55 protein-coding genes and 1 pseudogene (1 of these 56 cut by a window edge) are annotated in these 55,881 nt (G+C 71.7%); 26 read left to right on the top strand and 30 right to left on the bottom strand.

Going from position 1 to position 55,881, the window contains the following annotated elements:
• The 4 genes in view from ACIA5D_RS32155 to ACIA5D_RS32140 are tightly spaced (at most 10 nt apart) and all read right to left on the bottom strand, a layout consistent with a single transcriptional unit that may run on beyond the window.
• On the bottom strand, window positions 1-238 hold the 5' portion of the coding sequence (locus ACIA5D_RS32155; RefSeq protein ID WP_396034108.1) for a thioesterase family protein. The gene continues 167 nt to the left of window position 1, outside the view; only the first 238 of its 405 coding nucleotides appear in the window; its start codon is at window positions 236-238; the stop codon falls past the left edge of the window.
• A 9-nt stretch (window positions 239-247) separates the two neighbouring features.
• Window positions 248-1,687, bottom strand: a complete 1,440-nt coding sequence (locus ACIA5D_RS32150) for a PH domain-containing protein (RefSeq protein WP_396034107.1) — start codon at window positions 1,685-1,687, stop codon at window positions 248-250.
• Window positions 1,684-2,196, bottom strand: a complete 513-nt coding sequence (locus ACIA5D_RS32145; RefSeq protein ID WP_396034106.1) for a PH domain-containing protein — start codon at window positions 2,194-2,196, stop codon at window positions 1,684-1,686. The genes ACIA5D_RS32150 and ACIA5D_RS32145 overlap by 4 nt, the downstream gene beginning before the upstream one ends.
• Window positions 2,197-2,206: 10 nt before the next feature.
• Window positions 2,207-2,413 carry a hypothetical protein gene (locus ACIA5D_RS32140; RefSeq protein WP_396034105.1) on the bottom strand — a complete coding sequence of 69 codons (207 nt, stop codon included), beginning with the start codon at window positions 2,411-2,413 and terminating at the stop codon, window positions 2,207-2,209.
• A 443-nt stretch (window positions 2,414-2,856) separates the two neighbouring features.
• Between ACIA5D_RS32140 and ACIA5D_RS32135 the strand changes: the two genes are divergently transcribed.
• The 3 genes from ACIA5D_RS32135 to ACIA5D_RS32125 are packed head-to-tail and all read left to right on the top strand — an operon-like array spanning window position 2,857 to window position 5,875.
• Window positions 2,857-3,966 (top strand): AAA family ATPase, encoded by a 1,110-nt coding sequence (locus ACIA5D_RS32135; protein ID WP_396034104.1) that lies wholly within the window; start codon window positions 2,857-2,859, stop codon window positions 3,964-3,966.
• Window positions 3,948-4,928: a DUF58 domain-containing protein gene (locus ACIA5D_RS32130; protein WP_396034103.1), complete on the top strand. Its 981-nt coding sequence runs from the start codon at window positions 3,948-3,950 to the stop codon at window positions 4,926-4,928. Before ACIA5D_RS32135 ends, ACIA5D_RS32130 begins: the two co-directional genes overlap by 19 nt.
• Entirely contained in the window at window positions 4,925-5,875 is a 951-nt protein-coding gene (locus tag ACIA5D_RS32125; RefSeq protein WP_396034102.1) for a VWA domain-containing protein, read from the top strand. The genes ACIA5D_RS32130 and ACIA5D_RS32125 overlap by 4 nt, the downstream gene beginning before the upstream one ends.
• Before the next feature lie 4 nt (window positions 5,876-5,879).
• On the opposite strand, the gene ACIA5D_RS32120 is transcribed toward ACIA5D_RS32125, so the two are convergent.
• From ACIA5D_RS32120 to ACIA5D_RS32105, 4 genes are all read right to left on the bottom strand, one after another.
• Window positions 5,880-6,002, bottom strand: coding sequence for a hypothetical protein (locus tag ACIA5D_RS32120; protein ID WP_396034101.1), 123 nt, complete (start codon window positions 6,000-6,002; stop codon window positions 5,880-5,882).
• A 292-nt stretch (window positions 6,003-6,294) separates the two neighbouring features.
• A complete protein-coding gene (locus tag ACIA5D_RS32115; RefSeq protein WP_396034100.1) occupies window positions 6,295-7,197 on the bottom strand; it encodes an alpha/beta hydrolase in 903 nt (300 codons plus the stop codon).
• 63 nt (window positions 7,198-7,260) lie between these two features.
• Window positions 7,261-7,902, bottom strand: a complete 642-nt coding sequence (locus ACIA5D_RS32110; protein ID WP_396034099.1) for a response regulator — start codon at window positions 7,900-7,902, stop codon at window positions 7,261-7,263.
• Window positions 7,899-9,086 (bottom strand): sensor histidine kinase, encoded by a 1,188-nt coding sequence (locus ACIA5D_RS32105; protein ID WP_396034098.1) that lies wholly within the window; start codon window positions 9,084-9,086, stop codon window positions 7,899-7,901. The genes ACIA5D_RS32110 and ACIA5D_RS32105 overlap by 4 nt, the downstream gene beginning before the upstream one ends.
• Window positions 9,087-9,192: 106 nt before the next feature.
• Between ACIA5D_RS32105 and fabG the strand changes: the two genes are divergently transcribed.
• From fabG to ACIA5D_RS32070, 7 genes are all read left to right on the top strand, one after another.
• Window positions 9,193-9,897, top strand: a complete 705-nt coding sequence (fabG, locus tag ACIA5D_RS32100) for a 3-oxoacyl-ACP reductase FabG (protein ID WP_396034097.1) — start codon at window positions 9,193-9,195, stop codon at window positions 9,895-9,897.
• Between the two features lie 27 nt (window positions 9,898-9,924).
• Entirely contained in the window at window positions 9,925-10,692 is a 768-nt protein-coding gene (gene fabI / locus ACIA5D_RS32095; protein WP_396034096.1) for an enoyl-ACP reductase FabI, read from the top strand.
• A 21-nt stretch (window positions 10,693-10,713) separates the two neighbouring features.
• Window positions 10,714-11,742, top strand: coding sequence for a ferrochelatase (locus ACIA5D_RS32090; protein WP_396034095.1), 1,029 nt, complete (start codon window positions 10,714-10,716; stop codon window positions 11,740-11,742).
• Complete coding sequence (locus ACIA5D_RS32085) at window positions 11,739-12,518, top strand: HAD-IIA family hydrolase (RefSeq protein WP_396034094.1); 780 nt, start codon at window positions 11,739-11,741, stop codon at window positions 12,516-12,518. The genes ACIA5D_RS32090 and ACIA5D_RS32085 overlap by 4 nt, the downstream gene beginning before the upstream one ends.
• Before the next feature lie 5 nt (window positions 12,519-12,523).
• The gene (locus tag ACIA5D_RS32080; RefSeq protein ID WP_396034093.1) at window positions 12,524-12,955 is read left to right on the top strand and encodes a pyridoxamine 5'-phosphate oxidase family protein; all 432 of its coding nucleotides are present in this window, start codon (window positions 12,524-12,526) and stop codon (window positions 12,953-12,955) included.
• Window positions 12,956-12,978: 23 nt separating this feature from the next.
• Window positions 12,979-13,470, top strand: coding sequence for an SUKH-4 family immunity protein (locus ACIA5D_RS32075; RefSeq protein WP_396034092.1), 492 nt, complete (start codon window positions 12,979-12,981; stop codon window positions 13,468-13,470).
• Window positions 13,471-13,646: 176 nt separating this feature from the next.
• On the top strand, window positions 13,647-15,569 hold the full coding sequence (locus ACIA5D_RS32070; RefSeq protein WP_396034091.1) for a nucleic acid/nucleotide deaminase domain-containing protein: 1,923 nt from the start codon (window positions 13,647-13,649) through the stop codon (window positions 15,567-15,569).
• A gap of 58 nt (window positions 15,570-15,627) precedes the next feature.
• Here the strand turns inward: ACIA5D_RS32070 and ACIA5D_RS32065 are convergent, their stop codons facing one another.
• From ACIA5D_RS32065 to ACIA5D_RS32055, 3 genes are read right to left on the bottom strand one after another with little or no spacing between them, the layout of a single operon-like run.
• Window positions 15,628-17,325, bottom strand: a complete 1,698-nt coding sequence (locus tag ACIA5D_RS32065) for a glycerol-3-phosphate dehydrogenase/oxidase (protein ID WP_396034090.1) — start codon at window positions 17,323-17,325, stop codon at window positions 15,628-15,630.
• Between the two features lie 2 nt (window positions 17,326-17,327).
• Window positions 17,328-18,845 (bottom strand): glycerol kinase GlpK, encoded by a 1,518-nt coding sequence (gene glpK, locus ACIA5D_RS32060; protein WP_396034089.1) that lies wholly within the window; start codon window positions 18,843-18,845, stop codon window positions 17,328-17,330.
• A complete protein-coding gene (locus ACIA5D_RS32055) occupies window positions 18,838-19,683 on the bottom strand; it encodes an MIP/aquaporin family protein (RefSeq protein WP_396034088.1) in 846 nt (281 codons plus the stop codon). The genes glpK (ACIA5D_RS32060) and ACIA5D_RS32055 overlap by 8 nt, the downstream gene beginning before the upstream one ends.
• Window positions 19,684-19,806: 123 nt before the next feature.
• Here ACIA5D_RS32055 and ACIA5D_RS32050 point away from each other — a divergent pair, with 123 nt between their 5' ends.
• Both ACIA5D_RS32050 and glpK (ACIA5D_RS32045) read left to right on the top strand, forming a co-directional pair.
• Window positions 19,807-20,568, top strand: a complete 762-nt coding sequence (locus tag ACIA5D_RS32050) for an IclR family transcriptional regulator (RefSeq protein WP_396034087.1) — start codon at window positions 19,807-19,809, stop codon at window positions 20,566-20,568.
• A 16-nt stretch (window positions 20,569-20,584) separates the two neighbouring features.
• Entirely contained in the window at window positions 20,585-22,078 is a 1,494-nt protein-coding gene (glpK, locus tag ACIA5D_RS32045; RefSeq protein ID WP_396034086.1) for a glycerol kinase GlpK, read from the top strand.
• On the opposite strand, the gene ACIA5D_RS32040 is transcribed toward glpK (ACIA5D_RS32045), so the two are convergent.
• On the bottom strand, window positions 22,073-22,573 hold the full coding sequence (locus ACIA5D_RS32040) for a GNAT family N-acetyltransferase (RefSeq protein ID WP_396034085.1): 501 nt from the start codon (window positions 22,571-22,573) through the stop codon (window positions 22,073-22,075). The genes glpK (ACIA5D_RS32045) and ACIA5D_RS32040 overlap by 6 nt on opposite strands.
• 42 nt (window positions 22,574-22,615) lie before the next feature.
• Window positions 22,616-23,524, bottom strand: coding sequence for a Kelch repeat-containing protein (locus ACIA5D_RS32035; RefSeq protein ID WP_396034084.1), 909 nt, complete (start codon window positions 23,522-23,524; stop codon window positions 22,616-22,618).
• Window positions 23,525-23,604: 80 nt separating this feature from the next.
• Between ACIA5D_RS32035 and ACIA5D_RS32030 the strand changes: the two genes are divergently transcribed.
• Together ACIA5D_RS32030 and ACIA5D_RS32025 are read left to right on the top strand one after the other, a co-directional pair.
• Window positions 23,605-24,321 (top strand): response regulator transcription factor, encoded by a 717-nt coding sequence (locus ACIA5D_RS32030; RefSeq protein WP_396034083.1) that lies wholly within the window; start codon window positions 23,605-23,607, stop codon window positions 24,319-24,321.
• 40 nt (window positions 24,322-24,361) lie between these two features.
• Window positions 24,362-25,213, top strand: coding sequence for a L,D-transpeptidase (locus ACIA5D_RS32025; protein ID WP_396034082.1), 852 nt, complete (start codon window positions 24,362-24,364; stop codon window positions 25,211-25,213).
• Here the strand turns inward: ACIA5D_RS32025 and ACIA5D_RS32020 are convergent.
• Window positions 25,197-26,282 carry an FxsB family cyclophane-forming radical SAM/SPASM peptide maturase gene (locus ACIA5D_RS32020; protein WP_396034081.1) on the bottom strand — a complete coding sequence of 362 codons (1,086 nt, stop codon included), beginning with the start codon at window positions 26,280-26,282 and terminating at the stop codon, window positions 25,197-25,199. The two genes, ACIA5D_RS32025 and ACIA5D_RS32020, sit on opposite strands and share 17 nt — an antisense overlap.
• Complete coding sequence (locus tag ACIA5D_RS32015) at window positions 26,279-30,220, bottom strand: trypsin-like peptidase domain-containing protein (protein WP_396034080.1); 3,942 nt, start codon at window positions 30,218-30,220, stop codon at window positions 26,279-26,281. Before ACIA5D_RS32015 ends, ACIA5D_RS32020 begins: the two co-directional genes overlap by 4 nt.
• 54 nt (window positions 30,221-30,274) lie before the next feature.
• Here ACIA5D_RS32015 and ACIA5D_RS32010 point away from each other — a divergent pair, with 54 nt between their 5' ends.
• On the top strand, window positions 30,275-30,676 hold the full coding sequence (locus ACIA5D_RS32010) for an NUDIX domain-containing protein (protein WP_396034079.1): 402 nt from the start codon (window positions 30,275-30,277) through the stop codon (window positions 30,674-30,676).
• Window positions 30,677-30,935: 259 nt separating this feature from the next.
• On the opposite strand, the gene ACIA5D_RS32005 is transcribed toward ACIA5D_RS32010, so the two are convergent.
• Both ACIA5D_RS32005 and ACIA5D_RS32000 read right to left on the bottom strand, forming a co-directional pair.
• Window positions 30,936-32,129: an MFS transporter gene (locus ACIA5D_RS32005; RefSeq protein ID WP_396034078.1), complete on the bottom strand. Its 1,194-nt coding sequence runs from the start codon at window positions 32,127-32,129 to the stop codon at window positions 30,936-30,938.
• The gene (locus ACIA5D_RS32000; RefSeq protein WP_396034077.1) at window positions 32,126-33,766 is read right to left on the bottom strand and encodes a PQQ-dependent sugar dehydrogenase; all 1,641 of its coding nucleotides are present in this window, start codon (window positions 33,764-33,766) and stop codon (window positions 32,126-32,128) included. Before ACIA5D_RS32000 ends, ACIA5D_RS32005 begins: the two co-directional genes overlap by 4 nt.
• 72 nt (window positions 33,767-33,838) lie before the next feature.
• Between ACIA5D_RS32000 and ACIA5D_RS31995 the strand changes: the two genes are divergently transcribed.
• Window positions 33,839-34,138 (top strand): DUF1905 domain-containing protein, encoded by a 300-nt coding sequence (locus ACIA5D_RS31995; protein WP_396034076.1) that lies wholly within the window; start codon window positions 33,839-33,841, stop codon window positions 34,136-34,138.
• On the opposite strand, the gene ACIA5D_RS31990 is transcribed toward ACIA5D_RS31995, so the two are convergent.
• Together ACIA5D_RS31990 and ACIA5D_RS31985 are read right to left on the bottom strand one after the other, a co-directional pair.
• A complete protein-coding gene (locus tag ACIA5D_RS31990; protein ID WP_396034075.1) occupies window positions 34,110-34,616 on the bottom strand; it encodes an NUDIX domain-containing protein in 507 nt (168 codons plus the stop codon). The two genes, ACIA5D_RS31995 and ACIA5D_RS31990, sit on opposite strands and share 29 nt — an antisense overlap.
• On the bottom strand, window positions 34,609-35,391 hold the full coding sequence (locus tag ACIA5D_RS31985; RefSeq protein WP_396034074.1) for a hypothetical protein: 783 nt from the start codon (window positions 35,389-35,391) through the stop codon (window positions 34,609-34,611). Before ACIA5D_RS31985 ends, ACIA5D_RS31990 begins: the two co-directional genes overlap by 8 nt.
• Window positions 35,392-35,480: 89 nt before the next feature.
• Here ACIA5D_RS31985 and ACIA5D_RS31980 point away from each other — a divergent pair, with 89 nt between their 5' ends.
• Window positions 35,481-36,278 carry a DUF3097 domain-containing protein gene (locus ACIA5D_RS31980; protein WP_396034073.1) on the top strand — a complete coding sequence of 266 codons (798 nt, stop codon included), beginning with the start codon at window positions 35,481-35,483 and terminating at the stop codon, window positions 36,276-36,278.
• Here ACIA5D_RS31980 and ACIA5D_RS31975 read toward each other — a convergent pair.
• Window positions 36,265-37,584, bottom strand: a complete 1,320-nt coding sequence (locus ACIA5D_RS31975) for a PLP-dependent aminotransferase family protein (protein ID WP_396034195.1) — start codon at window positions 37,582-37,584, stop codon at window positions 36,265-36,267. The two genes, ACIA5D_RS31980 and ACIA5D_RS31975, sit on opposite strands and share 14 nt — an antisense overlap.
• A 169-nt stretch (window positions 37,585-37,753) precedes the next feature.
• Between ACIA5D_RS31975 and ACIA5D_RS31970 the strand changes: the two are divergent.
• Window positions 37,754-38,482: pseudogene (locus ACIA5D_RS31970) on the top strand (DMT family transporter); the annotation flags it as partial.
• Window positions 38,483-38,545: 63 nt separating this feature from the next.
• On the opposite strand, the gene ACIA5D_RS31965 reads toward ACIA5D_RS31970, so the two are convergent.
• The 7 genes from ACIA5D_RS31965 to ACIA5D_RS31935 form a co-directional block, all read right to left on the bottom strand.
• Window positions 38,546-39,415 carry a redoxin domain-containing protein gene (locus ACIA5D_RS31965; protein ID WP_396034072.1) on the bottom strand — a complete coding sequence of 290 codons (870 nt, stop codon included), beginning with the start codon at window positions 39,413-39,415 and terminating at the stop codon, window positions 38,546-38,548.
• The gene (locus ACIA5D_RS31960; protein ID WP_396034071.1) at window positions 39,412-39,816 is read right to left on the bottom strand and encodes a VOC family protein; all 405 of its coding nucleotides are present in this window, start codon (window positions 39,814-39,816) and stop codon (window positions 39,412-39,414) included. The genes ACIA5D_RS31965 and ACIA5D_RS31960 overlap by 4 nt, the downstream gene beginning before the upstream one ends.
• A gap of 1 nt (window position 39,817) precedes the next feature.
• Entirely contained in the window at window positions 39,818-41,257 is a 1,440-nt protein-coding gene (locus ACIA5D_RS31955; protein WP_396034070.1) for a glycosyltransferase family 39 protein, read from the bottom strand.
• A gap of 133 nt (window positions 41,258-41,390) precedes the next feature.
• Window positions 41,391-42,746 carry a CHAP domain-containing protein gene (locus tag ACIA5D_RS31950; protein WP_396034069.1) on the bottom strand — a complete coding sequence of 452 codons (1,356 nt, stop codon included), beginning with the start codon at window positions 42,744-42,746 and terminating at the stop codon, window positions 41,391-41,393.
• A 105-nt stretch (window positions 42,747-42,851) separates the two neighbouring features.
• The gene (locus tag ACIA5D_RS31945) at window positions 42,852-44,390 is read right to left on the bottom strand and encodes a protein kinase (RefSeq protein WP_396034068.1); all 1,539 of its coding nucleotides are present in this window, start codon (window positions 44,388-44,390) and stop codon (window positions 42,852-42,854) included.
• Complete coding sequence (locus tag ACIA5D_RS31940) at window positions 44,390-45,259, bottom strand: hypothetical protein (protein ID WP_396034067.1); 870 nt, start codon at window positions 45,257-45,259, stop codon at window positions 44,390-44,392. The genes ACIA5D_RS31945 and ACIA5D_RS31940 overlap by 1 nt, the downstream gene beginning before the upstream one ends.
• Window positions 45,260-45,366: 107 nt before the next feature.
• Entirely contained in the window at window positions 45,367-46,671 is a 1,305-nt protein-coding gene (locus ACIA5D_RS31935; RefSeq protein WP_396034066.1) for a serine hydrolase domain-containing protein, read from the bottom strand.
• Window positions 46,672-46,770: 99 nt separating this feature from the next.
• Here ACIA5D_RS31935 and ACIA5D_RS31930 point away from each other — a divergent pair, with 99 nt between their 5' ends.
• Window positions 46,771-47,220, top strand: a complete 450-nt coding sequence (locus ACIA5D_RS31930) for an NfeD family protein (RefSeq protein ID WP_396034065.1) — start codon at window positions 46,771-46,773, stop codon at window positions 47,218-47,220.
• A gap of 9 nt (window positions 47,221-47,229) precedes the next feature.
• Window positions 47,230-48,348, top strand: coding sequence for an SPFH domain-containing protein (locus tag ACIA5D_RS31925; RefSeq protein WP_396034064.1), 1,119 nt, complete (start codon window positions 47,230-47,232; stop codon window positions 48,346-48,348).
• Between the two features lie 113 nt (window positions 48,349-48,461).
• Here the strand turns inward: ACIA5D_RS31925 and ACIA5D_RS31920 are convergent, their stop codons facing one another.
• The gene (locus ACIA5D_RS31920; RefSeq protein WP_396034063.1) at window positions 48,462-49,172 is read right to left on the bottom strand and encodes a hypothetical protein; all 711 of its coding nucleotides are present in this window, start codon (window positions 49,170-49,172) and stop codon (window positions 48,462-48,464) included.
• Between the two features lie 449 nt (window positions 49,173-49,621).
• On the opposite strand from ACIA5D_RS31920, the gene ACIA5D_RS31915 reads away from it, so the two are divergent.
• Together ACIA5D_RS31915 and ACIA5D_RS31910 are read left to right on the top strand one after the other, a co-directional pair.
• Window positions 49,622-50,299 (top strand): hypothetical protein, encoded by a 678-nt coding sequence (locus ACIA5D_RS31915; protein ID WP_396034062.1) that lies wholly within the window; start codon window positions 49,622-49,624, stop codon window positions 50,297-50,299.
• Between the two features lie 335 nt (window positions 50,300-50,634).
• Complete coding sequence (locus ACIA5D_RS31910) at window positions 50,635-51,222, top strand: dihydrofolate reductase family protein (RefSeq protein ID WP_396034061.1); 588 nt, start codon at window positions 50,635-50,637, stop codon at window positions 51,220-51,222.
• A gap of 138 nt (window positions 51,223-51,360) precedes the next feature.
• Here the strand turns inward: ACIA5D_RS31910 and ACIA5D_RS31905 are convergent, their stop codons facing one another.
• Window positions 51,361-52,236 carry a LysR family transcriptional regulator gene (locus tag ACIA5D_RS31905; RefSeq protein ID WP_396034060.1) on the bottom strand — a complete coding sequence of 292 codons (876 nt, stop codon included), beginning with the start codon at window positions 52,234-52,236 and terminating at the stop codon, window positions 51,361-51,363.
• A 79-nt stretch (window positions 52,237-52,315) separates the two neighbouring features.
• Here ACIA5D_RS31905 and ACIA5D_RS31900 point away from each other — a divergent pair, with 79 nt between their 5' ends.
• Entirely contained in the window at window positions 52,316-53,272 is a 957-nt protein-coding gene (locus tag ACIA5D_RS31900) for an EamA family transporter (RefSeq protein WP_396034059.1), read from the top strand.
• Window positions 53,273-53,369: 97 nt separating this feature from the next.
• Here ACIA5D_RS31900 and ACIA5D_RS31895 read toward each other — a convergent pair whose 3' ends face one another.
• Window positions 53,370-53,936 (bottom strand): GNAT family N-acetyltransferase, encoded by a 567-nt coding sequence (locus ACIA5D_RS31895; protein WP_396034058.1) that lies wholly within the window; start codon window positions 53,934-53,936, stop codon window positions 53,370-53,372.
• 28 nt (window positions 53,937-53,964) lie between these two features.
• Here ACIA5D_RS31895 and ACIA5D_RS31890 point away from each other — a divergent pair, with 28 nt between their 5' ends.
• The 3 genes from ACIA5D_RS31890 to ACIA5D_RS31880 all read left to right on the top strand — a co-directional run bounded on the left by ACIA5D_RS31890 (window position 53,965) and on the right by ACIA5D_RS31880 (window position 55,673).
• Window positions 53,965-54,168 (top strand): hypothetical protein, encoded by a 204-nt coding sequence (locus ACIA5D_RS31890; protein WP_396034057.1) that lies wholly within the window; start codon window positions 53,965-53,967, stop codon window positions 54,166-54,168.
• Window positions 54,169-54,194: 26 nt separating this feature from the next.
• Window positions 54,195-54,989 (top strand): TrmH family RNA methyltransferase, encoded by a 795-nt coding sequence (locus tag ACIA5D_RS31885; protein WP_396034056.1) that lies wholly within the window; start codon window positions 54,195-54,197, stop codon window positions 54,987-54,989.
• 129 nt (window positions 54,990-55,118) lie between these two features.
• Window positions 55,119-55,673, top strand: coding sequence for a cellulose binding domain-containing protein (locus ACIA5D_RS31880; RefSeq protein WP_396034055.1), 555 nt, complete (start codon window positions 55,119-55,121; stop codon window positions 55,671-55,673).
• The last annotated feature ends 208 nt before the right edge of the window (window positions 55,674-55,881 follow it).

Below are 55,881 nucleotides of genomic sequence, written 5' to 3'. Positions count from 1 at the left end.
GCCGGCCCACGGGAGTCGGCGCCCGGTGCTCCACCTCGGCCCGGGTGCCGACGGTGGTCACGCCGCCTGGCATCTGCCGGGCCGTGCAGGCGACGGTGGCGGCCTCCGCGAGCGCTAGGACCCGCGGCGTGCCCAGCACCGGCACGTCGCCCGAGCCGAGGGCCTGGGCCGTGTCGGCGTCGGTGACGGTCAATTCCACCCGGGCGTTCATACCGGGCGCGAACTCCGGAAGCTCCATGCCAAGAGCTTAAGGCTGCACGGGCCGCTGCCAGAACGCCTCGACCTCAGGTGACGCCTGCGGGGACGGGGCAATCGGGCTCCGGGCGAGCCGGGCCCGCACCGCGAGCTGCTCGGCCAGGGCCCAGGCCTCCGCGAGATCGCGATCGCGGGCCTGCCCCGACCGGCCGCCGGCGGTGTCCGCGTACACGGTCGCGAGGCCCAGCCGCCGCTGCAACGGGCCCTGCACCACCCGCACGCTCTGCAGCCGCGCGTACGGCACGACGCTCATCTCCCGGGTGAGCAGCCCCCACCGCGACACGAACACCTCCGGCGCGAGCCCCGCTCCGAGGTACCGCAGCTCCAACGGGTGCAGCCACCGCGCCCGGGCCGGCGGCGGCGTCGTCGCGAGCGTTGCAAGATCGACCCCCGGCAGCACCTCCCACACGAGCCCCCGCGCGGTCTCGAACTCCCCGACCGGGAGCAGCCGATCGGATCGTTTGCTGTCGGACCCCTGCTCACCGGCGTATCCGGCGATGTCGAGCCGCAGGTGCATCCACTTCTGCCCGCGCCACAGCAGCGGCCAGGTCACCCCCACCGACTGCACCCGGTGCGGCGGCACGATCTGGCTGCGGGTCTCGAGCAGCCCGTACCGCACCACGAGCCGTCCGCCGGGGTCGCGCGCGAGCCGGAAGTCCCAGTCCTGCAGGACCCGTCGCACCGGCTGGAGCAGCACGCCCGCCATGGCGGTGACCGTGCTGGCGATCCCGATGAAGGACCACTGGGCCTCGAGCACGAACTGGAGCACCACGAACGCCACACCGACCGGCAGGAAGAACGCCTGCGGGGTGAGCAGCTGGCTGACCACCAGGTCGCGGTTCGAGACGCGGGCCAGGGGGCGTTCCAGGCTGGGCGCCGCGACCTGCGGTCCGGCGGTCTGTTGCGCTTCCGGCGAGGGTGTACGGCCGGCAAGCGCCAGAAGCCGTTCCCGAAGGGCGGCCGCGTCGCGGACCGTCAGGTAGGCCAGCGGGGCCTCGGTCTTGCTCCCGCCGACGACCTCGAGGCGCAGCTCGGCGAGGCCGGTGAGCTGGGCGAGCAGCGGCCGGCGCAACTCGACGGTCTGGAGGCGCTCGAGCGGGATGGCCCGGTTGCGCCGCCAGATCAGCCCGTCGGAGATGCGTAGCTCGCGACCGACCACGTGGTAGCCGGTAGTGAGCCAGTTGACCAGCGAGAACACCACGACGCCGAGCGCGAGGACCAGCACGACCAGCGCGAACCGCTCGAGCCCGACCTGGGAGAGCGTCTGCCAGGAGAGCGCGGCCACGACGACGGCGATGCTCTTCGCGCCGTGCAGGATCGGGCTGAGCGGGTGCAACCGGCGCCGCGGCTCGGCGACGGCAGCCGGCGATCGCGTCGGCGGTGGGGAAGACGCCGGCGGCGGGGCGGGCGCCGGGGGCGGGGTGGTGGTCACAGGCCCTCTGCCCGGTCCTCGCCGAGGGCGGTGAGGCGGTCGCGCAGCCGGGACGCCTCCTCGGGCGGCAGGCCGGGCACCTTGGCGTCGCTGGCCGCGGCGGCGGTGTGCAGCTGCACGGTGGCCAGGCCGAACGCGCGTTCGAGCGGCCCCGCGGTCACGTCGACGAACTGCATCCTCGCGTACGGGACGATCGACAGCCGCCGGATGAGCAGCCCGTGCCGGACGAGCAGGTCCTGGTCGCGTTCGGCGTACCCCCACGCCCGGACGGCGCGGACCGTGACGAACGAGCGCCAGATCCCGTAGGCCACGACGAGCCCCATGCCGACCGGCCACATCCAGTACGGCGCGAGCGCCCACCCGATGCCGAGGCCGACCAGCAGCACCAGGACCCAGACGGCGCGGGCGATCAGCTCCACTGTGATCAGCTTGGGCGACACAGGCCGCCAGACGACGGTGTCGGGCCAGGGTTCGAGGGCGTCGACGGCGTGCGCGGACGGCGTATTCACATCGTGAAGCCTAAGAGATCGCACCGAAGGGCGTCACTTCCCGAAGGAAACCACGCACGTCGAGAAAGCCGCCGAGAGACTCACGGTGCTCGTCGCAAGCCAGCCACGTCTTGCGATAGCCGGGCGCGTGAAGCTTCGGATTGTTCCACCGCAGCGCCCACACAGCCGCCGAACGGCACCCTTTGGCCGAGCACTGGGCTTCGAGATCCTCAACCACAGTCCCAACGATAGGTGCCCCACCCAGCCACTCCCAGCCACCGCAGCCACGCCAGCCACGCCAGCCACCGCAGCCACCGCAGCCACCGCAGCCACCGCAGCCACCGCAGCCACCGCACCGTGGGGTCCGGGGCTCGGCCCCGGAGCAGATATGCGAAAGCCCCTGGTCCGCGCATTCCGCGGACAGGGGCATCGAAGGGCTTGAGCGCCGGGCGACCACGGGGGAAGTCGCCCGGCGACGGGTCAGATGTTACACGGTTCACGGCGAAGCGCATCCTCCCGCTGTCGGTGCCAAGTTCCGCACATCGCGCCGAAAGATCGACACGACTGGACCATGGCGTGTGCCGCGGTCAGCGCGTTATGCGGGGACACCGAGCGCGCTTTCAGGTGGGTCGTGTAAGTCTTGTTCGTCATAACTGCTTTGCCGACCGCTGTGGAGGACCGGTGGCCCAGCCGCTCACGCCCGAGAACGAGCCGAGTTCCGGAGGCGCTCCGGTGCCTCCCGCCCAGGACGCGACGCAGCTCGAGCGGGCCATGTTCGAGGTCAAGCGCGTCATCGTGGGGCAGGACCGGATGGTCGAGCGGATGTTCGTGGCGCTGCTCGCGCGCGGCCACTGCCTGCTAGAAGGCGTCCCGGGGGTGGCGAAGACGCTCGCGGTCGAGACCATCGCCAAGGTCGTCGGCGGCACGTTCTCCCGCATCCAGTTCACGCCCGACCTCGTCCCGGCCGACATCGTCGGCACCCGCATCTACCGGCAGACGTCCGAGAAGTTCGACGTCGAGCTCGGCCCGGTGTTCGTGAACTTCCTGCTCGCCGACGAGATCAACCGTGCGCCGGCGAAGGTTCAGTCGGCGCTGCTCGAGGTCATGGCCGAGCATCAGGTGTCGATCGGCGGCCAGACCCACGAGGTGCCCGACCCGTTCCTGGTCATGGCCACCCAGAACCCGATCGAGCAGGAGGGCGTCTACCCTCTGCCCGAGGCCCAGCGCGACCGCTTCCTCATGAAGATCCTGGTCGGCTATCCGACCGACTCCGAGGAGCGCGAGATCGTCTACCGCATGGGGGTGAGCCCCCCGGAGCCCAAGCAGGTCTTCGCCCCGGAAGATCTGCTCGGCCTCCAGCGCCGCGCCGACCAGGTTTTCGTGCACAACGCCCTGGTCGATTACACCGTCCGGCTGGTGCTGGCCACCCGCGCTCCCGCGCAGCACGGCATGCCCGATGTCGCCCAGCTCATCCAGTACGGCGCGAGCCCGCGCGCCTCGCTCGGCATCGTCCGGGCCACCCGCGCGCTGGCGCTGCTCCGCGGCCGCGACTACGCGCTGCCGCAGGACCTCACCGACATCGCGCCCGACATCCTGCGGCACCGCCTGGTGCTGTCCTACGACGCGCTGGCCGACGACATCCCGGCCGACCACATCGTCGCCCGCATCATGCAGAGCGTCCCGATGCCGTCGGTGGCGTCCCGCCAGGGCACCTCGCCCAACGGCAACCAGCCGGCGTCGGTCGGCGTGGGCGGCCCGCAGACAGGTCACGCATGGCCGGCCCAGCACTAGAACAGCCGCCCTTGGAGGGAGCGGCCCGGGCCGAGGCGGTGCTCGGCCGGCTGCAGCTGCTGGTCACCCGCAAGCTCGACGGGTTGCTCCAGGGCGATTACGTGGGCCTGCTGCCCGGTCCGGGCACCGAGGCCGGCGAGTCCCGGGAATATCGCCCCGGCGACGACGTGCGGCGCATGGACTGGCCGGTCACGGCCCGCACCACGCTTCCGCACGTGCGGCAGACGGTCGCCGACCGCGAGCTGGAGACCTGGCTGGCGGTCGACCTGTCGGCCAGCCTCGACTTCGGCACGGCCCAGTGGCTCAAACGTGACCTGGTGATCGCCGCCGCGACCGCGATGGCCCATCTGACCGTGCGCGGGGGCAACCGCATCGGCGCGGTGGTGGGCACCGGCCCCGGCGTACCGAAGAAGGGCTTTCGCAAGACCGCCCAGCCCGACCACCCGCCGGTCGTCCGCCTGCCGGCCCGGCCGGGCCGCAAGGAGGCGCAGGGCCTGCTCCGGTCGATCGCCCGCACGCAGGTGCGGCCCGGCCGCGCTGACCTGGGCGAGCTGATCGACATGCTGAACCGGCCGCCCCGCCGTCGCGGCTTGGCCTGCGTCATCTCCGACTTCCTCGCGCCGGTCGAGGGCTGGGAGCGCCCGCTCCGCAAGCTCCGCGTGCGGCACGACGTGCTCGCGATCGAGGTCGTCGACCCGCGCGAGCTGGAGCTTCCGGACGTGGGCGTGCTCGCCCTCGCCGACCCCGAGACCGGGGAGCTGCACGAGGTGCAGACCTCCGACTCCAAGCTGCGCAGCCGCTACGCGGAGGCGGCGGCCGAGCAGCGCGGCGCCATCGCCCGCGGCCTGCGCGCGGCCGGCGCCGCCCACCTGCGCCTGCGCACCGACACCGACTGGCTGCTGGACATGGTCCGATTCGTGGCCGCCCAGCGACACGCACGCACCCGGGGGACCACGCGATGATCCGTTTCCTGGAACCGTGGTGGCTGCTCGCGCTGCTGCCCGTCCTCGCGATGGCCGGCGTCTACGTCTGGCGGCAGTTCCGCCGCAAGACGTACGCGATGCGCTTCACCAACGTCAACCTGTTGCGCGCGATCGCGCCCAAGGGCCTGGGCTGGCGCCGGCACGTCTCGGCGACCGCGTTCCTGCTCAGCCTGTTCATCCTGGGCGCCGCGCTGGCCCGGCCGTCGGTCGACAAGCAGGAACCGCTCGAGCGGGCCACCGTCATGCTGGCGATCGACGTGTCGCTGTCGATGGAGGCCGACGACGTGGAGCCGACCCGGATCGAGGCCGCGCAGGAGGCGGCGAAGGCGTTCGTCAACGAGCTGCCGCCGTCGTACAACCTGGGCCTGGTGTCGTTCGCGAAGTCGGCGAACGTGCTGGTCTCGCCGACCAAGGACCGCTCGGCCGTGATCTCGGGCATCGACGGGCTGACGCTGGCCGAGGCGACGGCGACCGGCGAGGCGGTGTTCACCTCGCTGGACGCCATTCGCACGGTGCCGGCCGACGGCGCGGACGGCGCCCCGCCGGCCCGGATCGTGCTGCTCTCCGACGGATATCGGACATCGGGTCGGTCGATCGAGGACGCCGCGAGCGCGGCCGCGAGCGCCAATGTGCCGGTGTCGACGATCGCGTTCGGCACCGACACGGGCGTGGTCGACATTCGCGGCAACCTTCAGCGGGTGCCGGTCGACAGGTTGTCGTTGCAGCAGCTGGCCGAGCAGACGAAGGGCTTCTTCTACGAGGCGGCGTCGGTCGGCGAGCTCAAGAAGGTGTACGAGGACATGGGCAGCTCGATCGGCCATCGGGTCGAGCCGCGCGAGGTGACGCAGTGGTACGCCGGGGCGGCGCTGTTGTTCGGCCTGGTGGCGGCGGCACTGAGTCTCGTGTGGACGTCCCGCCTCCCATAATGGGTCACGGGTTGCCGTGCACCAGGACGAACAGGACGATCACCCAGGCGGCGGCGATGGTGAAGCTCAGGGGCGCGACGAAGTTCTTCACGGCAGACTCCGCTCTTGTGAACTGGCGTGGGGGCAAGCGCTCAGGTCACGTCGCGGCCGGCGCCTGCGCATCCCGTTGTCGCGGCGCACACGACGAGAGCCGGCCACGCCGAAGCGTCGGCGGACCGGGGATGCGAGGCGGGAAAGACGTCAGCGGTCAGGCGCGCTGACGCGAGGCCCGGCCACGACTAGGAGGATCGCTATCTCGCACAGCGATCACCTCCCAGAATAGGGGGCCGACATCACGTCGGCGGCCGGGCCGTCAGTACTCGGATTTCCTTGTCCGACAAGGTTTTCGAGCCGTGCGAACTGTACCCCTTAAAGGCAACTTAAGAAACGTGGGTGGCCCCCGCGTGGCGAGGACCACCCGACAGGACGATGTCGGTGACCGCCCGGAGGGTGGCGCTGCCCTCGACCAGGTAGTAGTCGTGCCCGGCGACCCCGCCGGTCGGCAGCTCGGTGGCGCCGAACGCGGGGGAGGACGGCCGGCGGCCGAGCCCGAGGCCGAGCACCCGCACCTGCGGGATCCGGCGGATCCAGTCCTGCGGGGCGAGCGCCGACCAGACGTGGGCGCCACCGAGGTCGGCGGCGTGGGCAGCGCCGATCCCGGGCGCGCCGAGGGTGATCACGTCGCGCACCTCGGGCAGGTCACGGGCGGCGAGCCCGACCACGATCGAGCCGTAGCTGTGCCCGATCAGCGTGACGGCCGCGCCGGGCCGCTGCCGCAGCACGTCCCGCACGAAGGTGACCAGGTGCTTGGCGCCGGCCTGGGCCCGGCCCTCGGTGGCGGCGGCCAGCCCGAGGCCCTCGGGCGGGTCGTAGCCGAGCCAGGAGATCACCGCGACGTCCCGGTCGCGCTTGCTGAGCTGCTGGTAGAGGGTGCGGCCCTGCACGCCCGGGGCGCGGCGGGCGACGCCGCCGAGGCCGCGGTCGTAGTCGGCCAGCGTGCTGTCGACGCCGGGCACCAGGATCGCGATCCGCGACGCGCGGTTGAGATCGCCGAACACCTCGGCGGTCTTCCCATCGCCGTGCGGGTCGAAGAACAGGAAGTGCCGGCCCTGCGCGGCCCACGTCGCGTACGGGCAGCCGCTCGCCAGCATGCGTACGGCGGTCTCGCGGTACGCCTCGGTGAACGCCGGGAGGTGGGTCTCCGCGGCCACGTGGGAGACCACCGGAGCGACCGGGATCGGCATCAGCAGGGTCAGGGCGAGCAGACCAGGGAGGATTCGCATGGGCCGTACGCTCCGGCCGCGAAACCCCCGGGATCGTCACTCCACAGAGCGCAATCCGAACCCCTACCCCGGAACTACGAGGCCAGTCTCGTACGCGAAAACCACCGCCTGCGCCCGGTCGCGCAGGTCGAATTTCGTCAGGATCCGGCCGACATGGCTCTTGACCGTCTGCTCGGCCACCACGAGCTCGTCGGCGATCTCCTGATTGGACATGCCGCGCGCGATCAGCCGCAGCACGTCGGTCTCTCGCGGGGTCAGCGCGTTCAGCGCCGCCGGCCTCGGCCGGGCGCCCTTGCGGGCCGCGAACTCGGCGATGAGCCGCCGGGTCACCGAGGGCGCGAGCAGCGCGTCGCCGGCCGCCACCACGCGCACCGCGTTGATCAGGTCGGCGGAGGGCGCGTCCTTGAGCAGGAAGCCGCTGGCGCCGGCGCGCAGCGCCTCGTACACGTAGTCGTCGAGGTCGAACGTGGTGAGGATGAGGATCTTGGGGCCGCCGGCGAGCCGCCGGGTCGCCTCGATGCCGTCCAGCACCGGCATCCGGATGTCCATGAGCACGACGTCCGGGTCGAGCGCGCGCGACCTGGCCACCGCGGTCTCGCCGTCGGGCGCGTCGCCGACGACGAGCATGTCGGGCTGGGCCGCCAGCAGCGCGCCGAAGCCCTCGCGGACCATCGCCTGATCGTCCGCGATCAGGATCTTGATCATTCGTCAACCTTCCCGAACGGCAGCCTCGCCCGCACTACGAAGTCGAACTGTTCGGGCTCGGCGGTCAGCTCCCCGCCGAGCAGCGCCGCCCGCTCGCGCATCCCGATCAGACCATGCCCGCCGCCCGGCGTCGAAGACCCGGTGCGCTTGTTGCGCACGGTGAGCTCCAGACGATCGTCAAGGGCGCGAGCGTCGACGGTCACCGGGCCGCCGGGCGCGTGGCGCGCCGCGTTGGCGAGGGCTTCCTGCATGATCCGGTACGCGGCCAGGCCGACCGTCTCGGGCACGGCCGTCAGCCCGTCGGCGGCGAGTGTGACGTCGACTCCGGCGGCGCGGGTGGTCGCGACCAGGTCGTCGAGGTCGGCCAGGCCCGGCTGCGGCCCGGTGGGCGCCTCGCCGTCCTCGGCGCGCAGCGCCCCCAGCAGCCGGCGCATGTCGGTAAGCGCCGCCCGGGCCGCCTGCGCGATGGTGGCCAGCTCGTTCCGGGCGCTCTCGGGCAGGTCGGTGACGCGGTAGGGCGCGGTCTCGGCGCGTACCGCGATCATCGACATGTGGTGGGCCACCACGTCGTGCATCTCGCGGGCGATCCGGGCCCGTTCCTCGAGCACCGAGCGCCGGGCCCGCTCGAGGTGGGTGAGCTCCTCCTGCTCGGCGACCAGCTCGCGGGTGTGCCGCCGCCGGTACACGATGTTGCCGAGCGCCGCGATCGCCACCAGCAGCACCGCGGCGCCCCAGGCGTTCGCGTCCTTGGCGTACAGGAAGACCGGGACCAGGCTGAACGTGGTCGCCCAGACCGTGACGGCGGAATCCTGGGTGACCGCGAGCCGGCCCAGCACGAGCAGGACGACGAGGATCTGGACCGTGTTCCACGGCCAGGACTCCTTGGGGTCGGCGTTGATCACACCGAGGAACATGAACGGGTACGCGATTCGCCAGGCCAGCACCGGCCAGCGCGGGCAGACGGCCACCGGGAGCACCGTGCCGGCCCCGATGATCCCGATCACGATCTGGGGCAGGACCCGGTTGTCCTCGATGTATTCGGCCGCCACGAAGCCGAGCCCGATCAGCGCGAGCAGGCCCAGCGGCGCCACGTACACCCAGAAACGACGCCTCGGCGCGGGCCGTGGCACCTCCCGCTGCCAGAGCAGCCGGCGCAGCGGCCCGGTAGCGTTGCGCCTCGTCACCGGGCGGATAATCTCCACCCGGGCAGGTTACGGCGGTGTTGCCGTGCCGTCGTGACCCCGTGGTGCCAATCGGCACCCCCTACCTGGGTATGAGGAGCGTTCCGTCGTGGCTCGCACGGTATTGGTGACCGGAGGAAACCGGGGGATCGGCCTGGCCATCGCCCAGACGTTCGCGAAAAACGGCGACCGGGTCGCGGTGACGCACCGCGGCACCGGCGCGCCCGAGGGGCTGTACGGCGTGCAGTGCGACATCACCGACTCCGCCGCCGTCGACGCCGCCTTCACCCAGATCGAGAAGGAGCTGGGCCCGGTCGAGGTGCTGGTGGCGAATGCCGGCATCACCGACGACACGCTGCTGCTGCGGATGAGCGACGAGCAGTTCGAGCGGGTCGTCGACACGAACCTCAAGGGCTCGTTCCGGGTCGCGAAGCGGGCCAGCTCCAAGATGCTGCGCGCCAAGTGGGGCCGCATGATCTTCATCTCGTCGGTGGTCGGCCTGTACGGCGGACCCGGTCAGGTGAACTACGCCGCGAGCAAGGCCGGCCTGGTCGGCATGGCCCGCAGCATTACTCGTGAGCTGGGCAGCCGCAACATCACGGCGAACGTGGTGGCGCCCGGGTTCATCGACACGGAGATGACCGCGGTCTTGTCCGACGATCGCCGAGCGGAGATCATCAAGGCCGTCCCGGCGGGCCGTCTGGCCACGACGGACGAGGTGGCGGCCGCGGTGACGTTCCTCGCCTCGGACGCCGCCGCCTACATCAACGGCGCGGTGATCCCGGTCGACGGCGGACTCGGCATGGGTCACTGACTTTTTGTGAAATAGGAGCGTAAATCCGTGTCTGGATTACTCGACGGGAAGCAGCTGCTCGTCACTGGCGTCATCACCGACGCATCCATCGCGTTCTCGGTGGCCAAGGTGGCCCAGGAGAGCGGCGCCGAGGTCGTACTGACCGGCTTCGGCCGGATGTCCCTGGTCGAGCGGATCGCCAAGCGCCTGCCCAAGCCGGCCCCGGTGATCGAGCTCGACGTCACCGACGACGAGCAGCTCGCCGAGCTGCCCGACCAGGTGCGCAAGCACGTCGACGGCCTCGACGGCGTCGTGCACTCGATCGCGTTCGGCCCGCAGAGCGTGCTGGGCGGCGAGTTCCTCAACGCCGGCTGGGAGGACGTGTCCAAGGCGCTGCAGGTCTCGACGTTCTCGTACAAGTCGCTCGCCACCGCCTGCCTGCCGCTCATGCCGAACGGCGGCAGCATCGTGGGTCTGACCTTCGACGCGACCCTGGCCTGGCCGGTCTACGACTGGATGGGCGTGGCCAAGGCCGGCCTCGAGTCCGCCTCCCGCTACCTGGCGCTGCACCTCGGCCCGCAGGGCATCCGCAGCAACCTGGTCTCGGCCGGCCCGCTACGCACGATGGCGGCCAAGTCGATTCCCGGCTTCGAGAAGTTCGAGGAGGCCTGGGTCGAGCGCTCCCCGCTCGGCTGGGACCTCGACGACGCCGAGCCCGCCGCCCGCGCGGTCTGCGCCCTGCTCTCCGACTGGTTCCCGGCCACGTCGGGTGAGGTGGTCCACGTCGACGGGGGCTTCCACGCGGTCGGCACCTGACCCGGTGGGAAGATAGGCGTCGTGGTCTACGACGCCTTCGTCCTGCTGTCCTTCGGCGGTCCCGAGAAGCCTGACGACGTGATGCCGTTCCTGCGCAACGTGGTGCGCGGGCGCGGCGTCCCCGACGAGCGGCTCGCCGTGGTCGCCGAGCACTACATGCATTTCGGGGGTGTGTCGCCGATCAACCAGCAGTGCCGCGACCTGCTGGCCGCGGTCGGTGCCGACTTCGCGGCCAATGGCATCGACCTGCCGACGTACTGGGGCAATCGGAACTGGTATCCGATGCTGGAGGACACCGTGGCGCAGATGCGCGACGACGGCGTCACCCATGCGCTCGGCTTCGCCACCAGCGCGTACGGCGGGTATTCGTCCTGTAAGCAGTACTGGGAGGACATCGCGCGGGCCCGCGCCAAGGTCGGCCCCGGCGCGCCGATGATCTCCAAGCTGCGCCAGTTCCACGACCACCCCGGATTCGTCGGGCCGCACGTGTCGGCCGTACGCGATGCCTTGGAAACCCTCGATCCCCGCCGGCGGCGAACGACGCGGCTGGTCTTCACCGCGCATTCGATCCCGGTCTCGATGGCCGACGCGGCCGGCCCGGAGGGTGGCCGCTACACCGCGCAGCTCAGCGAGACCGCCGGCCTGGTCGGCGCCGAGGCCGCCGACGACCTGCCGTGGGACCTGGTCTGGCAGAGCCGCTCCGGGCCGCCGCAGGTGCCGTGGCTCGAGCCCGACATCAACGACCACCTCGCGATGCTGGCCGAGAAGGGCGTCACCGAAGTGGTGGTCAGCCCGATCGGCTTCGTCTCCGACCACCTCGAGGTGATCTGGGACCTCGACAACGAGGCCGCCGAGACGGCGAAGCGGCTCGGACTCCGCTACGCCCGCGCGGCCACCCCCGGCACCGACCAGCGCTTCGTCACCATGATCCGCGAGCTGGTGCGGGAGCGCACCGCCGGGCAGCCCCGAAGGCGACTCGGTACGCTCCCGGTCTGGGACGACTGCCCGGGCGGCTGCTGCCCCACACCCCAGCGACGAGGAGCGTCATGACCGAGCGCAAGGCCATCGAGAGCTGGCTCACCGACATGGACGGGGTCCTCGTCCACGAGGGCGAGCCGGTCCCCGGCGCGCCCGAGTTCGTCAACCGGATGAAGGTGTCCGGCAAGCCCTTCCTCATCCTCACCAACAACTCCATCTACACGCCGCGCGACCTGCAGGCCCGCCTCAACCGGATGGGCTTCGACGTGCCGGAGCAGTCGATCTGGACGGCCGCGCTGGCGACCGCGCAGTTCCTCGCCGACCAGCGGCCGGGCGGCACCGCGTACGTGATCGGCGAGGCCGGGTTGACGACGGCCATGCATGCGGCGGGCTACGTGCTGACCGAGTTCGACCCCGACTACGTGGTGCTCGGCGAGACCCGCACCTACAGCTTCGAGCAGATCACCAAGGCGATCCGCCTGATCGGCGGCGGCGCCCGCTTCATCTGCACCAACCCCGACGCGACCGGCCCGTCCAACGAGGGCGCCCTGCCCGCCGCCGGCTCGGTGGCCGCGATGATCTCCAAGGCCACCGGCGTGGAGCCGTACTTCGTGGGCAAGCCCAACCCGATGATGATGCGCTCGGCCCTGAACACCATCAAGGGCCACAGCGAGAGCACGGCGATGATCGGCGACCGGATGGACACCGACGTCCTGTGCGGGCTCGAGGCCGGGCTCGAGACCATCCTGGTGCTGACCGGCATCAGCACGCGCGCGGAGGCGGAGAAGTACCCGTTCCGCCCGTCCCGCATCGTCGACTCGGTGGCCGACCTGATCGCCGAGATCTAGATCCGATGACGGCATGGCGGGAAGTCGAGGAGGCCGTACCGGAGTTCGCCTCGCGGGTACGGGCGCTGTTCGAGGCGCACCGGCACAAGACGATGGCGACGCTGCGGGCCGACGGCGCGCCACGGATCTCCGGGATCGAGGCGGCCTTCGTGGAGGGCGAGCTGACCTTCGGCTCGATGCCGGCCTCGCGCAAGGGCGCCGACCTCGCGCGCGACGCTCGGTTCGCCCTGCACAGCGCCACCGTCGACCCCGTCGAGGGTGAGGAGGCGAAATGGCCCGGCGAGGCGAAGATCGCCGGAACCGCCGTGCCGGACGGCGACGCCTTCCGGACCGACATCGTCGAGGTGGTGCACACCCACCTCGACGAGAAGGCCACGGTGCTGGTCGTCGAGTGGTGGACACCGGCCCACGGGTTGCGGAGAGCCGAACGCGACTGACGGTCGCCCCTAGGATGGCCGGCATGTCTGCGCCTGTCGAAGAAGTGCCGGGGTGGGAGTCGCTGCCGGCCGAGTCGCGCGAGCGTTTTCTCGCTGCCGCGTTGCCCGTCGCCATGTTGAAGCAGGAGGAGAGCGTCAACTTCGCGCTCGGCCCCGAACTGGCCGAGGCGGAGGTGCCGGGGATCGGGCGCGTGCTGCGGTTCGGGTACGGCACGGGGCTCTTCGCGGGTGAGTTCTGTCTCGATTCGGCCGCAGGAGAGGTTCACCTGGCGCGGCCGGACGGGCTGCCGCCGAACTTCGTGAACTCGAGCATCGAGCAGTTCGGCCGGTCGGTGCGGCTGGTGCTCGAGCACGAACGGGATCTCACCCACGGCGACCCCGAGACCTGCGCGGACGCGGCCCAGGAGGTACGGGCGGGGATTGCGGGGATCGATCCGCCCGCGGACCGGACCGACACGTACTGGGACGCTCTGTACTACGAGCTCGCCGAGGGCACCTATTCGGACTTTGAATGAAATATCCGAAATGTCGTACGGGATCATCCGGAGGAAATTGACCATCTAGGATCCGTCGAGTCCGCGTGACATTGATGATCACGCATGAAGAGGCTTCGGTGAACGGGCCTCCAAACCGATACTCCGCGCGCCATGGGGGCTACTTCGCGGCGCGGGTAGAAGGGACGACGGAATCGATGGAAAGAACCACCAGGACCGCCATCTGGGGGCGCCTGGCGGCGGTCCTGCTGCTGCTCTGGTCGCTGGTCGGCGGGCTGCCCGCCGACCCGGCATTCGCCGGCCGGGCCGTCGCCGCATTGTCGGCGGTGGATCCGGGCTGCCCGCCGGTCACGGCCGACGGCCAGGTCGTCTACGGCTGCAACGAGCTGAGCCGCAATCTGCAGAAAGCGCGCCTGTGGCTGCAACAGAACAAGCCACCGGGCACCACCGACAAGCTGTTCAAGAACGCCGGCGCGTCGAACTACGCGATCGCGAAGCTGCGGGACGGCACGTACATCATCGGGTACAGCGACAGCCTCGCGCACTCCGAGGAGAGGCTCCTCGACCAGATGAACGGCAAGACCCAGCGCGTCGTGTTCGACCCGGCCACCGGCCGCGTGTCGTACCAGGCGCCGCGGGGTTCGCCGATCGTCGAGGGGTTCTCCGAGCTGGAGCCGTGCGCCAACAAGTGTGACCCGAAGCTGCGCACCGCCGGGGTCCGCAGCAAGTTCACCTACTCGTGGCAGTGGAACGGCCGGCCGGGCGACGACGCGGACGAGATCAAGGCGATCCGAGACCGGGCCAACAACACGAAGACCGGCTACAAGGCGCTGGCCCTCAAGCAACTCAAGGTCAACGGGGCGCCGGGGCGGATCAACATCCCGGAGAACACCCAGAGCGGCATCGGCCAGTCGGCACAACGGATCACCGGCCCCGGGCGACCGGGCGGCATCGACTTCTCCTCGGTGCAGCTGAGATACGTGTCGGACGGGGCGACCGGCAACACCTACTCGTTCAAGGCGCCGACGACGCCCGGCAAGCCGTCCACCGACGGCACGGGTGCGATCTACGACGCGTACACGGCAATGAATGTCTGGATGACCGTCCAGCCGTCGAAGTTCTGGGTGAACCTGAACCCGGACGAGCCGGACCGGGTCATCGACGCGGACCTGGCGCAGACCGACGTCGGCCGCATCCTGCTGGAGTCGGACCTCACGCTCAAGGAGTCGGGCACCAAGCTGCTCGACCCCAACCAGCCGGTGGGCAAGGAGTTCTGGGCCCGGATGGAGGCCGCCGGCCTCGAGAAGTTCTGCAAGCGGGACTGGATCGTCCCCAAGCAGGCCACGGTTCGTGAGTCGGGATCGGAGCTCTACATCCTGGACGCGCCGCTCGAGGTGAAGACCGAGGGCGCCGACTTCCAGATGCCCGGCAGCGACTTCACCTGCCCGGGCGACTCCAAGGCGGCCACCGAGATCTACCGCGCGGTGATCGTGCCCGAGTTGACCCGGCTGGTGAACGAGTCGCCGGATTACGTCGACCTGCGCCGCGTCTACATCAGCCGGGTCGCGGCCGAGTGGTATCGGCAGCGGCTGGCGAAGAACGGCAGGGCCGAGGAGTTCGGGATCGACAGCAACAACGTCGACACGCTCGAGGCGATCGACCCGTGGAACCCGAAGGACATCTACGACAAGTACCTGAAGGAGCTGAACAGCGTCGTCTACACGACGCCGGACGGGTTCGTGGTCACCGCCGGCGGCGTGGACTTCACCCAGCCGGTGAAGGTGAAGCCGGTGAACGACACCGACTTCAAGCAGCAGTACCCGGCCCTGCCGGCGACCGTCCAGAAGTCGCTCACCGAGGTGGCCCGGACGACCGATGAGAAGGACGCGTTCAACGGCGGCGCCGACCAGGTGCCGGCCATCACGAAGCCGCCGACCGCCGACCCGTCCCCGACCGGAACCGCGGGCGGGCAGAACGGGAACAACGGCGGCCAGGGTGGCGGCCTGCCGATCACCGGCGCCCCGGTCTTCGCGATCGCCGCGATCGGCGTCGCGCTGATCCTGTTCGGCCTGCTAGCCGTGTGGCGCACCCGCCGGGTGCGCTGGGTGGCGAAGCGCTGATGGTCCGGAAGGCCGGCGGCTTTCGGCCGCCGGCCTTCCGGCGCGGGCCGGCGGGAGATCAGCGACCGCTGATCGGGACCACGTCGGGGGCGCCCAGGCGAGCGGCGTCGGCGGTCTCGTCGTCGGGCTGGTCCTGGGAGCGGCGTTCGGCCTCGACCCGCAGCCGGTAGTTCTCCACCTCGCGAGCCGTCTGCTCGTCGGTCCAGCCCAGCACGCCGGCCACCAGCGCCGCGGCCACGGGCGCGGCGGCCACGCCCCGGTCGAAAGTCTCGATCGAGACGCGGGTACGGCGGGTGAGCAGGTCTTCCAGATGGCGGGCGCCCTCGTGGCTGGCCGCGTAGGTCATCTCGGCGCGCAGATAGTCTTCGGCGCCCTCGAGCGGGCCGGCCAGCGTCGGGTCGGCCGCGATCAGGTCGAGGACCTCGGTGACCAGCGTGCCGTACCGGCCGAGCAGGTGCTCGACGCGGGCCACGTGCAGGCCGGACTCGGCGGCCAGCAGCCGGCGGCGGTTCCACAGGGCGGCGAAGCCGTCGGCCCCCACCAGCGGCACGACCTGGGTGCACGACGGCGGGACCGAGCGGCCCAGGCCGTGCACGCAGGCGTCGACGGCGTCGCGGGCCATCACCCGGTACGTCGTGTACTTGCCGCCCGCGACCACCACCAGGCCGGGCACGGGGCTGCCGACGGTGTGCTCGCGCGACAGCTGCGACGTGGACTCCGACTCGCCGGAGAGCAGCGGCCGCAGCCCGGCGTAGACGCCCTGCACGTCCTCACGCGAAAGCGGCCGGGCCAGCACCGCGTTGACGTGCTCGAGCAGGTAGTCGATGTCGGTGCTGGACGCGGCGGGGTGCGCCTTGTCGAGCGACCATTCGGTGTCGGTGGTGCCGATGATCCAGTGCCGGCCCCACGGGATCACGAAGAGCACGCTCTTCTCGGTGCGCAGGATGATCCCGGTCTTCGACTGGATGCGGTCCCGGGGCACCACCAGGTGGATGCCCTTGGAGGCGCGGACGTGGAACTGGCCGCGCTCGCCGACCAGGGCCTGGGTGTCGTCGGTCCACACCCCGGTCGCGTTGATCACCTGCTGGGCGCGGACCTCGAAGGTGCGGTCGTGCTCGAGGTCCTGCACGCGTACGCCGGTGACCCGCTCGCCCTCCCGCAGGAAGCCGACCACCTTGGCGCGGGACGCCACGTGGGCGCCGTACGCCGCCGCGGTGCGCGCCAGGAACATGGTGTGCCGCGCGTCGTCGACCTGTGCGTCGTAGTACTGCAGCGCGCCGACCAGCGCGTCCTTCTTCAGCGCCGGGCACTCGCGCAGCGCGCCCCGCAGGGTCAGGTTGCGGTGATGGGGGAGGCCGCCGTTCATCGCCATGGTGTCGTAGAGCGTGACCCCGGTGCCCGCGTAGACCCGCTCCCAGGCGCGGTGCTGCAGCGGATAGAGGAAGCGCACCGGGCGCACCAGGTGCGGCGCGAGCCGGGTCAGGAGCAGACCCCGCTCGCGCAGCGCCTCGCGGACCAGCGCGAAGTCGAGCATCTCGAGGTAGCGCAGGCCGCCGTGGATGAGCTTGCTGGATCGGCTCGACGTGCCCGAGGCGAAGTCGCGCGCTTCGACCAGGCCGGTGGACAGGCCGCGGGTGGTGGCGTCGAGGGCGCAGCCTGCGCCCACCACGCCGCCGCCCACGACCAGGACGTCGAGTTCGGCGCCGGCCAGCGCGGCCAGCGCCGAGTCCCGATACTCCGGTGACAGAGCCGTCATGATCAATCCACGTCCACCCAGTCGAGAGTGCGCTGCACCGCCTTCTTCCACCGTGCATACCCTTCGGTGCGCTGTTCATCCGTCCACGACGGCTGCCAGCGCTGCGACTCGTTCCAGTTGTCGCGCAGCTCGTCGGTCGACTTCCAGAAGCCGACCGCGAGACCGGCGGCGTAGGCGGCGCCCAGCGCGGTCGTCTCGGCCACCACCGGGCGGCTGACCGGGACGCCGAGCACGTCCGCCTGGATCTGCATGCAGAGGTTGTTGGCCGTGATGCCGCCGTCGACCTTGAGCACGTCGAGGGTCACGCCCGAGTCCTGTGCCATCGCATCGACCACGTCGCGGCTCTGGTAGCAGATCGACTCGAGGGTGGCCCGGGCGATGTGCGCGTCGGTGTTGAAGCGGGACAGGCCGACGATCGCGCCGCGGGCGTCGGAGCGCCAGTACGGCGCGAACAGGCCGGAGAACGCGGGCACGAAGCACACGCCGCCGCTGTCGGGCACGGTCGAGGCGAGGGTCTCGCTGTCGGCCGCCGAGTTGATCACGTGGAGCTGGTCGCGCAGCCATTGCACGGCCGAGCCGGTCACCGCGATCGAGCCCTCCAGGGCGTAGATCGGCGCCGCGTCGCCGAACTTGTAGCAGACCGTCGTGAGCAGGCCGTTCTCCGACCGTACGAGCTCGGTGCCGGTGTTGAGCAGCATGAAGTTGCCGGTGCCGTAGGTGTTCTTGGCCTCGCCGGGGGAGAAGCAGACCTGGCCGACGGTCGCCGCCTGCTGGTCGCCGAGGTCACCGGTGAGGGCGACCTCCCCGCCCAGCGTCCCGGGCCAGCGCGCGACGCCGTACGTGTTCGGGTCGGACGAAGGCCGGATCTCGGGGAGCATCGAGCGCGGGATGCCGAAGAACCCGAGCAGCTCGTCGTCCCACTGGAGGGTCTCGAGGTTCATCAGCATCGTGCGGCTGGCGTTGGTGACGTCGGTGACGTGGTTGCCGCCGTCGACGCCGCCGGTCATGTTCCACAGCAGCCAGCTGTCGGTGTTGCCGAAGATGGCGTCGCCGCGCTCGGCCGCCTCCCGTACGCCGTCGACGTTCTCGAGAATCCACTGGATCTTGCCACCGGAGAAGTACGTGGCCGGGGGCAGGCCGGCCTTGCGGCGGATCACGTCGCCGCGGCCGTCGCGGTCGAGGGCGGACGCGATGCGGTCGGTGCGGGTGTCCTGCCAGACGATCGCGTTGTAGTAGGGCCGCCCGCTCCGGCGATCCCAGACGACCGCGGTCTCGCGCTGGTTGGTCACGCCCAGCGCGGCCAGGTCGGTCGCCTGCAGGTTCGCGTTCTGCATGGCGGTGCGGATCACCGTGGTCGTCCGGTCGAGGATCTCGACCGGGTTGTGCTCGACCCAACCCGCCTGCGGCAGGATCTGCTCGTGCTCGAGCTGATGGCGGGCCACCTCGTTGCCTCCATGATCAAAGATCATGAAGCGGGTGCTGGTCGTGCCCTGGTCGACTGCGCCGACGAAGTCAGCCACGGTTCGCCTCCAATTTCTCTTCGCCGGGCGGCGTAGGAATCCGGCCCGGCTCTTGCGGCTCGTCCGCGGACGGCAGGAACCGCCCGATCAGGACCTGATACAGGCCGGCGCCGACCACGCCACCGATGACGGGAGCGACGATGGGTATCCAGAAATAGAGATACCCGGTCTGATCGCGGAACGCACCGCCGTAGCCGGTGAGGAAGCTGGCGAGTCGCGGACCGAAGTCACGGGCCGGGTTGATCGCGTACCCGGCGTTGGTGCCCCACGCCATGCCGATCCCGACCACGACCAGGCCGATGATGAAGGGGGCCAGGTTCGCCTGCGGCGGCGTGTTCAGCGTGTCGGTGATGGCCAGGATCAGGAACAGCAGGATGGCCGTGCCGACGATCTGGTCGAAGAACGCGGTCGAGTGCGAGACCGGCAGAACCCCGTTGCCGGGCAGGGTCGAGAACACACCCTGCGTCTTGATCGTCAGACGGGGGTCCGCCGCGTGCAGCACATCGCTGTAGATCCAGCGCACGATCAGGGCGGCGGCGAACGCACCGAGGAACTGCGCCAGGGCGTACGGGAGCACCTTGCGCCACTCGAAGCCCTTGAAGACCGCGAGCGCGACGGTGACCGCCGGGTTGAGGTGCGCGCCGCTGATCCGCGCCGCGACGTAGACGCCGAACACCACTCCCAGGCCCCACGCCCAGGCGATGCTGTCGTGGTCGCCGAAGCCGCCCGCCACGACCTGCGCGACGACGCCGACACCGAAGAGAATGAGGATCATGGTCCCGGCGAACTCGGCGGCCAATTCGCCCAGTAAGCCCGGGATCTTCAGACGTTCTGCCATGTGCCCTCCTTGCTCGATGCACCGGACGCTAGGTAGCGGGCAGGACACGGGCAATGAAGGGCGTTCGGCATTGTCGAACATCGGCCACGGTTGGCGTTCACACGCTGACATAGAGTCGGAAACGTGCCCGGAACAGTGCAGTCCATCGAGCGGGCCGCCGCGGTCCTGCGCCTGCTCGCGGGCGGATCGGGGCGCCTGGCGCTGGGCGAGATCGCCCGCTCGCTGGATCTGGCCAAGGGCACCACTCACGGCATTCTCCGCACTCTGCAACATGTCGGATTCGTCGACCAGGACCGCGTCTCCGGCCGCTACGGGCTCGGCGCCGGCCTGCTGCGCCTCGCCACCAGCCACCTCGACGTCAACGAACTGCGCTCACACGCGATCAACTGGGCCGACCCGCTTGCGGCACGCAGCGGCGAGTCCGTCCGCATCGGCACCGTCCTGGACGGACAGGTGCAGATCATCCACCACGTGTTCCGCCCGGACGACACGTTCCAGACCCTCGACGTCGGCGACCTGCTGCCGATGCACGCCACCGCGCTGGGCAAGGTGCTCCTCGCGTACCGGGCGGCCGGCGCTGTGCCGGCGAAGGATCTCGTCCGATTCACCCGCCGCACCATTCGCACGGCGCCCACGCTCGCGGCCGAGCTCCAGCAGGTACGCGACAACGGCTGGAGCCGCGAGATCGAGGAGATGACACCCGGCACCGCGTCCGTGGCCGCGCCGATCCGCGGGTACGGCGGACTCGTCGTCGGCGCCATCGGCATCGCCGGCCTGGTCGAGCGGATCTGCGACAGCCATTACCACCCGCACCAGCACCTCGTGGTCTACGTCCGGGACGCGGCTCGCGCCATCTCCCGCGAACTCGGAGCCGCCCGGCGCTGAGCCTCAGGGAGGAACCATGACCGAGCGCTACGTCGTCGCCATCGACCAGGGCACGACGTCCACCCGATGCATCGTCTTCGACCGTCGCGGCCGGCTCGTCTCCCTGGCCCAGCAGGAACACAAGCAGTACTACCCCAAACCGGGCTGGGTCGAGCACGACGCCGCCGAGATCTGGCGCAACGTGGAACGCCTCGGGCCCGAGGCGCTGCGCCGGGCCGGCATCACCGAGGAGCAGGTCGCCGCCGTCGGCATCGCCAACCAGCGCGAGACCACCCTGCTCTGGGACCGCGACACCGGCACGCCGGTGGGCCACGCCATCGTCTGGCAGGACACCCGCACCGACGACCTCGTGCGTCTGTTGAAGGAAGACCCGGGCGCTTCCGGCGTCGAGCACGACTCCGGACTGCCCATCACGACCTACTTCTCGGGGCCTCGGGTGCGCTGGATGCTCGACCACCAGCCGGAGCTGCGGGAACGCGCCGAACGCGGCGAGATCCTCTTCGGCACGATGGAGACCTGGCTGATCTGGAAGCTCACCGGCGGCCTGCACGTCACCGACGTCACCAACGCGAGCCGGACCATGCTGCTCGACGTGCATACCCTCGACTGGTCGCCGGCGGCGCTCGCCTTCTTCGGCGTTCCGCGGGCCATGCTGCCCGAGGTGCGGCCCTCGATCGGTGTCTTCGGCACCGCGGTGGCGGCCTTTCCGGGCGTACGGATCGGGGCCGCGCTCGGCGACCAGCAGGCGGCGCTGTTCGGGCAGACGTGCTTCACACCGGGCGAGGCCAAATGCACGTACGGCACCGGGAGCTTCCTGCTGCTCAACACCGGCGACGAGCTGGTGCGGTCGACGCACGGGCTGCTCAGCACGGTCGCGTACCAGATCGCCGGCGGACCGGCCGCGTACGCCCTGGAAGGTTCGATCGCCATCACCGGCTCGCTCGTGCAGTGGTTCCGCGACCAGCTCGAGCTCATCGCCAGCGCGCCCGAGATCGAGACCCTGGCGCGCACGGTCGCCGACAACGGCGGCTGCTACATCGTCCCCGCTTTCTCGGGTCTGTACGCGCCGTACTGGCGCAGCGAGGCACGCGGGGTGATCGTGGGGCTCACGTCCTACATCACCAAGGGCCACCTGGCGCGCGCCGTGCTCGAGGCGACCGCCTGGCAGACCCGCGAGGTCGTCGACGCCATGAACGCCGACTCCGGCCTCGACCTCACGACGCTGCGGGTGGACGGCGGCATGACGGCCGACAACCTGCTCATGCAGTTCCTCGCCGACGTGCTCGACGTGCCGGTGGTGCGGCCGCTCGCGGCCGAGACGGTCTCGCTGGGCGCTGCGTACGCGGCCGGGCTCGCGGTCGACTACTGGCCCGACCTGGAGGGGCTGCGCCAGAACTGGCACCGGGCCGCCCAGTGGCTGCCCACCATGGATCCGGAGATCCGTACGTCCGAGTACCGCAACTGGCAGCGGGCGGTGAAGCGGACCTTCGATTGGACGCGCACGTCATAGCTCGTAGATGTACTCGAGCCCGTCCTCGTCGTCCCACTGCTCGCCGATCTTCTGGAAGCCGTACTGGGCGGCCAGGCCGTTCGAGGCGACGTTGCCGGGGCTGATGCTGACGCGTACGCGCCGAACGGACGGCTCCCGCTCGGCCCGGGCGAGCAGCGCCTCGAGCGCCGCGCGAGCGTATCCCCGCCGGCGGAACAACGGGTCGACGGCGTAGCCGATCTCGACCATGCCGTCCTCGTCGGGCGGCCCGTGATAGCCGGCCCGCCCGACGGCGCTTCCCAGGGAGTCGTCCCAGATGATGCCGGTGACCCAGCCGCCGGTGGCCGGGTCGTCCTGGAACTGGCCGAGCCGCCGCTGCCAGACGCCGCGGCACTCCGGCCCGGCGAGGTACTCCGACACCGGGACGGGACTGGCCGTGTTCGCCGCCGTCAGGTCGCCGGCGGCCAGGGCGGCGAAGGCGTCGCCGGTCAGGTGGACGATGCGTACGTTGGTCACCCGCCAAGCGTAGGAGGCCGCGTGCGGCCGCGGAGCCGGGACTCAGAGCGCTAGCGATTCCACGCGGGCGCTCGCCACCGGCGTCCCGCCGGCGATCTCGAAGCCGCCGAAAGCGATCAGCAGGTCCCTGCCACCGATGATGACGTGGTCGGCCGAGAGCGAGCTGCGGCCCACCGCCAGCAGCGGCGACAGCGTCTCCCAGCGGTCGGCCGCCGGGTCGTACCGCTCGGTGGTCCGCAGCGCGACGCCCGCGCCCTGCCCGCCGACCGCGTAGATCTTCCCGGCCGCCACGCCGATGCCCGGGTTGCCGCGGCCCGTGCCCATCGGCGCCGCGGCGTGCCAGGTGTCGGTCGCAGGGTCGTATCGCTCCACCACCCGCTGGGAGACCGCGTTGTCGTCCCGCCCGCCGATCGCGTAGATCTGGCCGCCCACCACCGCGAGCTTGAGCAGGCCGCGCCGGGTGGGCATCGGCCGGACGCCGCGCCACACGTCGGCCGCCGCGTCGTGGACCTCGGCCGCGCCGGTGGCGATGTCGTCCGCGTCGAAGCCGCCGACCAGGTAGATCCGCTCGGCGGCCGTGGCGGTCGGCGAGCCGGCCGTTGCCGCCGCCGCGCCGCCCCGCCCGCCGCCGGGCAGCGGGCGGCGAACCTGCCACCGGTTGTTCGCGGGGTCGAAGACCTCGACGACATCGACCGGCTTGTCGCCGATGAAGCCGCCGAACACGTAGATCCGCTCGCCGGCCGCCGCGGCCGCCGGGTTGCCCCGCGCGGTCGGCATCGGCGCCACCGGCATCCACCGTCCGCGGTCCCGGTCGAGCCGTTCCACCGCGTCCAACTCGGTGCCGAACCCGGTGGTGAAACCCCCGATCGCGTACGCCGTCTTGAATGTCGCATTGATCAGCCCGCCGCGCGCCACGTTCAGCGGCGGACCCGGTATCCACAATCCAGCCATGCAGGCAAGACTGCGGGCGGGACGGTCCGCCGGGCCATACGACGTTCGTCGTACGAGCGAGCCCCGTCTACCGTGAGTCCGTGGCACAGCGGATGACGCTCAGTGATCGCGACGTGCGCACCATGCTCCGCGTCGCCGACCCCGACGACCTTGCCCCGAGCCCCGGCGCGCTGCCGTGGTCGGTACTGCACGGCCTGATGGCCCTGATCCCCTGCGACGCGATCGCGTTCTTCCAGCTCGACAGCGACCGCCGCACGATGCCGTGGGGGCAGGACCTCCCGCGGGACGGCGAGTCGGACGAGGCCGCGTTCTGGCGGCACTACGCGGCCTGCCGCCCGTGCAGCTACCCCGACGACTCGGGCGACCAGAGCCGGGTGACCACGTTCTCCGACTTCTACACGCTGCGCGAGCTGAAGAACACCGGCATGTACGCCGATTACCTGCGCCCCAACGGCGTGGAGCGCGAGATCATGCTCTGCCTGCCCAGCCCGGCCCGGCGCACGGTGCGGCTGGTGCTGTTCCGGGGCCGCGGGGCCGACTTCGGCGAGCGCGACCGGGCGCTGCTCACCCTCCTGCGCCCGCACCTGCACCGGCTGCGCGACACGCCGGGCACGACGAACCTCACCGACCGGCAGCGGCAGTTGCTGGGCCTGGTCGCGGCCGGCTACACCAACGGACAGATCGCCCGCCGCCTGGGCCTTGCCGACTCCACCGTCCGCAAGCACCTCGAGAACGTCTTCGACCGCCTCCAGGTCCGCAGCCGGGCGGCGGCGGTGGCGCTGATGCGCGAGGGCTGAAACGCCACGAATTCGGCGCAACGGTGCCTAAGGTGTGCGGGTGAGTCTGGCCCGTACCCGACGGACGGCACCGGTGTGCGCGCTGGTGCTGTCGTTCTGCGTGATCGCGGGCCTGAGCAAGGCAACAGCCCCCGCCCCTGTCCCCGCCCCGGTGATAGCGCATCCCGCCGCTCCGATAGAACCCAAGAAGACCGCCAAACCGGTAAAAGTCGCTATCAAAGCTCCGAAAGATCTGCCGGTCATCACCTACCGCCACGTGCCGAGCGGCTTCCCGGCGGACCCGGCGCCAACGGCGACAACCCCGCTCACCGAGGGACTCCACGCTCCGAAGAAGCTACCCCTCTACGACGCGCCGGGCGGCAGGCCACGGGCGTTCCTGCCGCCGAGCATCCGCGGCGTCGAGGTCACCGTCCCGATCGTCGAGCGCCGGCCCGGCTGGGTGGCCGTGCTCCTGCCCTCCACCAACCGGCGCATCGGCTGGCTGCCGGCCGGCGGGTGGCATTCGCGGCCGCTGCGCGACCAACTCATCCTGCGGCGAGGCACGCACGACCTGACGTGGCTGCGTGACGGCGTACGCGCGGAGAGCTGGACCGTGGCGACCGGGAGCACCCGGACGCCCACCCCGCTGGGCCGCACCTTCGTGCTCGGCCGCACCGGAACCCACGGCGCCGTCTACGCCGGCAAGGACGCCCTGGTCCTCGGCGCGGTCCCCGACGACCGGGACGCCGTCGCGCCGGGTCTGCGCGACGCGCACACCGGCATCCACGCCTGGTACCGCAAGTCCGCCTTCGGCCGCAGCGTCTCCAACGGGTGCATCCGCCTGCCCGCCGCCGCTCAGCAGACCCTGCTCGACCACGTCGGCGCCGGCACCCCGGTCATCGTGATCGACTGAGCCGCGCCACGTCGGACCGCACCGCCGCCGCGATGTGCGTGACGAGTCTCAGCAGGTCCGCGCAGTAGACCGAGGGCGCCCGGAAGCCGCGCGCCGGGTGGTAGCGGTGCACGTAGTTGCCGCCGCCGCACACGTCGCGCACCGGGCAGCGCAGGCATTCCGGGGCCAGCGCGGCCGCTCCGATCTGCCGCGCCACGACCCCGGGCGCCGACATGGCCGCGTTCAGGTCGTCGGAGGGCAACGAGGCGGCGCCCGGATAGGCCGTCTTCAGCGCGTCCACCTGCTCGAGCGACCCGTCCGTCTCGAAGACCGCCACCCGCACCGGCGCCAGACCCACGGTTTCCGATGCCACGCTCCCGCCCAGCACCAGCGTCACGATGTCGTCGAAGAGCCGCACCCGCGTCTCCCGCACCGGCGCGCGGTACCAGCGCTCGAAGACCGCCACCAGCCAGTCACCGTAGGTTCCCGGTCTCGGCGGCGGCGCGGCCCAGTTCGCGTGCGGCAGGAGGAAGTCCACGCTCGGCGGCCGGTGTTCGACAAGCGCCGCATAGGTCGCCACCGGGTCGTTCGACGTGTCCACCACGCACAACAACCCCGCGAAGACGTCACGCTCCGCCTTCAGAAGGGCTATCCCCTCCCGTACGCGGGAAAAGCTCGACCCTCCGCCCACCCGTACCCGATGCTTGTCGTTCGCGGCGCGACCACCGTCGAGGCTGACGGCGACCCGGATGCCCTGCCGCGCACACGCCGCGGCGAAGCCCGCGGTGACCAGCGTCCCGTTCGTCTGCAGACGCAGCCGGACCGGCCCGATGATCTCCCGCGCAAGCGTGGCGAAGCGCTCGATCCGCGCGGCGCCCGCCAGCAGCGGCTCCCCGCCGTGGAAGACCAGGCTGACCGGACCGTCGCGATGCCGGGCTATCCGCCGGCACACGTCGGCAAACGTCTCGTCGGTCATCAGCCGCGGCTGCTCCCGCCACGACTGGCCGGGCGACTCGTAGACGTAGCAGTAGTCGCAGGCCAGGTTGCACCGGCTGTGCACCTTGACCACGAACTCGTTGAACGTCGTCACGCCGCGGCGATCTCCAGCACGAGTAGGCCGGCCATGACCCCGACGGCGAGGCCGCCGCCGACCGCCGCGCAGGAGCTGACCGGGAAGTGGATGGGGATGGTGGTGGCGCGGGCCGTGCGCGTGTCCCAGAGGCGGACCGTGCCGTCGCCGCCGGCCGAGGCGAGCATGCCGTCGACCGCGGCGAGGCTCGTCACCGGGCCGGTGTGCCCCTCGAGGACCGCCTCCAGCAGGCCGGACTCCGGGTTCCACAGCCGTACGGTCTCGTCGCCGGCCGTGGCGAGCAGGCCGTTGATGGCGCAGACCGCGGTGACCGGGCCGGCGTGGCCGGCGAGGATGCGCGGTCGGCGGCCGGGAGCGAGATCCCAGAGGCGTACGGTCCGGTCGTCGCCGCCCGAAGCGATCATCACCCGGCCGGCGACGTTGATCGCGCTCACCGCGTTGACCGTGCCGTTGTGGCCCTTGAGGACGCCCTGCTGGTGGCCGGTGGCGGGATCCCACAGCCGTACGGTGTGATCGTCGCCGCCGGTGGCGAGCAACACCCGCCCGTTGGTCACCACGGCCGCGACCGCGCGCACCCGGCCGGTGTGGCCGCGCAGCACGATCAGCGGGCGGCCGGCCGTCGCGTCCCACAGCCGGACCGTGCCGTCGTCGCCGGCCGAGGCGAGACGCGTCTGCCCGCGCACCGGGACGGTGGCGATCGCGTTGACCCCGCCGGTGTGGTGGCCGCGCAACTCGTGGCGCTGAGCGCCGTCGGCCAGCTCCCACAACCGCACGGCGCCGTCCTCCCCGGCCGACGCGAGCAGGCCGTCCCCGGCCGCGCACACCGCCCGGACCTGCTCGCCGTGCGCCTCGGCGTCCGCGTGGCGGTGGCCGGTCGCCGGGTCCCACAGCCGCACGGTGCGGTCGCCGCCGGCCGAGGCGAGCATGCCGTCGACGGCGCAGACGCTGCTCACCCAGTCGGCGTGGCCCTCGAGGATCGCTTCCTGCCGGCCGGTGTGCGGGTCCCAGAGCCGCACGGTGGTGTCGTTGGAGGCGGTCGCGATCTTCGCGCCGATGGTGCAGACCGCGTTGACCGGGCCGGTGTGACCGCGCAGCACCGCGAAGTCGTGCCCGCTCGCCGGATCCCACAGCCGCACGGTGCCGTCGATCGTGGACGCCGCCAGCAACGACCGGCCGTCGATGGTGACCGACCGCAGCGTGGTCATCCAGGCCGCGTCTTCCTCGAGGATCGTCTCCTGCGCGCCGGTCTCGGGGTCCCACAGCCGCACGGTCAGGTCTTTGCTGGCTGTCACCACCAGCTCGCGACCGCGGATCTTGACCGCGCAGACCGCCTTCACCCAGTCGGTGTGGCCGGTGAGCACGGCGATCTCGCGGCCCGTGCCCGGGTCCCAGATCCGCACCGTGTTGCCGCCGGCCGAGGCGAGCAGGCCCTTGACCGCGCAGACCGCGGTGACCGGGCCGGTGTGGGCGCGAAGCAGCTTCTGCTGACGGCCGGTGGCCGGGTTCCACAGGCGTACCGTGCCGTCGTTCCCGCCCGACGCGAGCATGCCCCGCACCGCGCAGACACTGTTCACCGGTCCGGCGTGGCCGGTCAGCACCGCCTGCTCGTGGCCGGTCGCCGGGTTCCACAGCCGGATGGTCGCGTCGTCGCCGGCCGAGGCCAGCAGTCCCTTCACCGCGCACACGCTGTTGACCCAGTCGGTGTGCCCCTCGAGCGCGGCGTGCTCGATGCGCGGCGCGGTGTGCGCCCAGCGCGCCCGGTACGGCATCGCCGGGTGGACGATGGTCGGCGGCAGCAGCTGGAGCGCCTGCACGACGTTGAGCAGCGCGGCCCGCTCTGGGGCCGGCGCGGTGACCGCCTGAGGGGTGAGCCGCAGCAGGTGCGCGCGTTCCCTCTCCCGTGTCGCGTCGGCCGCGGCCGGGATCAGCCGCAGCAGATCGGCGTGCAACAGGAAGTCGTCGTCGGCGAGCAGGTCGTCGATCAGCCCGGCGCGTCCCGCGTGCCCCGCCAGCGAGCGCAGCAGGTAGGACGGGGCCGCGGACCAGCCGTGCTCGCGGCCCAGCGCCTGGAACGCTCCCACGAGGGCTCGCTCGTCGGCGCGGGCGCCGCCCCGGCCGCGGGGGCGCAGCAGGGCGTCGTTGAGCGCCTGATGGAACAGGCGGAACACCGACTCGTGCCCCTCCTGCGACGTCTCCACCAGGAAGTTCGCGGCGGCCGAGCGGGCGAACCGGTCGAGCGCCGGCTCGGCGACGCGGCCGCCGAGCGCCTCGGCGGCGGCCTTCCACAGCGCGGTGGTCCAGCCCGGCGCCTCGGCGTAGGCGAGCGAGGTCAGCACCTCGCGGGCCGGCATGCCGCCGACCGGGGAGAGCCGGGCGAGGAACGCGTCGAGCGCGGCGTCGACCGAGGGCGTCAGGGTCACGCTGCCCGGGCCGGTCGCGGTCGTGTCGTACATCCCGCGCCGGCGCGCCTCCAGACCGGCGACCAGGAAATTCCCTTCGGCGAGCTCGGCGATGCGGCGCGCCACCGGGTTGGCTATCGCCTCGTTCTCGTACGGGTTCCCCGGCCGCTCGTCGCCGATCAGGCGCAGTGTCGCCGACGCGTACGCCTGCAGGTCGTCCAGCTCCGAGTAGCGCCCCTCGTCGAGGTCGATGGTGTAGGTCTCGCCGGCCAGCCCGGCCAGCAGACTGCCCCGCGAGTCGTTGCGCCGCGTGCCCAGCACCACCTGCGCGCCCTTGTCCGCACACGTCTGCACCAGGGGCAGCACGACCTTGCTGAGGATCAGGCGGGCCTCGTCGGCCGTGTCGGCCTCGTCGAGCGCATCGATCACCACGTTGAACCTGTTGGTGTTCTGCGCCAGTTTCTCCCTGATCGCGACGGCCAGCTCCTCGGGCTCCCGCGGCAACGGGACGGAGGCGGCGGTGGCGATCTCCTTCGCCACCTCCAACGCGGTCTTGCCCTTCGCGTGCACCGCGCACGCCACCGACCCGAGCGAGGCCCGCACCGCGACATCCTCCGCCGGCAGCCGTGCCCTCAGCTTCGCGTCGGCCGTCGTCACGATCCGCCCGAGCACCGCCGATTTGCCCACCCCCGGCGACCCGGTGACCACCAGAACCCGCCGATCGGGCGTCGTCCTTTCGAGCCAGGCCACGATCTCGCGCAGCGCGGTCGTCCGCCCCCGGAACCGGAACCCGCGCTCGGCCTCGGTCGTCACCCCGCGCCCGCGCGGCACCCAGTGCCGTCCCGCTTCCCGGTCCGTCGCCAGTTCCCAGCCCCACGACGACATCGCCACCGGCCCCGCGTCCACCGCGGTCCAGTCGACCAGCACCCGCAGCTTCTCGCCCGGCAGGAACACGTCGGCCTGCGCGATCGTCAGCGCCTGCGCGTCCCCGCGCCGCTCGCCGGTGATCCGCGCCCGCCCCACGATCCCCACCACGCCGTAGTCCGGCACCCAGAGCCCGCCCCCGCTGAACCCCTGCTCCACCGGGTACGGCGAGTCGGTGTCGAGCCGCACCCAGCCGTGCGCGAGCCGGGCGCCGACCACGCCCTGAGCCTCGTTGCCGTGCGGCAGGCTGCTGGCCGGGAACCCGAACGCCCACCACCGCAGCCCCAGCAGCGCTTCCGGTTCCGGCGCCCGCAGCCGCGCCGGCTCCACCGCCGCAGGCAGGTCTTCGGCAAAATGCAGCACCGCCACGTCCGCGATGGCCGGCTCGTCCGGGTCGTACTCCACGCGCTCGACCCGCTGCCGCACCTTCCACAGCGTGGTGACCCGGGGGAACGACACCCAGACCTCTTGCCGGCCGGCCACCACGTGCGCGCAGGTGAGGGCCCGCCGCGGCGAGATCGCCACGGCCGTCCCGAACGGCTCGAACCCCCGTTCCCCGTCCCGCTCCCGGCCGTGCACGGCCAGCGTCCACGGATCCGACACCGGTCCCGTCACTGGCCTCCCTCCCCCGAAAGTCCACATGCTAGCCGCGCGACTTAGGCTCGCCCGGTGACGAGCACGATCATCGCGACGGCGTGGGTCTGCGTCCGGGACCGGCGGGTCCTGGTCGTGCGCCCCCACTACACCGACGCCTTCTACCTGCCCGGCGGCAAGCCCGAGCCCGGCGAGACGTACGCCGAGGCAGCCGCGCGCGAGGTGCGCGAGGAGGTCGGGCTCGTCCTGAACCCTGCCGATCTCACCCTCTACACGGAGATTGTGGCCCCTGCCCACAACCGTCCACCCGGCACGTCGGTCCGCCTGGTCTGCTTCACGGGCGGCGCTTACGCCGGTTCGCCGGTCGCGGCCGCCGAGATCGGCGAGATCGCCTGGTTCACGCCGGCCGACACCGAGCGTTGCGCGCCGGCGATCCAGCTGCTCATCGCCGAGCTGGCCACGGCGGGCCAGATCTGAGCCGGCGACATCGCCGGGTTGTCGGGCTGTGCTGCTCATGGGCCAGGGTCGTGCGTGGTCGCGGCGGGTGCGGCCGGTGGCGCTGATGCGCTGGAAGGCGGGGAGTTGCCGTTCGAAACGAACGGCAACTGACGGCCCGGGACGGGCGGCACCAAGGGTGGCCACGCACGGCCCCCGGCCATGGGCAGCGCAGCGCAACCACCGACAACCGCGACAGGCGGCACCATGAGCGGTCACCGGCAACCGGGACCGGCGGCACTCACCCTGGCCGAGACGGCGCCGCGCGCCTCCGGGCGAAGAGGGCGACGGCGACCGCCACCCCCAGCGCGATCGTCAGCAGCGCCGAAGCCAGCAACGTAGGCCGGGCGCCGATGGCGGTCACCAACGGCCCGCCCAGCAGCGTGCCCAGCGACGTGGCCGGGATCGTCAGCGCGGCCCGGGTGGCCAGCACACGGCTCAGCACCTCGGGTGGAGACGCCCGCTGGAACAAGGCCGTGGCGATGGCGTTGAACGGCCCGTAGATCAGGCCGCCCACCGCGAGCCCGAGCAGTCCCGGCAGGATGGCTTCGGTCAGGCCGAGCGGGAGCAGCGCCGCGCCCCAGCCGATGATGATGGCGACCACGACGAGCCACGGCGGGCGGTTCTTCAGCGCGGCGGCCGAGATGGCGCCCACCGTGGCGCCTACGCCGAAGACCGTCCAATACAGGCCCAGCAAGCGCGCCGACCCCGAAAGATCCTCGGCGATGTGGACCGGCAGGGCCACCTCGACCGGACCGTAGAGGAAGAAGAAGACGCCGGTCACGACGATCAGGCCCAGGAGCTGGGGCCGGTCCAGGATGGTGCGCCAGCCGCCGGTCTCGGGTGCGGGCGGGGGTGGTCCGGTGGGCACCCACCGGGACGAGATGGCCAGGAACGCGAAGCTCAGGGCGTCGATTCCGATCACCCAGCCGGGACCGAGCAGGGCGGCCAGTACGCCGGCCAGGGCGGGGCCGACGACGATCGCGGCCTGGGTGAAGGTGGACAGCAGGGCGTTGCCGGCCAGGCGCTGGTCCGGCGGGAGCAGTTCGGCGATCAGCGTGTACGCCCCGGCGTTGCCCCATGCGTGCAACAGCGAGGAAAGGGCGAGCAATACGACGTACGCGACCGGGGAAAGAGCACCGGTCACCGCGAGAAACGCCACCGTGCCCAGCGTGATCGCGCGCAACCATGCGTCGGCCTCCACCAACCTCGCGGCGCGCAGAGCGCGCATCCGGCGTGCCAGCAGGGCGGCGCCGAGCGTCGCGGGGAGGGCGTAGGCCGCCACCGACAGGCCGACCCAGACGCCGGCTCCGGACGGCGGGGCGATCGAGACGGCGAGCCAGGCCACCGCGACCAGGCTCATGCCGTCGCCCAGGGCGGAGACCAGCAGGCCGGGCAGGATCCGGCGCAGGGCCGGATGCCGGAGGAGGCTCACCCGCCCAGTGCCACGTGGAGGATCTTCTCGTTGCTGTTGTCGGGGACGCTGTCCTTGTCGCCGGCGTTGGTGGTGGTCAGCCACAGGCCGCCGTCGGGGGCGGGCTCGATGGTGCGCAGGCGGCCGTAGGTGCCATTGAAGTACTGCTGGGTGCCGGTGAGGGCGTCGCCGGCGATCTGCGAGCGGTACACCCGGGCGCCGCGCTGGCAGGCCAGGTAGAGCGCGTCGCGGACGATCGCCACGCCGGAGCAGGAGCCGGCAGCGGTGGTGTAGGTGGCCTTGGGGGCGATGAAGCCGCCGCAGTCGCCGCTGGTGCCCTCGCACTTGGGCCAGCCGTAGTTGCCGCCCTTGGTGATGAGATTGGTCTCGTCCATGATGGCGTTGCCGAACTCCTGCTCCCACAGCCGGCCCTGCGAGTCGAAAGCGAGGCCCTGCGGGTTGCGGTGGCCGTAGCTCCACACGTAGTTGCCGAACGGGTTGTCGGCGGGGACGCTGCCGTCGGGGTCGAGCCGCAGCACCTTGCCGTTGAGGCCCTTCTTGTTCTGGGCGTTGTCGCCGTTCTGGGCGTCGCCGGTGGCGGCGTACAGCTTGCCGTCGGGGCCGAAGCGCAGGCGGCCGCCGTCGTGGAACTTGTTGCGCAGGATGCCGGTGAGCAGGACCTGTTCGGTGCTCGGCCGGAGCTTGTCGCCGACCAGCTGGATCCGGACGATCCGGTTGTCGGTGGGCGAGGTGTGCATCAGGTAGAGCCAGTGGTCGGCGGCGAAGGTGGGCGCGATGGCCAAACCGGTGAGGCCGCCCTCGCCGTCGGTGCTCTGCACGTTCGGCACCGTGCCGACGTTCTTCTTGGCCCCGGTGGCGGGGTCGAGCTTGATGAGGTCGTGGGCGTCGCGGCGGGCGTACAGGATGCTGCCGTCGGGGAGGGTGGTCAGGCCCCACGGGATGTCGGTCTCGGTGGCGACCGGTGTGACCTCGCAGACCGGGTTGGTGCAGGCGGCGCCGGTGGTGAACTTCTTGGGCCGGCTGCGCGGCGAGGCGTTGCCCTGGGCGTCGACGGCGACCACCGAGTACGAGAACGCGGTCTTCGGTTTCAGGCCGCTGTCGGTGAACGTGGTGCCGACCACCGAGCCGGCCTTCTCGGCGCCGCGGTAGATGTCGTACGACTTCACTGCGACGTTGTCCTTGGCCGCCTTCCACCGCAGCGTGACCGAGGTGCCCGAGGCGCTGCCGGTGAGCCCGGTCGGCGCGGTCGGCGCCTTCTTGTCGGAGGTGCACTGCGGCACCGTGATGGGCACGGTGGTGCTGGCCTGCGACACGTTGCCGTCCGCGTCGCGGGCGTTGACGTAGAGGCCCCAGTTCGCCCCCGGCGCGACGGTCAGCCCGGTGGACAGGGTTGTCACCGACTTCATCAGCTGCCCGTCGTGGTAGACGTCGTAGAACGCCACCTCCTTGTCGTCGGTGGCGGCGTCCCAGGCGAAGGTGACGGCCTTGCAGCTGAGACCGCTGACCCGCGGGTTGCCGGGCACGCTGGGCGTCGCGGCGGCGCTGCCCGACGTACGGCCGGCCACCAGCGCGACGGTCGCACCGACGGCCACGACGACCATCGCCGTTGCCGCGATCAGCAGCGTGCGTCGGGCCATGGGGGTCCTCCTCCGGGTCGCCTGACAGCAGGACTCTAGTAACTGCGATCACCAGGTGCGATCCTGGACCGCGTGCTGGTGGAATTCGAGGCCGAGCTGTGGGTCTGGCAGGCGCGCCGCGACGACAGCTGGACGTTCGTGAGCTTGCCGGTCGAGGCGTCGGACGAGATCCGGGAGCTGACCGGCGGGCAGCGGCGGGGCTTCGGCTCGGTGAAGGTCAAGGCGACCGTGGGGCTCACCACGTGGCGTACGTCGATCTTCCCGGACAGCAAGATGGGCGTGTACGTCCTGCCGGTCAAGAAGGCCGTCCGTAAGGCGCAGTCGGTCGAGCCGGGCGACCTCGTCAGAGTGACCGTCGAGCTGGCGGAGTGAAGAACCGGTTCGCGACCGCGGTGTGGATGCTGAAGCCGAGCTCGGTCGGGCCGTAGAGGATCTCCCAGCCGAGGGACTCGTCGTTCGGCCGGGAGGCCGGGATCGACGACGCGTCGGCCAGCGGCGGGAAGAGCCCGAAGACGAGCAGGGTGCCGTCGGGGGCGCTGACCGTGTCGAACAGGGTCACGCCGCCGGCCTCCAGCTTCAGGCCGACTTCCTCGAACAGCTCGCGGGCCGCCGCGGACTGCCACGACTCGCCGACGTCGACGTAGCCGCCGGGCAGTGCCAGCCGGTCGCGCGCGGGCGGGATGCCCCGGCGTACCACCAGCAGGCCCGTACCCACCGGCAGCACCGCCACCGCGACCGGCTTGGGGTTCTGATAGCTGGTCTCGCCGCAGGCCGCGCAGCGGCGCGGCCAGCGCTGGCGGGGCGTGAACCGCGCCCCGCAGAACGTGCAGTGGGCGAACTTGTCAGGCATGCAGTGGCGAATTGCAGGCCGCCACGAGCGCCTGGCGGCAGGCCGACATGAGTGGTCGCAGCGCCGCGTCGCGCTGCTGCGCTTCGTACCCGTTGATGGCGCCGCCGGGGGCGTTGGTCTCGGCCAGCGCGAGCACCTGGTCGAGCACGCTCGCGCGGGCGAACAGCCGCCGGGCGCGGGGGTCGAAGCCGGGTGGCAGCGTGGCCGTGCTCTCGGGCCGGCGCAGCGCCTGCAGGGCGCCGGCCAGTTCGGGTTTCCACTGGGCCACGTCGAGCTTGGTGAGCTGGGCGGTGGCCTCGCCGAGCGCGGCGGTCAGCTCGGCCTCGGCCTCGGCCGCGCCCATCTGGAACACCGGCTTGTATTCGGCGACCGGGTGGACCCGCCACAGCACGGTCTCGAACTCAACCCCGGAGCCGGAGGTGTGCCGTCTGACCTCGGGCACCACCCCGAACGAGGGGGTCATCACCGCCTCGCCGGCCAGCATGGCCGCGCCGGTCAGCTCGCCGGGGCCGGGCAGGCCGCGGGGGTCGCCGGGCGCGGGCAGCACCAGGCGGATGTCGTCGGGGTGAACCTTGGCGAAGACGGGCAGGCCGTGGGGGAGAGGCACGTCGGTCCACGTGCCGGGCGCGTCGGCGACGAGGTGTTCCTCGTCGGCGGCGATCTCACCGGCCAGCTCGTCGAACGGCACCAAGCCCGCGCGCCAGGCGCGTACCCAGGCCGCGAACCGGGTCGAGCGCCGCGCGGTGCGAGTGGCCGCATCTGCAGCGGGGGACATGCGAGCAAGGGTACGTGCCCACCGGGAAGGTTGTCTCGGCCGGAGCGTCAGAAAGGGCGTGTCCCAACGCACGGGTTACGGTGCCTTGCATGTATGGGGAGGACGTGCTCAAGAGTCAGTGGCGCCGCAAGAGGGTGGTCCCCGAGGTGGCGGCCGAACCCGATCTGGTGGTCGAGGACGCCGACTCCGGGTTCTGCGGCGCGATCGTGGGTTTCGAGCTGGGCGCGGTGGTGCTGGAGGACCGGTTCGGCAAGCGCCGCAACTTCCCGCTGGCGCCGGCGGCGTTCCTGCTGGACGGCAGGGCGGTCACGCTGCGAAAGCCGTCGGCCGAGGTGGAGAAGCAGCGCCGGATCACCGCTTCCGGCTCGATCGCCGTCGATGGGGTCAAGGCCCAGGTCGCCAAGGCCAGCCGCATCTGGGTCGAAGGCATCCACGACGCAGCGCTGGTCGAGCGCATCTGGGGCGACGACCTGCGGATCGAGGGAGTGGTCGTGGAGCCGCTCGATGGCATCGACGATCTTGCTCTCGCCGTCGAGGAATTCCAGCCCTCGAAAACGCGCCGGCTCGGGGTGCTCGTCGACCATCTCGTCCCGGGCTCCAAGGAGAGCCGCATCGTCGCCGCCGTCACCGACCCGAACGTGCTCATCACCGGTCACCCGTACGTCGACATCTGGCAGGCGGTGCGGCCCGAGCGGATCGGCATCAAGAAGTGGCCGGTCATCCCGCCCGGCCGCAATTGGAAGGAGGGTGTCTGCGAGGCGTTCGGCGTGCGCGAGCCCGCCGACATGTGGCGGCGCATCCTGCGCGAGGTGAGCAGCTACAAGGACGTCGAGACACCGTTGATCAACTCGATGGAACGGCTGATCGACCACGTCACCGTGGGGTGACGATCTCGCCCAGCCGCTGCGCGGCCTCGGCCAGCCGATCCGGCGGATTCGCCGCATAGCCGAGCACCAGGCCAGGTGGTCCGGGTTCCAAGCGGTGCCACGAGAGCGGTTGCACACGTACGCCGTTCGCGGCCGCCCTCTCGGCCAGGGCAACGTCGGAGGTCCCCGCGGGCAGCATGATCAGCAGGTGGAGGCCCGCCGCGACGCCGGTGACCCGGGCGTGCGGGAGGTGCCGGCGTAACCCCGCGAGCAGGGCGTCCCGGCGGCGGCGCTGACGGGAGCGGACCATCCGCAGGTGCCGTTCGTAGTCGCCGGACGCGATCAGGCGGGCCAGCACGAGCTGGGGGAGGGCGGGGTTGCCGAGGTCGGTGTCGTGCTTGGCCTGGAGCAGGGCCGGCTGCAGCCGGCGGGGGGCGATCATCCAGCCGAGTCGCATGCCCGGCGCCAGGGATTTGGAGACGCTTCCGGCGTACGCGACCCGCTCGGGCGCCGATCCCTGGAGGGCGGCGACCGGCGCCCGGTCGTAGCGGTGCTCGGCGTCGTAGTCGTCCTCGACGATCAGGCCGCCCCACTCCAGCAGGGCGCGGCGGCGGGCGGGGCTCAGGACGACCCCGGTCGGGAACTGGTGCGCCGGGGTCAGGACGGCCACCTCCTGGGTGATCCGGTCGACCTGGATGCCCTCGTCGTCGACGGGGACGGGCTCGGGCCGTACGCCCCAATGGGTCATCTGATCCCGCGCCCCGAGCGAACCGGGATCCTCGACGGCGGCGGCGGTCACGCCGCTCGCCCGGAGCGTCTGCGCCAGCAGCGCGAGGGCCTGTGCCACGCCGCTCACCACGATGATGTCGTCGGCGTCGGCCCGCACCCCGCGCGTGCGCCGCAGCCAGCCGATCAGCTCGTCCCGCAGCTTGGGGGTGCCGCCCGGGTCGCCGTAGCCCAGGTCGGCGGCGGTGATCCCGTCGAGGACCGCCTTTTCCGCCCGCAGCCATTGCGCCCTCGGGAAGGCCGACAAATCGGGTACGCCGGGAGAGAGGTCGATGCCCTCGCTCGGCGGGAGGGGAAGCTGGAGCTTGCTGAGAGTGGTCCGCCTGTCCGACGAGATCGCCGATTCGTCGGCCAGGTGGAGGACGGTCGTGCCGGCGCCGGTGCGGGCCGTCGCGAGACCCTCGTCGATCAGCCGCTGGTAAGCCTCGACCACCACCCCTCGGGAGATCTTGAGATCGGCCGCGAGCACCCGGGTGGCGGGCAGGCGGGTGCCCGAGGCGAGCCGGCGCGCGGCTACGGCGTCGCGAAGGCCCGCCGTCAGCCAGGCGGTGAGGCCCTTGACCGGCGCATCCTCGGCGCGCAGCTGGAGAAAGTCGGATCCGGAAATTGGTCCTCCTTTTGCCCATCAGGATTGGCCCTTCAACCGGACCATACCCGCCGGAAGCATTCGTGGCGTGAAAGCCTTACCGCTCCTGGCCGGCGCCGCCGGCATGGTCTTCGTCGGCGGCAGCGTCGCCGTCTCCGGCGTGCTCGCCGACACGCCCGTGCTCACCGTGCAGGCCCTGCGCTACGCCGTGGCCTCGCTGCTGCTGACGCTGGTCGCCCGCCGCCTGGTGCGCCCGCGCGGCGCCGAATGGCTCTGGCTGGCGGGCGTCGTGGTGACCGGCATGTTCGCCTTCAACCTGGCCCTGGTCTTCGGCGCCCGGCACGCCGAGCCGGCCGTGCTCGGGGTCGCGGTGGCCTGCGTGCCGGTGTTGCTCGCGGTGCTCGGGCCGCTGCTCGAGGGCCACCCGCCCGCGGCACGCCTGGTCCTCGCGGCGGTGGTGGTGACCGCCGGGGCGGCGCTGGTGCAGGGATTCGGGCGGGCCGACCGGATCGGTCTGCTGTGGGCGGTGGTGACGTTCGCCTGCGAGGCCGGGTTCACGCTGCTCGCGGTGCCGGTGCTGCGGCGGCACGGCCCGCTGGGCGTGTCGGTGCACTCGACCTGGATGGCGGCGGTGCTGTTCGCCGTGACCGGCGTGGTGTGGGAGGGTCCGGGCGCGGTGCTGCGGCTGAACACCGCCGATCTGCTGGCGGGCGCCTATCTGGCGGTCGGGGTGACCGCGCTGGCGTTCGTGCTCTGGTACACCTGCGTCCAGCGGGTCGGCGCGGCCCGGGCCGGGCTGCTGACCGGGGTCGCGCCGATCTCGGCCGCGGCGACCGGGGTGGCGCTCGGCGGCCCGCTTCCGTCCCTGCTCGTCTGGCTCGGCGTCGCGGTGGTGGCGGCCGGCTTGGCGCTCGGCCTATCCGAACGTGAACGCGTACGCCTCGACGCCGGCGCCCAGGAAGGCGATCTCGACGGTGAGCTCGCGGACCGGCCCTTGCTGGCGGATCAGGTGGTGGAGGCGGCCGTCCCGGAGCATGCCGCGGCCGCCCTCGTCGACGTCGGTCCCGCGATGCCGCCCGGGCGCCTCCCCGTCGAGGAACACCTGGAAGGCAACGGGACCGCCGGCGCCCGGTGACAGCACGACGTGTACGTCGCGGGCCTGGAAATGGCAGGCGATGCTCCCGCCCGGCTCGGCCAGCACGATCTTCTCGGGGTCGGCCGTCCACTCGCCCGCCGTGCCCCACTGGTTGAAATGCAGATACGCGCGGCGTCCCGGCTCGGCGCCGCCGCCCAGATAGATCTCGGGCGTGCGCAGGTGATCCCAGTCGGCCGCCGCCTCGACCCCGTTCCCCGCGACGGCGGTCAGCGGGCGGTCGACCCCGAGCAGCCGTTGCAGGGAGCGCTCGGACTCCTCGTACCGTCCCTCCCCGACGTGGAAGTCGCGGATCACACCGTCCCGATCGGCGAAGTAGAGCGCGGGCCAGAACCGGTTGTCGAAGGCCGTCCAGATCGCGGAGTGGTCGTCGACGGCCACGGGATAGTCGATCCCGCGCTCGGTCACCGCGCGCCGCACCAGCGTGGCGTCGTGCTCGAAGGAGAACTCCGGCGTGTGTACGCCCACCACGACCAGCCCGTCGTCGCGGTAGGCGCGCCACCAGGCCCGGATCCACGGCGCCTGGCGCAGCCAGTTGATGCAGGTGAGCGTCCAGAAGTTGACGAGCACGACGCGGCCGTCCGTGGCCGGCCGTCCGTCGATCCAGTCGGTCGCGCCGTCGAGGCTCGTCACGGCAAGTGGTGGCCGACGCGGAACACGACGCCGTCCGGGTCGGCGTACGCGAACTCGCGCATCCCCCACGGCGTGTCCTCCACTTCGGAGAGATGGCCCTCGACGCCGGTCCACTCGCGATGTACCGCGTCGGCGTCGGAGACGTAGAGGTACACCGACGTGTGCGCGTGACCGTGCTGGTGGCCGTGCTCGCTCGGGCCGTGCTCGCTCGGGCCGTGCTCGTGGCCGTGCTCGCTCGGGCCGTGCTCGCTCAGGTGCAGCGAGACGCTGTCGCGGTCGGCGAAGGCGTACCGCTGCGGGCCGGCGTAGGCGCGGACGGCGAAACCCAGGCGGCGGTAGCGGTCCAGGGCGACATCGAGATCGCGTACGGGGACGATCGGCGCGACGCTGTCGAAGCTCATGTCAGTCATAGTGCTGCACGCGCGGCCACAGCGTGTGCCACGGCTCGGCGAGGCGGCAGACGTACACCTTGGCCTCGAGCTCTTCGTTCTCGACGCCCTCGCTGTTGTGCAGCGCGGCGCGGGCCTCACACCTGCCGCCGAGAACCGTGGGCGGCGCCTGGAACACGACGACCGCCACGGTCTTGTCGTCCGGCGGCGGCCCGAAGTGGTGCAGCTCGTTCTGTCCGCTGTAGACCTCCGGAAGGCCCTTCCCGTACCGGTCGAGCGCGCCGGCCTCGCCGTAGTTGCCGGTGAACAGGACCGCCCGCCGTTGGTCGTCGGGCGGGAGGCTTTCGTAGACATCGGCGACCTGGCGCACGTACTCGGGCCAGGCGACCTGATCGGCGATCGTCTCGTTGAGCCCGGCGAAGGTCTTCGGCGGCGCCAGCGGCAGCGCGGTCACCACGCCGAACCCGGTCAGCGCCACGATCGCCGAGCCGGCAACGATCTGCCGCGTCAGGTGGCCGCTCAGCCAGCGTTCGGTCGGCACGGCGCCGATCGCGAACAGGCCGTACAGCAGCCCCATCGTGTAGTAGGGCTGGCCGGCGATCACAAAGACCAGGACGACCATCAACGGGTACGCGACGGCCAGCGCTCGAATCTGTCGTAGCTTTCGGTCGCGCAGCAGCGTGACGATGCCGGCGATCCAGACCGGCGGCACGGCGAGCAACACCAGCTGCAGCGGGAGCAGCAGGGTGCGGGAGTCGTCGCCCTTGTTCTCGGCCACCGCCTCGGCCATCTTCGCCTGCGGGAAGTCGTTCGCCACCTGGTAGATCAGGTTGGGCAGGCCGATCAGCAGCGCCAGGCCCAGGCCGGCCCACAGCCACGGCGAGAGCAGCGCCTTGCGCGGCCCGACCAGCAGGATCGACGCGCCGATGCAGAGCAGGAGCAGCACCACGAGGTATTTGTTGTAGAGGCCGAGGCCGGTGACCACACCCGCGCCCAGCCAGGCGCGCGGGCTCTCGTGCAGCAGCGCCCGGATGACGAAGAAGATGACCCCGAGCCAGACCAGCAGATCGGCGTCGGCGGTCGAGGTGACGTGTGCGCCCGAGAGCGGGACCGCGCTGAACGCCCCCGACGCGGCGAGCGCCTGCGCGACCGCGCCGCCGCCGACCTCGCGGGCGATCGCCGCCGCCACCAGCGCGACCAGGCCCAGCAGGATCGCGGCGGGGACGCGCATGGCCCACACGGTGTCGCCGAAGAGCTCGATCCCGGCGCGCGCCATCAGCGGCGTGAACGGCGGCTGGTCGACGTAGCCCCACTGTGGATGCTGCCCCAGCATGCGGAAGTAGAGCTCGTCGCGGTGGTAGCCGTAGCCCCCCGCGGTGATCAGCAGCAGCGCGGTCACGCCGGCCGCGACGACCCCGGCGGGCAGCCAGGCGAACGGGCGGCGCTCGACCACGGCAGCGTCCTCCTCGGCTCGCCCGACGCGCTCATCGTAGGGGCGACCGGCCTTCCGCGGGGGGCGGTGCGAGACCCGTACGAAAAAGGCCGGGCCACCCGCTTGTGGCGAGGTGACCCGGCGATGGCGGCTCTCAGGCGATCGTGGCCAGTCCGGTGATCGTGCCGATCGGGCCCTTGCGGGTGCGCGGGTCGAACGGGCCGTGGACGAGGACGTGGGCGGTGCCGGCGAAGGTGGCCTCGCTGCCGCGCTTGCCGCCGGTGTCGCCGTCCGCGGTCAGGATGGTGCCGTTGGCGTTCACGACGATGACGATGGCGACGTGGCTGCTGCCGTAGAAGAGGGCGTCACCCACGTGCGGGTGCGACAGGTCGGTCGTGGCGCGGCCGTTGTTCTGCGCCCACTTCCAGAAGCTCGCGACCGCCGGGTAGGTGGGCACCGAGCGGCCGGCGTGCTGCCAGACGTACGTGGCGAAGTCGCTGCACCAGTACTGCGGGCTGTAGCTCGCGTGCCACATGTCGTTGTTCACGCCGTGGTAGTCGTACCCACGCCAGCCGACGGCGAGGTTCGCGGCCTTCTGCCCGATGGAACCGGCCGGCGGCGTCGGCGGCGTGTAACTGGTGTTGCCGTAGTAGCCGGCGTTCCCGTACGCGAACACGCCGCCGTCGACGCCGCTCATCAGGTATCCGCCGCCGTCGGGGGTGCGGGTGATCGCGTTGACCGCGCCGCCCAGCTTGCGGCCGGCCATGGACCCACGGAACACGGCCGATCCGTACGCGAACACGCCGCCGTCGGACGCGGTCAGCCAGTACCCCTTGCCGTCGCGTGCGGCCGCGATCCCGGCGACCGGGTTGTTCAGCGGCTGCCCGCCCATCGAGCCGTAGAACTTGGCGTCGCCGTACGCGAAGATCCCGCCGTCCGAGGCCGCGATCCAGTAGCCGCGTCCGGACGGTGTCGGTGCCAGCCCGACCGCCTGGCCGTTCATCGCCTTGCCGCCCATCGAGCCGTAGAAGCCGGCGTCGCCGTAGGCGAAGATCCCGCCGTCGGCAGCGACCTGCCAGTAGCCGCGGCCGCTGGGCGTGGCGGCCATGCCCACGACCGGCTTGTTCAGCGGCTTGCCGCCCATCGAGCCGTAGAAGCCGGCGTCGCCGTACGCGAAGATCCCGCCGTCGGCGGCGACCTCCCAGTAGCCGCGGCCGCTCGGCGTGGACGTGAGGCCGACCATCGGCTTGTTGAGCGACTTGCCGCCCATCGAGCCGTAGAACTTCGCGTCACCGAAGGCGAAGACGCCGCCGTCGGACGCGACCTGCCAGTACCCGTGGCCGCCCGGGCCGGCCTGGATGCCGACCACGGGGGCGGCGCTGCGGTGGACCGGCGGCGCGGTCGCGGCGTTCGCCCGGGCGGCGGTGAAGCCGAGCAGTCCGGCGCAGGCGGCCAGCACGGCGGCGGACAGACCGATCCGGCGGGTGCGGTGTCGTTGTGCGAGACCCATGGAGATCACCTCTTGCTGCGTGGAGTGGCGGACGTCGTGCCGGGGAAGCATCCGGCGCCGGCCGCCACAAGCGCGAGGGCAGGCCTGCCCTCCCCGCCGGCGAGGTCATTCGGTGTACTGGAACTCGACGGTCTCCGCGTCCTCGGCGCGCATCTGCAACTGCCATCGGGAGCCGCCCGCGACGCCGGTCGACAGCGTGTCCCAGGTGTCGGCGTAGGAGAGCAGGATCCACGTGCTGCACCCGACGATCGATCCGCCGTCCGCCGTTTCGGTGCAGGAGCGGGCGTACGTCCGATAGGTCGCCGATGTCAATTTGATGTGGATGTCGTGGCAGGCCGCGCTGGTGTAGTTGGGGCCACCCGCGATCATCGTGTCCTGCTCGAGGTCGAAGCTCCCGGACACGGCGGTGTCGAAGCAGTCACTCCCGTCCGGGGCCTTCACCGCCGCGGTCGAGGCGCGCGAGGTCGGCTTGGTCGTCGCGGGTCGGGCCTTCGGGCCGGCGCTCGCCGTGACCGGGGCCGGGGCCGGCGTGGGGCGCGATCCGGCCGGCGGGGTGGCAGGCGACGTCGTGCTCCCCGTTGGCGGCGTGCTCAGCGCCGGCGACGTGCCGGTTGCCGGAGCTATGGCTGGCGAAGCGCTGGTCGCGGCGGACGTCGTGCTGATGGTGGCGCCGGACGGCGCGCTCGCGGGCGGAGTCACGGGATCGGCGGTCGCCTGGAGGGCGGGCATGAGCCGCCAACCGCCGACGGTCGTCAGCACCAGCACCGCGCCGATCGTGACGGCGAGGCGGGGGCTCAGCCGCCGGCCTCGCTCGTGCGCCGGCGGGGTTTCCGACGCCGGGCTGTTCGTTGCGGGGCTTTCCGATGCCGGGCGTTCCGTCGCGGGGCTTTCCGGTGCCGGGGTTTCCGGCGCGGGCGCCCGCGGATGGGGGTCGAGGGCGGCGAGCGCGGCCCGGAGCTCCCCGGCGCCGGCCGGGCGGTCGGCGGGCCGGCTCGAGGATGCCCGGGTCAGCAGCCGGGTGACCGCATCGAGGCCGAGGGGCTCGAAGAGCTGGTCGAGGACGAGCGCGGCCGCGTAGAGGTCGGTGCGCACGGTCGGCTGGCCGGTGGCGAGCTCGGGCGCCAGGTACGGCCCGGTGCCCGCGAGGTGGTGTTCGGTCAGGGCCGTGACCGGCGCCGTGATGCCCAGGTCGCCGAGCTTCGCCACCCCGTCCTCGAGCAGCACGTTCTCGGGCTTGATGTCGCGGTGCAGATGACCGTTCGCGTGCAGGGCGGCGAGCCCGGCGAGCATGTCGTCGGCGAGCGCGAACGCCTCGCCGGCCGGGACCGGGCCGCGGCGCATGCGGTCGGCCAGCGACTCGTCGCACAGCTCCATCGCCAGCCAGGCGGGCCGGTCGGGCGGCGCCCCGGCGTCGAGGATCTGGATGACGTGCGGATCACCGGCGAGCGCGCGGAGCACCCCGATCTCGCGGAGGAACCGCTCCCGCCCGACGGCGTCGAGCGGCTCGTGCCAGATCTTGAGGGCCACCGGATCGCGGAACCGGCGGCTCCGGGCGCGATGGACCACCGCCGAGCCGCCGGCGGAGATCCGATCTTCCAGGAGATAACCCGGAGGAGGCTCCGGGTCGATGTGATCGTTCGACACTAGGAAGCCTCGGCAGCGGGAATCAGGACGAGATCGTCGATGGTGATGCGGTAGTGCCGGACCAGCAGAATCGCGACCTCGTAGTAATCGGGCAACGCCAGACCTCCGGCCCGGGAGTCGGCCGCGCTCGCGTCGGCAGAATCCGGGAGGTCGAACTTGTAGATCGCGCCGTGCCGGACCGGATCGGGAAGGCCGCCGAGGGTCGCCTCCTGCCGCCGGCGGCGCTGCTCGACCCGGCGGGCCAACTGCGCGGACGCGCCCGTGTAATGCTCACAGAGGGCCTCGACGTCCCGTCGCAACGCGCGCAGGCTGGACAGCTTCAGGCGGGCCATGACCTCGGCGTACGCGGCGGGGAGCCGGCTGCCGCGCAGCAGTGGCTCGCACAGCGCGGCCGCGAGCCGCCGGTACTCGTCGGGGACCTCGGGCACGACCGCGACGGTGGGCTCGGCCAGGCCGTAGTCGAGGGCCTGCCCGGCGTACGCGATCTGGTCTTGCCTGATCTCCAGCAGGCAGCCGCCGGGCGCCGTGACGACCGCGATCGGGCCCGGAATGCTGCACGCGGCGCCCCGGGCCGCATGGTCGCGCCGCCGGCGTAACGGCTGCTCAGGGGGATTTCCCGGCGTGCTGATGTCGATCTCGTGGGTGGTGGAGAGGTTGCGGATCCACAGCTCGTCGCCCCAGCGCCAGATCTCGCCGGCCCGGCGGGCGAGCGAGGTGCCGTTGTGCGCCGGCCAGATGACGATGTCGCATGCCTCGTGGTCGCGGCCGAAGGTGCGGCTCTGCCCCTCCGCGCCGAACTCGAACAGTTCGTCCTGCCGCCGGTCGTGCGCATCCACTCGATTCGTGACGGTGAACAGCGACTGATCCAATGTCCGATCCTCCCGCACCAATCATCCGAAAGGGCGCGGAGAAATCCCATCGGTCGGTCATCTCACGATGAATCATCCTTTGGTGCGATATCAGCGACGATCGCCGGTCAGGCCAGATCGAACGGATTGCGGCTGAAGACGAAGGTGGCGATGTCGATCTTGGTCACGGCGCCGTCGGCGTCGCGGAGGACGTGCAGGACCTCGCCCTCGTTCTCGCCCGCCACGCCTCGCCAGCGGTCGGGCGCCTCACGCGTGAAACGCGACCAATGGCTCGGGCCGGTCATCTTCAGCGCGTCGCCGGTCGCGTGGATCTCGTGTTCGCGGCCCATCCACCACCAGCGGCCGACCAGCTTGGCCGCCTCGCCGGCCGGGGGAGCCGGGGGCTGCCAGGATCGGGGCGTCTCCGGCTCGCCGTCCAAAGCAGTATTCAAAGCCATAAGAGCGACATCTCGGATATGCGTGTTCATGAGGCCATACGAATTCGCGACGGCAATCACGCCCAGACGGGTACGGCGGTGCACGGCCAGGTGGGCGACATACCCGGGCATCGAGCCGCCGTGGCCGACGAACACGCGCTCGCCGACGCGGAAGAGCTGGAGGCCGAGGCCGTAGCCGCCGGTCCACGACTCGAGATCGCTGATCACGACGGGCGCGCACATCTCGTCGACGGTCTCGCGGGGAAGGACCGTGGGAGCGGGATCGGTGAGGAACGCCGCCCACTTCGCCATGTCGGTGACCGTGGACCAGAGCTGGCCGGCCGGGGCCATCGCGCCGGCGTCGAGGCGCGGCTCCTCGTGCAGGCTGCCGTCGAGGGCGTGCACCACGTAGCCCCGGGCGAACGGCTCCATGGGGTGGTAGGTGGTGCGCTTCATGCCCAGGGGATCGAGCACCCGCTTGCCGAGCAGCGCCGTCCACGACTCGCCGGTGACCTTCTCCAGCACGGCGCCCAGCAGGCCGTACGCGAGATTCGAGTAGCGGTAGCGCCGGAACGGCGGGCCGGACAACTTGTCGTACCCGAGATCGGCCAGCAGCTTGTCGACGTCGCCGCCGGTGGCGCGCTCCCACCAGGGACCGTCCGGCTCGCGCTGCAGGCCCGAGACGTGCCCGAGCAGCTGGCGCAGCGTCACCCCGCCGATCGGGGTGCCGGGCAGGTGGCGGTAGAGCAGGTCGTCCAGGGCGAAGAAGCCCTCGTCGCGCAGCTGCATCGCCATCGTGGCGGTCAATGTCTTGGTGATCGAGCCGATCCGGTACTGCGTCTTCGCGTCCGGCACGGGGTGCTCGCCGACGCCCGCGAAGTGCAGGACAGCGCGGTCACGCACGATGGCCAGCGCCAGCGACGGCGTACGCCCCTCGGACTGGGCCCGGGCGGCGATCTCATCGACCCGGCGGGCCGTCTCCGGCAGCAGCGACACGGTGGACCCTCTCGACGTGATGACTGTTCTGATTAACTGCCGGGGCTCCGCCTGAGATGCGGCATCGCAACGCGTGCGTCGCCGTGCAACGATCGAAGAGTGGAAGCGATTCTCTGGATCGTGCTCGGCATCGCATTGGCGATCGCCGAGGCTTTCACGGCCACCCTCCTGATCATCTTCTTCTCGGTGGGCGCTCTCGCCGCGGCCGGTGCCGCCGCGCTCGGGGCCCCGCTGCTGCTGCAAGTCATCGTCTTCGCCGTCTTCTCCGGGCTGTCGGTCGGGGCGATCCGCCCGATCATCCTGCGCCACGCGAAGCCGGCCCTCGAGAGCGGCGACATGCCGTTCGGCATCGAGGCGATGGAAGGCACCCACGGGACGGTGATCGAGGAGGTCGACGGCGACCACGGCATGATCAAGCTGGAGGGCGAGCTGTGGCAGGCGCGCTCATTCGACGGCACCGAGAAGTACCTCCCGGGTGAACGCGTCCGGGTTGTCAAGGTCAACGGCGCCACTGCCATCGTGTGGCGCGACGATCTGCCCAACATATAGAGAGGCGCCATGTCAGCAGTGATCGGCGTACTAATCATCGTGATCGTGGTGTTCGCCATCGTCACGCTGCTGCGGTCCATCCGCATCGTCCCGCAGCAGCGCATGGACGTGGTGGAGCGCCTGGGCAAGTACAAGCGCACCCTTACCCCCGGCCTGAACGTGCTGGTGCCGTTCGTCGACGCGGTGCGCAGCAAGGTCGACATGCGCGAGCAGGTCGTCTCGTTCCCGCCGCAGCCGGTGATCACCTCCGACAACCTGGTCGTGTCGATCGACACGGTCCTCTACTTCAAGGTCGTCGACCCGGTCCGGGCCACGTACGAGATCTCCAACTTCCTGCAGGCCATCGAGCAGCTGACGGTCACGACGCTGCGTAACGTGATCGGCTCCCTCGACCTCGAGCGCGCCCTGACCAGCCGCGAGGAGATCAACCGCCACCTCTCCACGGTGCTCGACGAGACCACCGGCCGCTGGGGCATCAAGGTCACCCGGGTCGAGATCAAGGCGATCGAGCCGCCGCCGAGCATCCGCGACTCGATGGAGAAGCAGATGCGCGCCGAGCGCGAGCGTCGCGCCACCATCCTCAACGCCGAGGGCCACAAGCAGGCCCAGATCCTCACGGCCGAGGGCGAGAAGCAGGCGGCGGTGCTGCGCGCCGACGGCGACCGGCAGTCCCGCATCCTGCAGGCCGAGGGCCAGGCCAAGGCGATCCGTACGGTGTTCGACGCGATCCACACGGCGAACCCGTCGCAGAAGGTGCTGGCCTACCAGTACCTCCAGGCCCTTCCGCAGATCGCGAACGGCACGGCCAACAAGGTGTGGATCGTGCCGGCCGAGCTGAACAAGGCCCTCGAGGGTCTCGGCGGGGCGCTCGGTGGGCTGGCCAACATGGTCGGCGACAAGCCGCGCGAGTCGGTGGATTCGGCATCGGTCGAGCGCGAGGCGGCGGCCGCGGCGCAGGCTGCGGCGGACGCGGCGGCTCAGGTCGACGAGGAGGTCCGGGTGGCGGAGGCTCAGGTCTCGGCCGATCCCGACCGTACGGCCGCACTGCCGGCGCCCGAGCCGATCCCGCCGTCGGCCGCTCTCGGCGGGGCCGACTACAACGGGGTGGCGTCCCGCGAGAAAGCCTAGTTTCTGATTACGGAAACGGCCGGCCCGGGGGTCTTCGGGCCGGCCGTTCCTTGCTCGGTTCCTTACTTCTTGGCCTTGGTCACTTCCTGGCTGTGGTCACTTCTTGGCCTTGGTCACTTCTTGGCCTTGGTCGCCGCGCTCGGCTCCTCGCTCGGCTCGGCGCTGGGCTCAGCACTGGGCTCGGCGCTCTGGTCGGCGCCGCCCTCTTCGCCCGCTCCCTGGTCACCGGCGCCGCCGGCGATGCCCGCGGCCGCCTTGGCGTCGGCCAGCGCGAGGCAGGTCTGGAGCAGAGCCTTCTGAGCCGAGGTCACCGCCGCGGCAGCTGCCGCATTCTGGTCCGCGGCGCCCTGGTCGTCGCCGGCCTGCTCGCCTTCGCCGGCCTGCTCGCCCGCGCCGGCTTGCTCGTCCTCGGCCGCTTGCTCGCCGGCCGCCTTCATGGCCTTGGCCCACTTGGTGGCCAGCTTCTTGTTCTGAGCCTTGGCCGCCGCGGCGGCCTTCGCGCCCTGCTGCTCCTCGGCGCCCTGCTGCTCCTCGGCACCTTGGCCCTCGGCCGCTGCCGCGTCCGCCGCGAAGGTGTCGCAGGCTGCCTCGAGCGCCTGGGCCGAGGCGAGGGCGGCATCGTCGGCGCCCTGCTCCTGCTGCGGCGCGAGCTTCTCGCCGTCGCAGATCACGTCGCCGCCGGCGATCTCCAGCGCCTCGCACTGCGACACGTCGAACTGCTGACCTTCGACCGAGATCACATCGGCGGCCTTGGGCGTGGTGCTGGCGTTCGCGAGCTGAACACCGGCCAGTCCGGCCGCGGCCAGAACGCCCCCCACGATCACGGCACCTAACACCTTCCGCCGGTTGGGGCTCTGGTTCCTTCGGTACGCGCGCGATCTCATCATCACTCCTCGTTCGTGGACGTCGATGTGGTCGGTCGGCCCCCAGTACGGACCCCACCCGCGACGGGGTTCAACGCCGATTGCCGCCGACCCGTCCAAATCTCCCTCGACTCGGGGTGTTCCCGCAGCTCATAGCCCTTCCAAAGAAATTCGAAATCGGTCGACCCAGTTCACCCTCCGGGTGTCGTCACCGCATGCCGACAGCACCGGGTCACCGCCGCGGCGTTACTCGGAGTGATGATCGCTCTCCGAGGGGACAAATCGGACCCGGGCGTTGTGCGACTTTTCTGAGATCGCCTGCGAGTCAAGCGGACATTTGGAATGCTCTGCGCAGGATCCCGACCGGTTGCCCCCGGGCCGCTCGGCTTGAGCCCACGCGAGGCGGAGCCATGAGCAGCAGCCATCACCACACGGCGAGCGGTAGGCCGCTGCGGGTCTCTCCGACGTGGGTCGGCGGCGCGCGCCCGGCCGCCGGCGAGGCGGACGAGGACCACCTTCTGCCCGTACGCGAGGCGGTCTGGATCTGGTCCGTCCGCCGTTACGCCCGACTGGCCCTCTGGGCCCTCCCCGCCGCGGCGGTCCTCGACGGCTGGCTGACCCTGGGCATCGACACCCCACCGGGCCCGCTGGCCGTGAGCTTGGCCGCCGACTGGCTGTCCACCATCGCGATGATCGCCCTGGCCGCCCTGCTGGCCGCCACCCGAACCCGCCGCACGGCCATCCTCGGCCTGCTGACCGGCCTGGCCGGCGCGATCCTCACCCTGCCGCTGGCGGCGTTGCCGTCCGGCGCGCTCGCCGAGGGCGCCCCCTTGACGCCGGACCAGCTCCGCGTGGCGGCCACCGTGGCCGCGGCCACCGCCGGCGCGGGCTGGCTCTTGCTGGGGTGGGCGGTCTTCCGCTCCCGGCTGGTCAACCCGGCCGACGGCATCCTGCTGATGCTCGCGGCCGCGGCCATGGGCGCCGGCTCGTATGCGCGCCAGCCCCTGCCGACGGTGGGGGCGCTGTTGCTGCTGGCCGCCGGCACGGGGTTGGCCTGGACGGGCGCGCGCCTGATTCCCCGGGCCTGACGCCACGCCCGTTCCGCGCGGTTCTGGGCGGGCGTCTCGTTGCGCCGTCTTGCTGGCGGCGACCGGGCGGCGCTCCTGCTGTTCGCGTGCGACCTCGATACGCCGATCGACCCGCGGGTGCGAGTCACCGCCGCCGACCCGGCCCTCGCGGCCGGGACGGACGTCTCGTTCCGCGGGCGTCTTGCCGGGCGGGTTTCTCGTTCCGCGGGCATCCTGCCGAGCGGGTATTGCGTTGGGCGAGACATGTTGGCGTGCTGGTGGGGGCGCGACTGTCGTACCCGGGTGGCATGCTCCGGAGAGCGGCTCGCGAAGGCGCGCCGATGGAAGGAGCGGTCATGGCCAAGGTGGTCGCCGACATCTCGGTGTCGTTGGACGGGTTCGTCACCGGGCCCGATGTCGGGCCCGACATGGGTCTCGGGCGTGGTGGTGAAGGGCTGCACACGTGGGCGCTCCAGCCTGACGCGATCGACCGGGCCGTCCTCGAGGAGTCGGTCGCCGCCACGGGGGTCGTGGTCATGGGGCGGCGGCTGTTCGACATCGTGGACGCGCCGGACGGGTGGAACGACGAGATGGGCTACGGCGCCGGCCTCGCGGCCGAGCCGCCGGTCCTGGTCGTGACCCGCAACCCGCCGGACAAGGTGCGCCTGGCCGACCGGGTGACCTTCGTCGTCGACGGCATCGCCGGCGCGGTCGCCAAGGGCATAGCCATGGCCGAAGACCGCGACGTCGTCATCATGGGCGGCGGCGAGACGGTCCGCGGCGCCATCGAGGCCGGTCTGGTCGACGAGCTGCGCCTGCACCTGTCGCCGGTCCTGCTGGGCGCCGGGGTTCCGCTCTTCGTCGGCGCGGCGCCCCGGGCGTTGCGCCAGATCCACGTCCGGGCCTCCGGCCACGCCACCCACCTGACCTACCGGGTCGACTGAGGCCGACGCCGCTCGCCGTCGCCGCTTGCCGTCGCCGCTTGCCGTCGCCGCTTGCCGTCGCCGCTTGCCGTCGCCGCTCGCCGCTCGTCGGTGGCCGACTGCGGCCGACGCCGTTCGTCGGTGGCCGGCCGGGCAGGCCTACGCGGCGGGGTGGCCGACGATCTCGAGGAAGGCGGTCGCCGCGGGGGTGGGGTTGAAGTCGCTCCAGGCCAGGTACTCGACTCGGGCGGGGCCGTTGGTCACGGGGATGGTGACCAGGTCGGGGAGGTCCGCCACGAAGCGCGACGGGAGCAGAGCCACCGCCAGGGAGCGGCGGATCAGGCCGATCATCAAGTCGGTGGACATGGCCTCGAAGGCGACCTCCCGGGTCAGGGCGGCGGCCGCGAAGGCCAGGTCGCTCTGGGCGCGGCCGGGGGTTCCCGCGGGGAAGTCGGCGAAGGGCTCGGAGGCGAGGGTGGCCAGGTCCACACGGGCGAGCCGAGCCAGAGCGTGATCGGGGGCGACTACGGCCACGTGGTGGTCGTGGTTCAGTGCTCGGTGGCGGACGCCTCGCGGTTTGACCGACTCGGGGAGGCCCAGGACTGCCACGTCCACCTCGCCGGCGCGGATGCCGGCGGCCAGGTCGTCGCTGCCGGCCGAGCGTAGGGCGATCCGGACCTGGGGGTGGGCGCGGAGGAAGTCGTGCAAGGCCCGCGGCAGGTCGATGCCGGTCACGGTGGGGATGATGCCCACCGTCAGGCGGCCGCGGATCTCGCCGGTGGCGGCCGCGGCGTCGGCGGCGGCGCGGTCGGCGGCCTCCAGGCAGGCTCGGGCGGCGGGCAGGAACGCCTCGCCGGCGGGAGTGAGGGCTACCCGGCGGCTGGTACGGGCGAAGAGCTTGGCGCCCAGCTCGCGCTCCAGGGCGGCGATCTGGTGGCTCAGCGCCGACTGCACGACCAGGCATTGCTTGGCGGCGCGGGTGAAGTTGCCGGTGGCCGCTACGGCCAGCACGTATCGCATCTGCTGCAGTTCCACGCATCTATCGTGATATGCGATCGCTGCTCTGAAAAGTATGTGTTGGACTCATCAATGGCTGCGGGCCGACGCTGAAGGCATGACCATCACGGCTTCTCCCTCGACACAGGCACCGGCCGCCGGCGGCGGGCGGGTGGCCACCACCGCGATCACCGCGTTCGCCCCGGCCGTCTGGGGCACCACCTACGTCGTCACCACCGAGCTGCTGCCGGCGGGGCATCCGCTGTTCGCGGGCCTGATGCGGGCGCTGCCGGCGGGACTGCTCGCGCTGGCGATCACGCGGCAGCTGCCGCGCGGGATCTGGTGGTGGCGGGCCCTGGCGCTGGGCGCGCTCAACATCGGGGCGTTCTTCCCGCTGCTGTTCCTCGCCGCCGAGCGGCTGCCGGGCGGCGTGGCGGCCACCCTCGGCGCGACCCAGCCCATCATCGTCGCGTTCCTGGCGGTGGCGATCCTCGGCGAGCGGCTGTCGGGCTGGCGTCTGGCCTGGGGACTGGTCGGCGTGGCCGGCGTGGGCCTGGTCGTCCTCGGCCCGAATGCCGCGCTGGACGCCGCCGGCATCGCGGCCGGGCTGGCCGGCGCGATGGCCATGGGGCTGGGCGTGACGCTGACCAAGCGCTGGGGCCGGCCCGAGGGCGTGCGCCCCATGGCCTTCGCCGGTTGGCAGCTGACGGCGGGCGGGCTGGTCCTGCTGGTCCCGGTGGCGCTCATCGAGGGCGTCCCCGAGCACATCGACGTCCCGGCCGTGGGTGGCTACCTCTGGCTGGGCCTGGTCGGCGGGCTGCTCGCCTACACGCTCTGGTTCGCCGGAGTGCGAGTGCTCCCGGTGACGGCGACGGCGCTGCTGGGCCTGCTGTCGCCGCTGGTGGCGGCTACGGCCGGGGTTGTCCTTCTCGGCCAGACGCTCACGGCGCCGCAGCTGGCGGGCTTCGCCCTCGCGCTGGCCGCCCTGGTGGCAGGTCAGCTCACCCCGCGGATCCTGAGGGGCCTGACGCCAGCAGCGGCAGGCTGGCGTAGCGGGGCCGGGACGGCGCGGTAGCGCCGGCGTGGCGGGGGCCGGGACGGCGCGGCGCGGTAGCGCCGGCGGGGCGGGGGCCGGGACAGCCCGGCGGCCGCGCGTGGAGCCGGTGTTGCAGTCAGCGTGGCCGCGCGGCGGGGGCCTTTCGTTCCTCGTACCTAATATGGTTTTGAATCTGGTAAAGGGCCGACGCGGCCAGGTGTGGTGGCTGGGTCGGGTCGGTGAAATCGCGGACGTGGGTCATTCCGAGACGGCGCATCACGGCCTGGGAACGGAAATTGCCGGCGGCGGCGATGGCCAGGAGCTCGGGGAAATTCAAGACCTGGAAGGCGTGATCGATCACCGATCGGGCGGCCTCCGTCGCATAGCCCATTCCCCAATGGGCTCGGGCGAGACGCCAGCCCAGCTCGACGCCGGTGAAGTCGAGTTCCTCGTCGACCGGGTCGAGGCCGGCCATTCCGATCAGCTCGTCGGTGTCGCGTAGGGCCACCGCCCACCAACCCCAGTCCCGGGTTTCCAGGTCGGTGCGGAAGAGCTCGAGAACGGCGTCGGCATCGGCGCGAGTCAGCGGGTCGCCGAGGAATTCGCGGACCCCGGGGTCGGCGTTCAGGGCGTGCCAGGCATCGCGATCGGAGTCGCGCCACTGGCGCAGGATCAGGCGGGGAGTCGGCAACTCGGTCGTCATAACCGGCTCAGGCTATAGGCTGGCGGGCATGTCTGACGGTCAGGACGAGCAGCAGGACGAACAGCAGGACGCGCAGCCCGAGGAGGAGTTTCTCAACCGGGCGGCCCGGCGGGCGGCGAAGCACAAGAAGCACTCGCACGGGGTTGGGGGGGCACAGACGTCGGAGCACCAGCATGGCCGCGGGGTCGTGTCGTCGCCCCGGCAGCAGTACGGGAACCGGCGCACCGGCTGAGCGAACACACCCGTCACAATGGCGGGATGGTGGTGCATCAGGTTGACGGCGCGGACGACCCGCGGATCGGGGACTATCGCGCGCTGACCGACCTGGAGCTGCGCATTCGGTGGGAACCGCCGAACGGGCTGTTCATCGCCGAGGGCGAGCTGGTGATACGGCGTGCCCTGCGGGCGGGCTATCGGTTGCGGTCGGTGCTCGTGGACGAGAAGCGGGTCGGGCAGTTCGAGGATCTGCCCGACGACGCGGTCGTGTACGCGGCGACGCCGGCCGTGCTCGAGTCGATCACCGGGTTTCATGTGCATCGCGGGGTCCTCGCGTCGTTTCACCGGCGGGAGCTGCCGTCGCTCGAGGAACTGCTCGCGGGCGCCCGTCGCATCGCGGTCCTCGAAGGGCTGAACACGCACACCAATCTGGGCGCGCTGTTCCGGTCGGCGGCGGCGCTCGGGATCGACGCGGTCGTGTTGTCGCCGAACTGCGCGGATCCGCTGTATCGGCGCGCGGTGCGGGTGAGCATGGGCGAGGTCTTCGCGATCCCGTACGTGAAGGCCGAGGACTGGCCGGCGGCGCTCAAGACGGTGTCGGCCGCGGGATTCCGGCTGCTCGCGTTGACGCCGGGGGCGGATGCGGTGCCGCTTCAGGAGTTGAGCGAATCCGACCGGGAGCGGCCGGCGCTGATGCTGGGGGCCGAGGGGCCTGGGCTCACGCGGGCGGCGCTGGCGGCCAGCGATGTGCGGGTCAGCATTCCGATGCGGAACGGGGTCGACTCGCTGAACGTCGCCACGGCGGCGGCGATCGCTTTCTGGGAACTTTGCCGCTAATTCCTGAGGTCTTTCCCACGCGCTTGTTGATCGATACCCTATCGCCGGTGATGCGAGCTTTCACCGGGATGAGGGCAAATGCGGGAAAACTCCGGCAATATGCGTGTTCTTCCGTGGATCCCTACTGTCTTGGGCGTCGTCGCCCTTGTCGCATTCACCGTCGTCACGATCGTCCGGCTGCTGCCGGGGCACGCGACGCCTCGGACCCTACCGCCGCCGGAGCCGCCGTTCACGCTTCCGGGGACGACATCGGGGGTGCAGGCGCCGATCAGCCTCGTGCCGTCCTCGCCGGCGTCGCCCTCCGGCGCTCTGACTCCCAGCCGGACGGCGCCGGCAGTCATCAGGCCGCCGCGAGAGACGACCGCCGCCCCGGCGAACGTCGTCGGGAAGTATCGGGTTGTCGAGTCCTATGGGGACAGCTTCATCGGCGAGGTGCTGGTCACGAACCGTACGAGCGTCCCGCAGAACTGGGTCGTGAAAATCACCTATCCGGGGAGCCTGCGGACGTCGTGGCTCGAGTCGTTGCCGCAGCCGACGCTGGTGCAGCGGGCAAACACGTTCACCTGGACGTCTTCGGTGCCGCTCGCGGCCGGATCGAGTGGGCAGCTGAGGTTCCATTTCGACCGGGCCGGGGGCTCGGACACACCGGACTCCTGCACGGTGAACGGCTCGCCCTGCTCGTGAGCCCGTTGCCATGGCCGGCCCGGCGGCATCGCCCCGGCCGGCCGGGACGCCTATTCCTGGACCGGGATCGCCCGGATCGCCCGTTCTCTGTCCTGCCGATCGCGGGTCGGCCCCGACAAGCGGAGGCATCGATCGACACCGGTGGCGGCCTGCCGGAATGAGGAACCCGGGAAACTGCCGAGCTGTGGCGGAAATGTTTCGCCGAGCC

It is taken from the genome of Actinoplanes sp. NPDC051513, from assembly GCF_044454685.1.
GTDB lineage: Bacteria > Actinomycetota > Actinomycetes > Mycobacteriales > Micromonosporaceae > Actinoplanes.
The sequence above is the reverse complement of the archived record's forward strand: the minus strand, read 5'-3'. Positions and strand labels throughout refer to the sequence as shown.

What these genes read in the sequence shown, in the direction of transcription:
- ACIA5D_RS32130 (WP_396034103.1), top strand. Translation starts at nt 3,948, where the DNA reads ATGGCCGGCCCAGCACTAGAACAGCCGCCCTTGGAGGGAGCGGCCCGG.
- ACIA5D_RS32125 (WP_396034102.1), top strand. Translation starts at nt 4,925, where the DNA reads ATGATCCGTTTCCTGGAACCGTGGTGGCTGCTCGCGCTGCTGCCCGTC.
- ACIA5D_RS32115 (WP_396034100.1), bottom strand. Translation starts at nt 7,197, where the DNA reads ATGCGAATCCTCCCTGGTCTGCTCGCCCTGACCCTGCTGATGCCGATC.
- ACIA5D_RS32110 (WP_396034099.1), bottom strand. Translation starts at nt 7,902, where the DNA reads ATGATCAAGATCCTGATCGCGGACGATCAGGCGATGGTCCGCGAGGGC.
- ACIA5D_RS32085 (WP_396034094.1), top strand. Translation starts at nt 11,739, where the DNA reads ATGACCGAGCGCAAGGCCATCGAGAGCTGGCTCACCGACATGGACGGG.
- ACIA5D_RS32080 (WP_396034093.1), top strand. Translation starts at nt 12,524, where the DNA reads ATGACGGCATGGCGGGAAGTCGAGGAGGCCGTACCGGAGTTCGCCTCG.
- ACIA5D_RS32075 (WP_396034092.1), top strand. Translation starts at nt 12,979, where the DNA reads ATGTCTGCGCCTGTCGAAGAAGTGCCGGGGTGGGAGTCGCTGCCGGCC.
- ACIA5D_RS32070 (WP_396034091.1), top strand. Translation starts at nt 13,647, where the DNA reads ATGGAAAGAACCACCAGGACCGCCATCTGGGGGCGCCTGGCGGCGGTC.
- ACIA5D_RS32065 (WP_396034090.1), bottom strand. Translation starts at nt 17,325, where the DNA reads ATGACGGCTCTGTCACCGGAGTATCGGGACTCGGCGCTGGCCGCGCTG.
- ACIA5D_RS32055 (WP_396034088.1), bottom strand. Translation starts at nt 19,683, where the DNA reads ATGGCAGAACGTCTGAAGATCCCGGGCTTACTGGGCGAATTGGCCGCC.
- glpK (WP_396034086.1), top strand. Translation starts at nt 20,585, where the DNA reads ATGACCGAGCGCTACGTCGTCGCCATCGACCAGGGCACGACGTCCACC.
- ACIA5D_RS32035 (WP_396034084.1), bottom strand. Translation starts at nt 23,524, where the DNA reads ATGGCTGGATTGTGGATACCGGGTCCGCCGCTGAACGTGGCGCGCGGC.
- ACIA5D_RS32000 (WP_396034077.1), bottom strand. Translation starts at nt 33,766, where the DNA reads ATGGCCCGACGCACGCTGCTGATCGCGGCAACGGCGATGGTCGTCGTG.
- ACIA5D_RS31990 (WP_396034075.1), bottom strand. Translation starts at nt 34,616, where the DNA reads ATGCCTGACAAGTTCGCCCACTGCACGTTCTGCGGGGCGCGGTTCACG.
- ACIA5D_RS31985 (WP_396034074.1), bottom strand. Translation starts at nt 35,391, where the DNA reads ATGTCCCCCGCTGCAGATGCGGCCACTCGCACCGCGCGGCGCTCGACC.
- ACIA5D_RS31980 (WP_396034073.1), top strand. Translation starts at nt 35,481, where the DNA reads ATGTATGGGGAGGACGTGCTCAAGAGTCAGTGGCGCCGCAAGAGGGTG.
- ACIA5D_RS31960 (WP_396034071.1), bottom strand. Translation starts at nt 39,816, where the DNA reads ATGAGCTTCGACAGCGTCGCGCCGATCGTCCCCGTACGCGATCTCGAT.
- ACIA5D_RS31950 (WP_396034069.1), bottom strand. Translation starts at nt 42,746, where the DNA reads ATGGGTCTCGCACAACGACACCGCACCCGCCGGATCGGTCTGTCCGCC.
- ACIA5D_RS31925 (WP_396034064.1), top strand. Translation starts at nt 47,230, where the DNA reads ATGTCAGCAGTGATCGGCGTACTAATCATCGTGATCGTGGTGTTCGCC.
- ACIA5D_RS31915 (WP_396034062.1), top strand. Translation starts at nt 49,622, where the DNA reads ATGAGCAGCAGCCATCACCACACGGCGAGCGGTAGGCCGCTGCGGGTC.
- ACIA5D_RS31910 (WP_396034061.1), top strand. Translation starts at nt 50,635, where the DNA reads ATGGCCAAGGTGGTCGCCGACATCTCGGTGTCGTTGGACGGGTTCGTC.
- ACIA5D_RS31900 (WP_396034059.1), top strand. Translation starts at nt 52,316, where the DNA reads ATGACCATCACGGCTTCTCCCTCGACACAGGCACCGGCCGCCGGCGGC.
- ACIA5D_RS31895 (WP_396034058.1), bottom strand. Translation starts at nt 53,936, where the DNA reads ATGACGACCGAGTTGCCGACTCCCCGCCTGATCCTGCGCCAGTGGCGC.
- ACIA5D_RS31890 (WP_396034057.1), top strand. Translation starts at nt 53,965, where the DNA reads ATGTCTGACGGTCAGGACGAGCAGCAGGACGAACAGCAGGACGCGCAG.
- ACIA5D_RS31885 (WP_396034056.1), top strand. Translation starts at nt 54,195, where the DNA reads ATGGTGGTGCATCAGGTTGACGGCGCGGACGACCCGCGGATCGGGGAC.